Source organism: Mycobacterium sp. NGS61, assembly GCF_059812325.1.
Genome location: NZ_JCALCL010000001.1, coordinates 797028 through 853823, shown reverse-complemented (window position 1 = coordinate 853823; position 56796 = coordinate 797028). Strand labels below are relative to the sequence as shown.

Here is a 56796-nt window from a genome sequence, read left to right as displayed (position 1 = left end):
TCCCGGCCGTCGGCGTGCAGGAGCGCGACGAGTGCGTCGACCACGTAATCGACGGGCACGATGTTGGTGCGGCCGGTGTCGGGCAGCATCAGCGGAGTGAACGACGGCAGCACGGCCAGCTTCGCCAGGACGCCGAAAAAGTAGTACGGCCCGTCGACCTTGTCCATCTCGCCGGTGCGGGAATCGCCGACCACCACCGCCGGTCGGTAGATCCGGTACCGCAGCCCGGGGGTCGCCCGTACCAGCGCCTCAGCCTCGAACTTGGTCTGGTGATATGGGGTCGGCAGCTGCTGGCCGACGTCGAAGTCGTCCTCGGTGTACTCGCCGCGGAAATCACCGGCCACCGCGATCGACGACACGTGGTGCAGGGTGGCGTCGAGTCGCTGAGCCAGCGCGATCACGGCGCGGGTGCCCTCGACGTTGGCGGCGCGCTGCTCGGCCTCGCCCGCGGTGATGTCGTAGACGGCCGCGCAGTGCACCAAGTGCTCGACCCGGCCCAGTTCGGCGACGACCTGATCGGCGAGATTCAGTTCAGGCAGCTCGCCCACCAGCGGTTTCACCCGTTCACCCCACTCCTGGGTGAGCCGCTCGAAGCGGCCGAGCGACTGACGCCGCACCAATACCCACACTTGCGCATCGGGGTGCTGGTCCAACAATCGGGAAACGACGCGGCGCCCGATAAACCCGGTACCGCCGGTAACGACATACCGCATGCAGCCCATCGTGGCGGCACCGGCCGCCCGCGTCAACCGTGCGGGTCAGGTGAAACTGCGCACACCGTCCCAGTCCACCAGCTTCCAGCCGGTGACCGGGTTACCGGTGATGACGACCCGCCCGAGGTTGGGCAGCGGATGGTTGTTGAACAACGTGGTCTTGGGGTTCTTGACGTTCATCAACGTCCAGGCCATGATCGCGGTCCCCTGCGAGAACACGACGGGCTTGCTGTGACCGCTGTCGTAGATCTTGCGCACCGCGCCGGTGAACTCCGAATTGAACTTGGTGCCGCTGATCGAGCCGGGGATGCTGTTCTCCGCGTCGCCTTCGACCCAGCGCACCGGCGCCAAAAGGTAGGTGGACGCGGCCATCGACTCGGGCTTGCCGTTGAACCAACCGGCGCTGATGGACTGCAGGCCGCGCAGGATCTCGGCCTGCTTGTTCAGCTCACTGGCCAGCGGCGCCGCGGTCTGCTGGTCCGCGGCCATCGGGGAGGTGTAGATCCAGTCGAAGTCGGTGCGCCCGACCTGATGGGCGAGCTGCTGGGCCTGCGCCTTGCCCTCGGCGGTGAGACTGGGACCGGGCTCTGTGGTGTCGATGATCCCGTCGGCGTTGGCCTGCGACTGGGCGTTGCGAATGAAAGTCACGGTGATGTTGCGGGCCTGCGGGCCGCCGCCACCGCATGCTCCGAGGAGTACCGCCGCCACGAGCACGGCTACGACTTTGGGGGCCTGCCCGATCAGGGTGCGCTTCGCCATGGCGATAGCCTGCCCTGCCGACACCGTCGGTGGGAAGGGTTTGCAAGGCTTAGGTCACAGAAATGACGTGATTTAGTGATTTCGGGATGGACAGGAGTCTGCATGGCGATCGACCCCAGCGCGGTCGGAGCGACGACCGAGCCCCAATTGTTCGAGTGGACCGACCGGGACACGCTGCTCTACGCACTCGGTGTCGGCGCCGGAATCGACGAACTGCCCTTCACGACCGAGAACAGCCACGACATTCCGCAGCAGGTGCTGCCGACCTATGCGGTGATCTGCTGCCCGGCCTTCGGGGCGGCCGGCAAAGTCGGCAGCTTCAACTGGGCGATGTTGCTGCACGGTTCCCAGTCGGTGCGGTTGCATGCGCCGCTGCCGCCGGCCGGGAAGCTGTCGGTGACCAGCGAGGTCGTCGACATTCAGGACAAAGGTGAAGGCAAGAACGCTGTTCTGATGTTGCGCGGCGTGGGCAAGGATCCCGACAGCGGGACGCTGGTCGCCGAGACGCTGACCAACCTGGTCATCCGCGGCGAAGGCGGCTTCGGCGGCGAGAAAGGGGAACGACCGGCCGCCCCGCAGTTCCCCGACCGCGAGCCCGACGCTCGGGTCGACCTGCCCACCCGCGAGGACCAGGCGCTGATCTACCGGCTCTCCGGGGACCGTAACCCGCTGCACAGCGACCCGTGGTTCGCCACCAACCTGGCCGGCTTCCCCCGGCCGATCCTGCACGGGCTGTGCACCTACGGAGTGTCGGGCCGCGCGCTGGTCGCCGAACTGGGCGGCGGCGTCGCCGCCAACATCACCTCGATCGCCGCGCGGTTCACCAAGCCGGTGTTTCCCGGCGAGACGCTGTCCACCCTGATCTGGAAGACCGAACCGGGCAAGGCGTTGTTCCGCACCGAGGCTCTCGGGGCGGATTGGACCGATGGACCCGCCGCTCGGCTGGTGCTCGATGACGGTGAGGTCGAATACGCGTCTAACGCCTGACGCCGCGGTAGTAGTGGACATAGGCGGCGGCCGGCACCACCACGAACGTGAGCACGATCAACGCGATCGAGAAATAGTTGGCGCCGCCCTGCGCGGTGAGGAACAGGGTGCGGTAGTCGAAGGACACCGCCAACGCGACCGAGATCACCACCGCCGCCACCGGTAACACCCTGTCGGTGAACCGGTTTCGTTTCACCTTCGAGTGTCGTACGGTGTCTCGCGCCAGCGCGATCAGCGCGATCGGAACGACGATGAACTGGACGAAGCGGGCGATCACCGCCAGGCCGGTCAGGTTCTCGATGTCAAAGCGCAGCGCGAGGGGAAACGCCAGCGCCAGGGCCGCGGTGATCCCGAACGCAAGCATCGGGACGCCGAAGCGGTTCTTTCTCGACAGGCGCGCCGGCAGCGTCCGGGTGGCCGACAGCGCGGTCCACAGCCGCGGCGCGCCGAACGAGGCGGCGACATTGATGCCGAACATCGACACCAGGGCGCCGAGGGTGACCACCGTCCGGAAGGCGTCGTTGCCGATGGCCGCGGCCAGTTTCACCGTGTCGGTGGAATGCACGACCCGGTCCGATCCCAACAGCATCGCCACCGTCACCGCCAGCACATAGACGGTGCCGACCGTGAGGATCGAAATCGGGATGGCGCGGGGGAGGTTGCGGTCCGGTTCGTGCATCTCCTCGGCGGCGTTGGCGATCGATTCGAAACCGGTGAATGCATACAGGGCGGCCATCACCGCCAGGATCAATCCTGACACCGTGCTCTGGCCGATCTCGATGAACCCGAACAATGCGTAGGGTGCTGGCGCGAAGACCTCCGGCTGGCCCGCGGTGGCGTAGTTGTTGACGCCACCCGCGACGACGATCCAGAGCCCGCCGAGGATGAAGATCGTCAGCGCAAACACCTTGCCGACCGTGGAGATCCCGTTGGCCCATTCGATGGCCCGGTTGCCGAACAGGTTGATGAGCAGCAACACCAGCATGAAAATGAGGAACGTCAACGTCTTGACGCTGAACAGTTGACTGTCGTTAGCCCAATTTTCATGGGGGAAAACCACTTTCAGCAGTGTCGCGACGAACAACGACGCCAGGACGCCCCAGGCTATGGATGCCACCACGGCATGGGTGACGCCGACGTAGATGCCGATCCGCTGCCCGAAGGCGGCTGTGGTGTAGGCGTAGGACGCGCCGTTGGTTTTGACGTAACGGGCAGCCGTGGCGAAGACGACCGCCATTACCCCGACGAACAGACCGGCCAGCAGGTAGGCCAGCGGCGCCAACGGTCCCGCGAGCCGGATCACCGCGCCCGGAGTCAGGAAGATGCCGGCTCCGATGATCGCGTTGATCCCGAGCATGACAATGCTCCAGAAGCCGAGCTTGCTGATGCCCACCCTCCCTGTTCCTACGACACTGACCCGTCAACAGCCGAGTCGGCGAGCCAGTTCGTCGGTGAACTCGGCAACCTGTGCGGGACTGTCCAGGGCATACCGGGCGGCGGTGGCGCGATCCCCGTCGTCGTTGTGCCGCACCACAATCGGGATGCCGTCATCGCGCACCGCGTCGAAGGCGTCCTCGTCGGTGATGTCGTCGCCGAGGTAGATCGGCACCAACGGTCCGGATCCTGCCTCGTGCAGATGATCGATCACCCACCGCAATGTCCGGCCCTTGTCCCAGTCCAGGTCCGGGCGCAACTCGATGACTTCACGTCCCGTTGTCACGCGCAGCGCGTCGCGTTGACCGGCGGTGCGGACCGCGGCCGCCACGTCGCCGATCCGGTCGCGCGCGGCGTTGCGGTAGTGCACGGCGACCCCGAAGCGCTTGTGCTCCACCGTGACTCCGGGGATGTCGCCGAGTTTGTCCCGCAGCTGGGCGGCGGCTTGCTCGAGCACCGGGATGGCCGCTGCCGCTTCCTCGTTCTGGTGGTGGGTGCCGTCGGGCGCCGTCAGTTCGAATCCGTGGCTGCCCGCGTACCAGATGCCGGGCAGGCCCACGCGCCGGGCGACATCGGCGAGGTCGCGGCCGCTGAGCACCGCGACCGGACAACGGGCGGCCAGATGTTGCAGTGCTTCGGATGCACCGGGGGCCGGCTCGGCCGTATCCGGGTCGTTCACGATCTCTGACAGCGTGCCGTCGAAGTCGAAGAACACCGCGGGTCGGCTGACGGTGATCTCGCCGATGGCCCGCAGTGCGTCCGCCAACTCGGACATGCGCCGGTCCCCCTTGCGCACGGCTATCTCGGCGAGGTCGGCGACAACGGCGTCGGCTCCGGGTATCGCGTCGCGGCCAAATCCGATCACGAGCGCGAACCCCGCGTCCCGCGCGACATTGACCCGGGAGGCGTCGGATGCGACAACAGCACATCTACCCCGCGGCACGGCCAGTCGCTCGGCCGACTCGATCACGGGGTTCGGCGTGTAGGTAGCGGTGCGAACGCCCGCCTCACGCATGTCGTTCAGTACCGATTCAGCGAGCGGCAGGTCCGTGTCGAAGAGGACCGCGTCGATGCGTCGCGGGTCGATGGTGACCGGCATGTACCCACCCTCTCACGAGGGGGTTGCCGGTCGGGTCAGTGGCGGCGCACTCGCGCCGGTGGCGCGGACGGCCGCCACCGGACCGCGGCGCTGGGAACCGAAGGCCTTTTGCGTGGGCGTTCGAACGGCAGCACCGAGCTCCGGCCGAGCGCCAGCAGACGCGTCGTACCCTGTTCGATGCCGGCGGCAAGCTGCTCCAGCTGGGCGGCCGCCTGGTATTCGGCGGTGACACCGAAGATCAGATCGTCGGCGTAGCTCAGCACTGCGACCCCGGTGCTGAGTTGCGGCCCGGTCGGTGGGACCGGCAGCAGGCGCTGCAGTGGTTGACCCAGCAACTGCAACCGGTGCCGTGGTCCGGGCGCCCCAGTGCTCAACGTCACCGCATCGTGTTTGCGGAACCGAGACACCGATTGAATGATGTTGGTGTACAGCGCCCGTGGTGAACGTGCTGGGTGGGGTTGGACCTGCTGCCTCGACCCGGCGTGCACCGCCTGCAGCTGCCGGACGGGATCCTCGAGATCGACGGGGAGGTAGGTCAGCGTCGGGCCGACGGCCCGCAGCGAGTCCGCCCGGGGTTGCTCACCGCGGCTCACCAGCACGGTGCGGAAGCTTTCGGTGATCGCGGCGACGGCGACGTCGTTGGTGCTCACCCCGAACTTGCGGGCCAACCTGTCGACGGCGGCGCGGGGGACGCGCACCGTGCGATAGTGCCGCAGTGTGTTCGCCGGTCCGGCCGGCGCGGGCCAGGTGCTCGCGGCGGCGGCGACGTCGGCGGCAACCCGTGCCGCGATCTTGACCGCGCCGAACGGCAACTGCCACCAGGTGTCGCCGTCGGGTGGTGAAACCGGAGGCCGGGCAACGGCATCGGTGAAGGCAACGGGATCGCCGTCGTCGCAGAGCCGGGTGAGCAGATGCGCCGGCGGGAGGTCGCGCGCAAGGCCGTGGTGGATCTTCAGCAGGATTGCCCACTGGTTGCCCTCGAGGCGCTCGATGATCCAGCACTCCCACGGCGGGCGGCCGGGCTCCAGCGGCCGCTCCAGGGCGTGGGCGATGGCCCGGAACAGCTCGGCGTCGTCACCGGGGGGAGGCAGGGCGACCCGCTGCAGGTGCGGGGTGACGTCCGAACCCGGCTGAATGCGTTCGCTCAGCAAATTCTCGATGACGGTGTGATCGGGCTTGGTCCCGCGGATGACGGCCACCGCTCCCGTCGCCAGATCTGTGTGCCGGTCGTGTTCTGGGATCCGCAGCGGTCCCACGTGCACCATTGTCGTCGTCGTCATGCCAAGCCCCCACCGATGTCTGCAACAGTTGTACCAGTATCCGAGGGGGATGTGCACGCCGGTAGGTCAGCCAGGTTAAGAATGCGTTTATCAGATAAAGAGGTATTTAACTGGGGCGATATCACCGTAGCGCGTCATGTTCGCAAATTGTTTCGGCGGCGTTCCAAAGGTGTTCCGGTGCGGGTTTCGAACTGTTGGCGACGACGTGACACTCGAACAGATGTTCGATATACTGGTTCGGTGGGATGGCACAACGGGCCGCCGAGTTGGTCGGAGATGGAGCGGGTTCTCGACGGCAAACCGCGCCATGCGGGCCGGCCGGCCGCGGCTGTGCCGGCTGGTGATGCTCCGTTGTCGCAGAAGCGCGGATCGTATTCAGCAAAATCGGACGGGCGCCGGCGCCGGTCGTCGGTCGCATATGCCGAATTGCATGCGCATTCGGCGTACAGCTTCCTCGACGGGGCCAGCACGCCGGAGGAGTTGGTGGAGGAGGCAGCCCGGCTGGACCTGTGGGCGCTGGCGCTGACCGACCACAACGGCCTGTACGGCGCGGTGCGATTCGCTGAAGCGGCCGTCGAACTCGACATGCGCACGGTGTTCGGCGCGGAATTGTCGCTGAGCTGCCAGGCGCGCACCGAGCAACCGGATCCGCCCGGGCCGCATCTGCTGGTGCTGGCCCGAGGTCCCGAAGGGTACCGGCGGCTGTCGCGGCAACTGGCCACCGCACACCTGGCCGGCGGGGAGAAGGGCAAGCTGCGTTACGACCTCGACGCATTGACCGAAGCCGCCGGCGGCCACTGGCACATTCTCACCGGATGCCGGAAAGGTTCTGTGCGACAAGCACTCTCCGACTCCGGACCCGATGCGGCGCGGCTGGCGTTGGCCGACCTGGTGGATCGGTTCGGGGCACATCGGGTGAGCATCGAACTGACCCATCATGGTCAACCCCTCGACGACGAACGCAATGCGCTGCTGGCCGGGCTGGCGCCGCACTTCGGGGTCGGTGTCGTCGCCACCACCGGAGCGCACTTCGCCGATCCGTCCCGGCGCCGGCTGGCCATGGCGATGGGTGCGATCCGGGCCCGGCAGTCCCTGGACGACGCCGAGGGATGGCTGGCACCACTGGGCGGCTCACACCTGCGCTCCGGTGAGGAAATGGCCCGGCTGTTCGCGCACTTGCCCTTTAGGGGCACTGACGCGGTGACCGCGGCCGCCGAACTCGGCGAGCAGTGCGCGTTCGGGCTGGCATTGATCGCGCCGCAGCTGCCACCCTTCGACGTACCCGAAGGGCACACCGAGGACAGTTGGCTGCGCGCCCTGACCATGGCGGGTGCGGCCGATCGCTACGGACCGGCCGATCGGGCGAAAAGAGCATACGACCAGATCGAGCACGAACTGAAAATCATTGCCCGACTGAGTTTTCCGGGTTACTTCCTGGTGGTGGACGACATCACCCGGTTCTGTCGAGAAAACGACATCCTGTGTCAGGGCAGGGGATCGGCGGCCAATTCCGCGGTCTGTTACGCCCTCGGGGTGACCGCTGTCGACCCGATAGCCAACGATTTGCTGTTCGAGCGCTTCCTCTCGCCCGCCCGCGACGGCCCGCCCGACATCGACATCGACATCGAGTCCGACCAGCGCGAAAAAGTCATCCAGTACGTCTACGACAAGTACGGCCGGGATTATGCCGCCCAGGTAGCCAACGTCATCACCTACCGGCCGCGCAGTGCGGTGCGCGACATGGCGCGCGCGCTGGGTTTCTCGCAGGGACAGCAGGACGCGTGGAGCAAGCAGATCAGTCACTGGTCGGGGCAGCCCGCCGATATCGAGGGCATTCCCGAGCAGGTGGTGGACCTGGCCAACCAGATCCGGAACCTGCCGCGGCACATGGGTATCCATTCCGGCGGCATGGTGATCTGCGACCGCCCGATCGCCGACGTGTGCCCGGTGGAATGGGCGCGCATGGCGAACCGCAGTGTGTTGCAGTGGGACAAAGACGACTGTGCGGCAATCGGTTTGGTGAAATTCGATCTGCTGGGTCTGGGCATGCTCTCGGCGCTGCACTACGCGCGGGATCTGGTGGCCGAGCACAAAGGCATCAATGTGGACTTCGCCCGGCTCGATCTCTCCGAACCGGCGGTGTACGAGATGCTGTCGCGGGCCGATTCGGTGGGCGTGTTCCAGGTGGAGTCGCGCGCGCAGATGGCTACGCTGCCGCGGCTGCGGCCGCGGGTCTTCTACGACCTGGTGGTAGAAGTCGCGCTGATCCGGCCCGGGCCCATCCAGGGCGGGTCGGTGCATCCCTACATCAAACGTCGCAACGGTGTCGACCCGGTCGTCTACGATCACCCGTCGATGGAACCGGCATTGCGTAAAACGTTGGGAGTACCGCTTTTCCAGGAACAGCTGATGCAGCTGGCGGTCGACTGCGCCGGCTTCTCGGCCGCCGAAGCCGACCAGTTGCGGCGCGCCATGGGCTCCAAGCGCTCCACCGAACGCATGCGACGGCTGCGCGACCGGTTTTACGACGGCATGCGCACCTTGCACGGGGCGCCGGACGAGGTGATCGAGCGGACCTACGAAAAGCTGGAGGCGTTCGCCAACTTCGGTTTCCCGGAAAGTCACGCGCTGTCCTTCGCGTCGCTGGTGTTCTACTCGTCGTGGTTCAAGCTGCACCACCCGGCGGCGTTCTGTGCGGCGTTGCTGCGCGCCCAGCCGATGGGTTTCTATTCGTCGCAGTCGCTGGTGGCTGACGCGCGCCGGCACGGCGTGCTGGTGCACGGTCCAGACGTGAATGCCAGCCTGGCTTTCGCGACGCTGGAGAACGCCGGGCTGGAGGTCCGGTTGGGGCTGGGGGCGGTCCGCCACATCGGCGAAGACCTGGCTGAGAAACTGGTCGACGAGCGAAAAACCAACGGCCCGTTCATCTCCCTGCTGGACCTGACCACTCGACTGCAATTGAGCGTCCCGCAGACCGAAGCGCTGGCGACGGCCGGCGCGCTGGGCTGTTTCGGGATGTCCCGGCGTGAAGGGTTGTGGGCGGCCGGGGCCGCGGCCACCCAACGGCCGGACCGGTTGCCCGGCGTCGGCTCGTCCTCACACATCCCCGCGCTGCCCGGAATGAGCGAACTGGAGCTGGCGGCTGCCGACGTGTGGGCCACCGGCGTCTCCCCGGACAGCTATCCGACGCAGTTCCTGCGGGCCGACCTCGACGCACTGGGGGTGGTGCCCGCCGCCGCATTGGGGGAGGTGCCCGACGGGGACCGGGTGCTGGTCGCCGGCGCGGTGACCCATCGGCAGCGGCCCGGCACCGCCCGGGGGGTGACGTTCGTCAACCTCGAGGACGAGACGGGCATGATCAACGTGCTGTGCACACCGGGGGTGTGGGAACGCCACCGCAAGCTGGCCCACACCGCGCCGGCGCTGCTGATCCGCGGTCAGGTCCAAAACGCCAGCGGCGCAATCACTGTCGTGGCCGATCGGATCGGCCGCATCACTTTGGCGGTGGGCTCGAAGTCCCGGGATTTCCGGTGAGTTTGTGCTGGTGCGCGAGCACCACCGCGTGGATACGGTCGCGCACACCGAGTTTGGCCAGGATGCGCGACACATGCGTCTTGACCGTCTCCTCGCTGACCACCAACTCCGCGGCGATCTCGGCGTTGCTGTGGGCCTCGGCGACCAGCAACAGCACCTCGTACTCCCGGGCGGTGAGGGAGGCCACTGCGGCGGGAGTGGGCACCGGTGCCAGCGAGTCCGCGACCCGGGCGGCCAGTCGGCGGGTCATCGCGGGATCGATGACGGAGTCGCCGCGCGCCACGATCCGGATGGCGCCCACAAGTTCCTCCGGCGGAAGGGATTTCAGCAGGAAGCCACTGGCCCCGGCCTGCAGTGCCTGCGCCAGCACCGTCTCGCTGTCGTAGGTGGTCAACATCAGCACCCGGGTGTCGCCGGCCGAGACGATCGGGGCGATGGCCGCGATCCCGTCGAGTTTGGGCATCCGCACATCGAGCACGCACACGTCGGGACGAAGTCGCAACGTCTGCTCGATCGCGGTGCGCCCGTCGCCGACATCGGCGACGCACGAGGTGTCGGGATGCGCGTCGATGATGGCGCGTAGTCCGGCACGGAACACCGCATGATCGTCGGCGATCAGCACGCGGATGGTCATGGCGTCGCGATCGGCAGCGACACCATGGCGCGCCATTCGTTCTGGCCACCGCATTCCAGCCTGCCGCCGAACAACTCGGCGCGGCGCCGGATCCCGTCCAGGCCATGATGCAGCGAATCACCGGAATAAGGTTGCACAGCAATGGGATTGGTTTGCACAATCTCGAGCCGTGCACCGGCCCGGCGCACCTCCAGACGGGCGGTGCCATCGCCGTGGCGCAGCGCGTTGGTGAGGAGTTCCTGCACGATCCGATACACCGTCACGTCCAGTGACGGCGGCAAGACCAGCGGGTCGGTGGGCAGCACGAGTTCGACCGTAAGGCCCGCCCTGCCCACCGACTCGACGAGTTCGTCGATACCGCCCAGGCCGGGCTGGCGGTCGCCGGCGTCGTGTCGGCCGTGCAGCAGGTCGAGCTGGCGGCGCAGATCCACCATCGCGGCCCGGCTGGAGGATTCCACCGCCGACAGGGATTCGGTGACCGCGGGCTGGCCGCCCGCCAAGGCGATCCGGGCCGCACCGGCGTGCACGCCGATGGCGCTGACGTGATGGGAGATCACGTCATGCAGGTCGCGCGCGATGGCTTCGCGCTCGTCGGTCAGTGCCCGTTCCAGCGCGAGGCGCTGCTCCTGAGCACGCAACCGGTCGCGCTGTTCGAGTTCGGTGACGTAGATGCCCCCGGTCGCGGTGTACCGGCCCACCAGCCAGGGCACGAACCCGTTGGACCCGGCGATGATCACCAGCAGCCGCCAGTCGTCTCGGCCGGCTGCATTGAGGATCGCCGCCCATCCCACCGCCCCCACCAACAGCGGAACGATCACCAGCGAAACCCGAGTGGACAACCAGGCGCCGGCGCGGAACCCGGCCACCAGGATGCCGATATCGCTGACACCGGTGGCCCGGCCGTGGTGGTAGAGCAACAGGCACGCCAGCAACCTGGTCACGACCTGCGTCACGGCGACCAGGGCCACCGAGGCGGGCGGACCGGCCAGGGCCAGGTCTGCCGCCGCCAGCAGCCCCGCCACTGCCGTCGCGGCAACCGGCGCTTCGCCGTAGATCCCCGAGACCAGAAAATAGGTGACGTCGACCGCGGCGGCGATCACCCCCACCAGCAGCGATTGACGCGTCAACGACCGGCGCACCTGTTCCAGCGGCAGGTCGGCGGTGCGGGCCATGGGAGGCCACACTACCGCTGCGCATCCCCCACGAGAGGGATGCGCAATCGCTCCGGTGCGCGATGTCTGGCCGATCGATTGTTCATAGCGTGGCGGCATGCAAGCCACCACCATGCTGATCCTCGCGACGGTTCCCGCCTTCGTGCTGTTGTCGTTCCTGGAATGGGTCGACGTGCGCCGCGACCCCGCCGAGTCGGCGTTCTCGGCGCGCGACACCGCCGGCAACTGGGCGACCTATCTGCTCAACGCCACCTTCAGAATCCTCGGGCACTACGTGCTGCCGTTCTCCACGATCGTCGCGGCCGGCGCGCTGACCCCGCTGCACCTGTCGCCGCGGCACTGGTGGGTGTGGGTGGCGTGCCTGGTGGTCACCGACTGCTGCTACTACTGGGCCCACCGCGGCGATCACCGCATCCGGCTGCTGTGGGCCGCGCACAGCGTGCATCACTCGAGTACGCATTTCAACATCTCGACCAACCTGCGGCTGCCGTGGTTCCACCCGGTGTCCTACGCCGTGCGCAGCATGGCCTGGCTGCCGGCCGCGCTGCTGGGATTTCCGGCATGGATGATCTTCCTGGTCAACACCGCCGGTTTGGTCTTCCAGATCCCGTGCCACACCGAACGGATCGGAAAGCTCTGGCGGCCATACGAATTCCTGTTCAACACCCCGTCACACCACCGGGTGCACCACGGCTCCAACCCGGCCTACCTCGACAAGAACTACGGCGGTGTGTTCATCATCTGGGACCGGTGCTTCGGTAGCTATGCCGAGGAGGTCGAGCCGGTGCGTTACGGGCTGACGCACCGCATCGACACCGACAATCCGGTGAAATACAACTACCTGGAGACGGTGTCGCTGATGCGCGACGTATCGCACGCCGAGTCGTGGCGGGGCCGGTTCGGCTACATGTTCGGGCCGCCGGGTTGGACCGAATCGCGGGTGCCCGCGCGACTTCTGGAGAATTACGCTCGGAGTCCCGGAACCCGTTGTGGCAGTTCGACGGTCGTGGCCGACGATCAGCGCGGGTAGGGTGCCCCACATGACCCTCGACCTGACCGTGGACGAAGTCCTGCGCACCACCCGCTCGGTCCGTAAGCGCCTCGATTTCGACAAGCCGGTGTCGCGCGACGTGCTGATGGAGTGCCTGGAGCTGGCGCTGCAGGCACCGACCGGTTCCAATTCGCAGGGCTGGCAATGGGTTTTCGTCGAGGACGCGGACAAGAAGAAGGCGATCGGCGACGTCTATCTGGCCAATGCCCGCGGCTACCTCAGCTCGCCGGCCCGCGAATACGCCGAGGGCGACACCCGCGGCGAGCGGATGGGTCGGGTGCGTGAGTCAGCGATGTACCTCGCCGAACACATGCACGAGGCGCCGGTGCTGCTGATCCCGTGCATCGAGGGTCGCGAGAACAAGTCGCCGCTGGGCGGTGTGTCCTTCTGGGCGTCGCTGTTCCCGGCGGTGTGGAGCTTCTGCCTGGCGCTGCGGTCGCGCGGGCTGGGCTCGTGCTGGACCACGCTGCACCTGCTCGGTGACGGCGAGCGCCAGGTCGCCGACGTGGTCGGCATCCCTTACGAGGACTACAGCCAGGGCGGCCTGTTCCCGATCGCCTACACCAAGGGCACCGACTTCCGGCCCGCCAAGCGGCTGCCGGCCGAAAGCTTGACGCACTGGAACAGCTGGTAACCGTCGGGGGACGCGTCTGTCCCCTATTTGGTGGACACCGGATTCGTCTCCCGGTATCTCCCATCGGAGGACACCGCCGGGGACCCGAGTCGGGCAGTCTCAATGACAACGAGTTACACCGAAGTCGGCATCACCGCCGACACCCCTCAAAGCTGTGGCATGTTTCTCTGCCCCCAGAAACATGGCCACTTGGAAGCAGGCCCGTGTTCGCACGGGCCTGCTTCTGCTTGTGGCCGGCAAATTCGAGAGTTACACGGCACCGGAGTAGCCGTGCTGGCGCCACGCCTCGTAGACGGCGACGGCCGCGGCGTTGGACAGGTTCAGGGACCGCCGCCCGGCCAGCATCGGAATCCGCACCTGCTGGGTGATGTGCGGATCGGCCAGGGTTGCCGCGTCCAGCCCGGTGGGTTCGGGCCCGAACATCAGCACATCACCCGGCAGGTAATCGACCGCGGCGAACGGCGTGCCGGCCGCAGCGGTGAAGGCGAACACCCGCGCCGGCGACAACGCCGCCCACGCCGATTCGAGCGATGTGTGCACAGTGACGGACGCCAGGTCGTGATAGTCCAGCCCCGCCCGCCGCAGTTTCGGCTCGGACAGGTCGAAGCCCAGCGGCTCGACCAGATGCAGTTCGCATCCGGTCGCCGCCACCGTCCGAATGGCATTGCCCGTGTTCGGCGCAATCCGGGGAGAAAAGAACAGCAGCCGGAACATGCGTCGATCATGGCAAATTTCGTCGGCTGTCTTTTCGCAGAAGTGGGTAAACAACGCGTTAGCTCGTTGTCAGATCTGCATCGGTATCTAGTCGAAAGGGCGTCAAATGGCTCGTCACGAGGGCGGCAGGTGGGACGTAGGTGTCAAGAAGGGCGACGTTTATGTTGCGCGTATCTCCGAGGACGACGAAGGCCTATTCGAGGATCTGATCTCACCCGACGAAGCGCGGCATTTGATCGATCTGCTGACGAAGTACGCCGACAAGGCCGACGAATACGACCCTGACAAAGACGACGACAAAGACGACGACGACGACGACAAAGACGACGACGATGACGATGACGACGATGACGATGACGATGACGATGACGATGATGACGACGACGACGATGAAGACGAAGACGATGATGACGACAAGAAATCGAAGAAGAAGAAGTCGGATTAGGGTCAGCTGCTGCGCCGGGTGACACCGGCGCAGCTTCTGCTCACCAAGAACTCTTTTAGAACTCTCCAAGGCCCCTGCAGAAATCTCGGTGTCAAGCAAGCCGACACCGAACCAGGGGGCACCGAGAATGACCGTCGAATCAGTGCAGGTGAACAGCGTCTACCCGCACACCGACAGCCGTTACGAGAACGTAGAGGCCACGGTTACCTTCGCCGTGGACCCCGCCCACCTGGCCAACGCGCGCATCGCCGACCTCGAGCTGGCCGCCCGCGACGCCGACGGCCTGGTCCGCTACGACGCGGACCTGCGCCTGATCCGCCCGGTCGACGGCGGCAACGGCAAGCTGCTGTTCGTCGTCCCCAACCGCGGCGTGCCGACCAACGCCCCCTGGCTCAAGGGCGGCTTCCTGCTCGACCGGGGCTGGACGATCGCCTCGTGCGGCTGGCAGTGGGACGTCCAGCGCGGGCCGGCCACCCTGGGCCTGACCGCGCCGCAAGCCGATGTCGAGCCCGGCTTCCTGCGCCTGGAGTGGCGCTCGGACAGCGTCAAGGACGACCACGTGCTCAGCTTCACCGCGCCCGAGATCGAGTCCATCCCCGGCGCCGACGTGCTGTTCAGGTTCACCGATTACCCGACCGTCGACGTCGACGACCCCCACGCCGTGCTGACCGTGCGCACCGCACCTGACGCCGAGCCGACCGTCATCGACCGGGACACCTGGCGCTTCACCGACGAGACCCATGTCGCGCTGGACGGCGGATTCCAGCCTTTCCGCTGGTACGAGCTGACCTACCGCACCGCGCTGGCCCCGGTCGCCGGCACCGGCCTGCTGGCCATCCGCGACATCGTCAGCCACCTGCGGGCCGACGGCATCGAGCACACCTTCGCCTACGGCGTCTCCCAGGCCGGACGGCTGCTGCGCCAGTTCGTCTCCGACGGTCTGAACGTCGACGAGGCCGGACTGCAGGTCTTCGACGGCGTCTTCAGCGACTTCGCCAGCGCCGCCCGCGGCCAATTCAACCAGCGCTACGCCCAACCCTCCGCCCCGGGCGGCAGCGGTCGCGGCAGCAACGACCCGCTGAGCAACGCCGATCTGCTGGCCGTGCAGCGCGCCCTCGGCGGGGTGCCGAAGACCATCTTCACCAACAGCGCCACCGAGTACTGGCAGGGCGACGGCGCGCTGGTCCACGTCGACCCGCACACCGGCCAGGACCTGCCCGAGGACGCCGACGTGCGCACCTACCTGCTGGCCGGCACCGACCACTTCGGCAGCAGCAAGATCAAGGACGCGCTGCCCGCGGCCAACCCGGTGCACCACCTCGACGTCACCCCGGTCACCCGCGCCCTGCTGATCGCCCTGGAGAACTGGGTCGTCGACGGCGTCGAGCCCCCCGCCAGCGCGGTGCCCCGCACCGCCGACGGCACCGCCGTCGCTCGCAAGGACGTGCTGTCACACTTCGGCTACACCAACACCCCGTCGCCGGCCTGGCTCCCGGCGGCGCGCCGCGGCCAGTCGCACGTGGACCTGGTGTCGGCGGTCGACCAGGACGGCAACGAAGTCGCCGGCATCCGGCTGCCCGCCGTCGCTGCCCCGCTCGCGGTGTACACCGGCTGGAACGCCCGCCAGTACACCCAGGACCTGCCCGACGTGCTCTACGAGCGCATCGGCAGCAAGCTGGCCTTCGCGCCGGGCCGGCCGTCGGTCACCGACCGCTACGCGACCGGCGACGACTACGCTGCGGCGGTCCGTGCCGCCGCCGAAGATCTGGTGGCACAACGGTTCCTGCTGGCCGACGAGGTCGAGTCGGTGATCCGCAAGACCGTCGCGCAGTACCCCGCTTAGCGATGTCCTGCCCAGCCCTGACTTTCAGCCTTCATTCTGATTGGCGGGTGCTGCGACGATGTCGCCGCTACGCTCACTGCTCGTGGCGGAAACGTTGTATGCGCCCTGCGGTGACCTCAGTCTCGCCTATCAGGTGGTCGGCGACGGGCCCGTTGACCTGGTCTGGGCCGGGTCGTTCGCCAGTCACGTCGAGTTGTATTGGACAATGCCCGAATTCGGTTCGCTGATGGAGAAGCTGGGCACGTTCGCTCGAGTCTTGTTGTTTGACAAGGCCGGCGTGGGGTTGTCAGATCCAGTGCCCAAAGTACGTACGCTCGACGAGCGTGCGACCGAGATCCAGGCCGTGATGGACGCCGCCGGATTCGAAACGGCCGCCCTCCTCGGGGTGAGCGAAGGCGGTCCGGCGGCCATCCTCTTTGCCGCAACGCGTCCGGAACGAACCCGGGCGTTGATCCTGACCGGTACGACGTCGTACTCCGTTACAGACGGGTGGGGCGACCTGGACTGTGATCCGGCAGAACTGCGGGCACGTATCTTGAGTGAGTTGGGCGAAAACTACACGCCATCGGTGGCATGGATTGCCCACAGCCAGGAATTCGGCCGCGCCGTCCGATATGCATGGGGGAGCGGGGCGGCACTCAAATGCATCATTTCGTCGGTCCGATCGACACGCCAGCTCGGAATGTTGGAGCGCATGTGCGCCAGCCCGGGGATGGCGCGGGCAACAGCGGAAGCGGGATTCCGGATCGACGTGCGGCCGATCCTGCCGACGATCACGGCACCGACACTCGTTTTCCACGCCCGCGACGATCCCGCGCTGCCCGTGCAATCGGGCAGATACCTAGCCGATCACATTCCCGGCGCACGCATGCTCGAGCTCGATGGAGCAGACCACGCGCCATGGTTCACTGAGCCGGACAGGATCGCGACCGAAATCGAAGAGTTGCTCACCGGCAGCCACGGCCAGACGGCACCGTCACGTCGTGCCCTGCGCACCGTGCTGTTCACCGACATCGTCGCCTCGACCGAACGTGTCGCGGCCACCGGCGACGAACGGTGGCGCGCGGTGCTGCAGCGCTTTGGAGCAGTCACTGCCGAACTCACCAGCCGATTCGCCGGCACAGTTGTCAAGAGCACCGGTGACGGCCACCTCATCACATTCGACGGTCCGACGCAGGCCATCCGCTGCGCGGAGATGTTGCGCCGCGATGCCGAGACGCTGGGAATCGAGGTCCGGATAGGTATTCACACCGGTGAGTGTGAACTGCTGGACCGCGATATCGGGGGGATCGCGGTTCACATCGCTGCACGCATTCTCAGCCAGGCTGGTCCCGGCGAAATCCTTGTCTCGCGCACCGTGCGTGACCTGGTCGTGGGTTCGGGAATTGGCTTTGAAGACCGTGGCAACGTCGAGTTGCGCGGAGTGCCCGGCAGCTGGCAGCTGCTGGAGGTCGCTCGCGGCGGCGCGCGCCCGGGATCGGTCGAGGCGGCACTGGTGTCAACACCCACCCCGGGACCCGGGGCGGCGATGCGCCGCTCGGACCGCGTCGCGGCCCTGATGGCCAAGCGCACGCCATGGATATTGCGTGGGATAGCCCGTTTCGGCGCTACCCGATAGAACGGTTTTTCCTGCTGACCGGCCCGTCGTCGAATCCGCTGCGCCGAACTTTATCTACTCAGTAACAATTATGGAGACCTCAGCTGCGGGCTGTCATACTCGTCGGATCGTCAGGCATTCCATTCGCGGCCAGCTGCCGGCGAATACAGCAGCAGGAAGTTCGATGAGCCTCTCGTTTCACTCGATGCCCCGGGAAAGCGCGCCCACGTGACCATGTTCGCCCGCCCGACCAACCAGGTCGCGGCGGTCCCGCCCGAGTTCGCACCCGCCCCGGCCGCCGCGAACGTGTCGGCCAAACGACCGCGGTCCTGGTCGCTGCGCAACTGGCCGGTGCGCTGGAAGGTCTTCGCGATCGCGGTGGTTCCGCTGGTGCTGGCGACCGTCTTCGGGGCGATGCGGGTCGAGGGCGCGCTGGCCAATTCGAACGGCTTGCGGCTGGCCGCGGCCCGGGCCGAGGTGATACCGGCGATCACCAAGTACATGTCGGCGCTCGACGTGGCGCTGCTGGCCAGCTCCACCGGGCGCGACGTGGAGGGTGCGAAGAAGAACTTCGCCGCCCGCAAGAACGAACTGCAGACCCGGTTGGCGGACACCGACGTCATACCCGATGTCCGGACCGGCGGGGACACCTTGCTCAACGGCGGGCAGGCCCTGCTGGACAAGGCGCTGAGCAACAGCCTCGGTCTGCGCGACCGCATCACCACCTACGCCCCCCTGCTGCTGATCGCCGAGGACGCGATCACCGCTTCGGTGCAGGTGGACAGCGAGCGGATCCGGTCCCAGGTGCAGGGCCTGAGCCGAGCCGTCGGCGCGCGCGGACAGATGACGTTGCAGCAGATTCTGGTCATTCGCGGCGCCGACCTGCCCGAGCCGCAACTGCGCAACTCGATGATCACCCTGGCCGGCACCGAACCGTCCACGCTGTTCGGGATGAGCGAAGTGCTCGGGGCCGGTTCACCGGATGCCAAGAACCTGCAGCAGCAGCTGGTCACCCGGATGTCGATCATGTCCGACCCGGCCAGCGACCTGGTCGAGAACCCCGACCTGCTGCGATCGATACAGACCACCCAGGGAATCGCCGAACAGGTCATCGGCAGCGCCACCGCGGAGGTGACCAGATCGGTGCAGGGGCAGGCCACCGAACGCCGCGACGCAGCCGTCCGCGACGCGGTGCTGATGCTGCTCGCCATCGGGATCGCGCTGCTGATCGTGCTGTTGGTGGCGCGTGCGCTGGTCAAGCCGTTGCGGATGCTGCGCGACGGCGCGTTGAAGGTGGCCCACACCGATCTCGAGGGTGAGATCGAACGGGTCCGCGCCGGCGCCGAACCCGTTCCCGAACCGTTGGCGGTGTACACCACCGAGGAGATCGGGCAGGTCGCCCACGCCGTCGACGAACTGCACACCCAGGCCCTGCTGCTGGCCGGTGACGAGGCGCGACTGCGGCTGCTGGTCAACGACATGTTCGAGACGATGTCGCGGCGCAGCCGTTCCCTGGTGGATCAGCAGCTGGCGCTGATCGACCGACTGGAACGCAACGAGGAGGATCCCGAGCGGCTCGACCACCTCTTCCGGTTGGATCACCTGGCCGCCCGGTTGCGCCGCAACAGCGCCAATCTCTTGGTGCTGGCCGACGCGCAGATCACCCGTGACCAGCGCGATCCGGTGCCCCTGTCGACCGTGATCAACGCCGCGGTCTCCGAGGTTGAGGACTACCGCCGGGTCGAAACCGGCGCGGTGCCCGACTGCACGGTGCTGGGCGCCACCGCCGGCGGAATCATCCATCTGCTCGCCGAGTTGATCGACAACGCGCTGCGCTATTCGCCGCCCACCTCCCCGGTGAAGGTGTCCGTCGTCCGCGGCAGTGAGGGCGGCGTCCTGCTGCGCATTGCAGATTCCGGGCTGGGCATGACCGACTCCGACCGGCGGATGGCGAACATGCGGCTGCAACCCGGCGGCACGCCGGAGCCGACCCCGGAAAACGCCCGGCACATGGGCCTTTTCGTGGTCGGCCGGCTGGCCGCCCGGCATGGGGTCCGGGTGGGGTTGCGGGGACCGGCCGGCAGCGAAGCGGGCGGTGGCACCACCGCCGAGGTGTATCTGCCGGTGACGGTGCTGGTCGGCGCCACACCGCCGGAGCCCGCCCCGCCGCCGCAGCGGCAGTTCTTCAAGGTGACGCCGCCGGCCGAGCAGGGCGCGGCCCCCGTGTCGCCGGCCGCCACCGGGGGGCAGCCGGTCACGGCGTTACCCCGCCGCAGTCCGGGGTCCAGCGGCATCACCTCCGACGCCGTGGCGGGGGCCGAGCAGCCGCCACCCAAGCAGAAGCGTCCGTTGCCGACACCGTGGTGGGAGAAGGGGCCGCAGCAACCGGTGACGCCGGCCCAACCGGCCGCGCCGCAACCCGCCACGGCCGCGTCGGACACCTCGGCGTTCTTCGCCCGGCGCCCGTCCCCGCCGGCCCCGCCTACCCCGAAACCGCCGCCGCCGGACCTCACGCCCTCGGGCCCGGATGACGACGACGTGATCTATCAACGGATGCTCTCGGAGATCATGGGCGACCCGCACGACCTGGTTCAGAGCCCCGACCTGGATTGGCAGACGGTGTGGGACCGCGGCTGGACCGCGGCCGCCGAGGCTGAGGACAAGCCGGTCGAGACCCGCACCGATGCCGGTCTGCCGATGCGCACCCCGGGCGCCCAGCTGGTACCCGGCGCGGCCGAGGCCGACGACCGCGAAGTGTCCAACGGCGGCTTGCACCGCAATCCCGAAGCGGTCCGTGCGTCGATCGGCAGCCACTTCAGCGGCGTGCGTTCCGGCCGGTCGCACACCTCCGGCGCCGAGGGGGGCGAGCAGCAGTGACGGTCCAATCGTCCTACAGTCCGCTGGACTGGCTGGTGTCGAAGTTCGTGCGTGAGGTTCCCGGGGTGGCGCACGCGCTGCTGGTGTCGGTGGACGGGTTGCCGGTCGCGGCCAGCGAGCACCTGCCCCGGGAACGGGCCGACCAGCTGGCCGCGGTGGCATCCGGGCTGGCCAGCCTGGCCACCGGCGCCGCGCAGCTGTTCGAAGGCGGGCAGGTGCTGCAGTCGGTGGTCGAGATGCAGAACGGGTTTCTGCTGTTGATGCGCGTCGGCGACGGGTCGCATCTGGCCACCCTGGCCATGCCGTCGTGCGATATCGGGCAGATCGGCTACGAGATGGCCATCCTCGTCGAACAGGTGGGCAATGTGGTGCAGTCCGCCCGCCGCGCCGAACCCGAGCCGCGATGGACGAACGCGACCCACCGCTAGCGCCGCCCAGCCTGGTCCGCCCTTACACTTTGACGGCCGGGCGCACCGGCACCGACGTCGACCTTCCGCTGGAGGCGCCGGTGCAGACGCTGCCGTCCGGGCACGCCCATGGGTGGCCCGCCGACGACGTGCGCGGCCGGATTGTCGGGCTGTGCGTGAGCAGCCCGTCCGTCGCCGAAGTGTCGGCCCGGCTGGATTTGCCGGTCGGTGTTGCGCGCGTCCTGATCGGGGATCTGGTCACCGACGGTTACCTTCGGGTGCACAGGACCTTGACCGACCGCTCGACCCGCGACGAGCGGCAGGAACTCATAGGGAGGACGTTGCGTGGTCTCAGAGCACTCTGAACACGGAACCGCGTCGACGAAGATCGTCATCGCGGGCGGGTTCGGGGCCGGCAAGACCACCTTCGTCGGCTCGGTCTCGGAGATCATGCCGCTGCGGACCGAGGCGATGGTGACCGACGCCTCGGCCGGCGTGGACATGGTCGAAGCCACCCCCGACAAACGCACCACCACCGTCGCCATGGATTTCGGTCGGCTGACCCTGGCCGAAGATCTGGTGCTCTACCTGTTCGGCACCCCGGGACAGCGGCGGTTCTGGTTCATGTGGGACGACCTGGTGCGCGGCGCGATCGGCGCGATCGTGCTGGTCGACCTGCGACGACTGCAGGACAGCTTCGCCGCCGTCGACTTCTTCGAGCACCGCCGGCTGCCGTTCCTGGTCGCGGTCAACGAGTTCGACGGTGCCCCGCGATATCCCGTCGGGGAGGTGCGCAAAGCGCTGACGCTGGCCGAGCACATTCCGGTGATCAGCGTCGACGCCCGCGACCGCCGGTCGGCCACCGACGCGCTGATCGCGGTGAGCGAGTACGCGCTGGCCCGACTGGCCAGCTGAGCGCGTTGCCTCCGCAGTGGACTGACCGCGAATTCACCGGCGCGGACTTCCGCGACGTTGACGACGGAGACCTCAGCCGGCTGCTCACCGAACGCGTGGTGTTCACCGAATGCGACTTCAGCGGCGTCAACCTGGCCGAGTCGCAGCACCGCGGATCAGCGTTTCGTAACTGCACATTCACGCGAACTACGTTGTGGCACAGTACTTTTGCGCAGTGCAGCATGCTCGGATCGGTGTTCGTGCAGTGCCGGCTGCGGCCGGTGACCTTCGACGAGGTGGACTTCACGCTCGCGGTGCTCGGCGGCAACGACCTGCGCGCCGTCGACCTCAGCGGGTGCCGGCTACGCGAGACCAGCCTGGTGGAAACCGACCTGCGCAAGGCCGTGCTGCGCGGCGCGGACCTGCGCGGTGCGCGGACGGTGGGCACCCGGCTCGACGAGGCCGACCTGCGCGGCGCTGCCGTCGACCTGTCGTTATGGACGACAGCGTCGCTGGCCGGCGCACGGGTCGACGTGCCGCAGGCGATGGCCTTCGCGCTGGCGCATGGGCTGCGGCTGGACGGCTGAGTCAGCGCTTGAGCCGGATCCGCCACCACACGATGCCCGAATAGACCACCGACAGCACGGCCAGCATCGCCATGTCGAACAGCCAGGCATCTTTGGTGTGCGCCCAGTGGCTGTCTTCGGGGCTGAGTGAACCGGGCACCAGCTCGCGCAGGTTCACCGTGGCGGCGGAGGCCGCATAACCCCAGCGCGCCGGGATCGCCCAGGACAGCTGGTCGAGGAAGATCCGGTTCGTCACCGGGATCATCCCGCCGGCCAGCACCAGCTGGAGCATCAGCGACACCACCAGCAGCGGCATGATCTGCTCGTTGGAGCGGGCCACCGACGAGAGCACCAGGCCGAGGATCGCCGAGGCCACGCAGGTCGCGGCGATAGTGGTGAACAGCTCGAAGCTGGGGTTACCCAGCACGAGGGCCTTCTGGGTGGGAGCCCCTTTGCCGACGATCACGATGAGCGTGGCGATGGCCGCCTGCAGCACCGCGAACACGGTGAAGACGGTCAGCTTGGCGCCCAGGTACGCCCAGGTGGACAAGCCGACCGCCTGTTCGCGTTTGAAGATCGCCCGTTCACCGATCAGGTCGCGGATGGTCAGCGCGGTGCCCATGAAGACGGCGGCGATGGAAAGCAACGTCAGGATCTGGGCAGCTTCGTCCGGGGTGTCACTGGTCGGTGCGGCCCGGCCGAACCCGGTGTTGCCCGGCACAGTCAGCGACAACCCGCCCAGGATGAACGGCAGCACCGCAAGGAAGATGAAGTACGCCCGGTCGGCGACCACCAGCCGAACCTGCCGGCGGGTGATCGTGGAGAACTGACGACGCGCGCTGGTGTGCGCCGGGGCACCGAGTTCGGCCGGTGCGGTCGCCTCCGCAGCCGGCAGCGGCTGATTCTGGGCCAGGAAGCGCCGATTGGCTTCGTCCGGGTCGGCGCCCACCTTGGCGAAAATGTGGGCCCAGTTCGTCGTCCCCATCACGTCGCCGATCTGGGCGGGCGGGCCCAGGTACGCCGTTTTGCCGCCCGGGGCCATCAGCAGCACCTGATCGCAGACGTCGAGGTAGGTCAACGAGTGCGTCACCACCAGCACCACCCGACCGGCGTCGGCGAGTTGCCGCAGCATCGTCATCACCTGCAGGTCCAGGGCGGGGTCCAGACCCGAGGTCGGCTCGTCCAGGATCAGCAGCGACGGTCCGGTGAGCAGCTCGAGCGCCACCGAGGCGCGCTTGCGCTGTCCACCGGACAGGTTGTCCACGCGGGTGTCGGCGTGCTTGGTGAGCCCGAGCTCGTCGAGCACCTGCGCCACCACCTGGGCGCGGTCCTCTTTGCTGGTATCGGGCGGCAGGCGCAACTCCGCGGCGTAGCTGAGGGCCTGGTTGACCGTCAGCTGCCGGTGCACCACATCGTCCTGCGGGACCATGCCGATCCTGCTGCGCAACGACGCGTACTGAGTGTGAATGTTGTGACCTTCGAAGGTCACGGTGCCCGAGCTGGGCGTGGTGTAACCGGCGATCAACCGCGACAGGGTGCTCTTGCCGGCCCCCGAGCCGCCGATGATCGCGGTCAGCGTCCCCGGCCGCGCGGTCATCGCGACGTTCTCCAGCAGCCGCTTGCCGTCGATCGCGAACACGATGTCCCGGACTTCCAGACCACCGGTGCGGGTCGCGGCTTCGGTGCGGCGCACCAGGACACCGCCGGTCAGCACCAGGTCGACGTTGCCGATGGTGACGACGTCACCTTCGCTGAGGATCGCCGACCCGATCCTGATTCCGTTGACGAATGTCCCGTTGACGCTGCTGTCGCGGATTTCAGTGCCCAGCGGCGTCTGGGACATGACTGCGTGATAGCGCGATGCCAGCACATCGGCGATGACGATGTCGTTGTCGGCCGCGCGGCCGATCCGGGCGGTTCCGCCGCCGGCTGCGGGGCGGCTGACCGGGGGACCCTGCGACACCGTGAGGGCCTCGGTCGGGTGGGCGGCCGGCGACTGCAGGACGGGTTGAGCCTGCTGGGTGGGTGGCTGCAGGGTGGGCTGGGCTTGTTGGGTGGGAGGCTGGGTGGCCGGCCCGCGCCGTTCGGGGGAGATGAGCGGAATGGCCGAGGTGCGTTGTGCGGCATCCCGCGGCGGCGCCTGACCGCCGGGTTGACGCATCGGCGGGGCTCCCGCGCCCACCGCGGCGGGATTGATCACGGCAAACCGCTCCGTCGGCGGCAGAACGCCGACGTTGCCGTGGTGGTGGCCGACCGCGAAGGTGACGCGGGGTCCATCCGGCCTGCCGAGGTTGAGCGCCTGGCCGTCCTGGATGTCGAGCGTCTGCATCCGGCGGCCGTTAGCGAAGAGCCCGTTCTGGGAGTTGTTGTCGATCGCGATCCAGCGGCCCTGGTCGAAACGCAGCACCAGGTGGGCGCGCGAGACGAGAGGGTGCGCCACCCGCAGATCGGCGCGCAGGTCACTGCCGACGATGACGTCCGATCCGGGCGCGAAGTCCCGGTGTGAACGCTCCGTGCGCACGGTCAGGACCGGTGATGAGGATGGCTGCATCAGCCTAGATTAGGGGTGCAATCCGCGTCAGCGGCGCTTTAGGCGAATTCTCCACCAGATGATGCTGCTGTAGATAATGCACAACACCGCGAGCATGCCCATGTCGAACAGCCACGCGCTGGGCGTGTGGTTCCAGTGCTGGTCCTTGGGGTCGGTCGGACCCGGGGTGAGCCGGTGGGTGTCGATGGTCGACGACGCCGCAGCGTACCCCCACCGCGCCGGGGTGGCCCAGGACAACTGGTCCAGGCCGGTGCGGTTGGTCACCCAGATCATCCCGCCGGAGAACACCAGCTGCGACATGATCGCGGTGACCAGCAGCGGCATGATCTGGTCCTGGGACTTCGCGATCGCCGACAGCGCCATACCGAGAATCGCCGAGGCCACACACGTGGCTGCGACGGTGACGAACAGTTCCAGCCGGACGTCGCCCAGCAACACCGCGTCCGATATCGGCTTCCCCCAGCCGATCACCGCGATCGTGGTGGCTATCGCCGCCTGCATGGTGGCGAAGGCGCAGAACACCACGATCTTGGCGGCCATGTAGGCGCCGGTGGACAGCCCGACGGCCTGTTCGCGTTTGAAGATGGGACGTTCCCCGACCAGGTCGCGGATGGTGAGCGCGGTCCCCATGAACACCGCCCCCACGTTGAGCATCACCAGGATCTGCCCGGGCTGATTCGGTGCGCTGCTGTAGGGGTCGGCCATGTCGAATCCGGTCTTGCCGCGGACCGTCAGGGTCAGCACGCCGATCAGGAACGGCAGCAATGCCAGGAACACGGTGTAACCACGGTCGGAGATGACCAGCCGAACCTGGCGACGCGCGATCGTGGAGAACTGACGGAAGCCGCTGTTATGCACCGGCTCGCCCAGGTCGGCGGCCGGGCTGGCCGGCGCCGGACCCGGTGGCTGTTGTCTGGCCTCCAGGAAACGGCGGTTGGCCTCGTCCGGGTCGGCGCCCACCTTGGTGAAGATGTCGGCCCAGTTGGTGGTGCCCATGGCCGCGCCGATCTGATCGGGCGTGCCCAGGAACGCGGTCTTGCCGCCCGGCGCCAGCAACAGGATCTGGTCGCAGACGTCAAGGTAGGACACCGAGTGGGTGACCACCAGCACCACGCGGCCCGCGTCGGCGAGCTGGCGCAGCATCATCATCACCTGCCGGTCGAGCGCCGGGTCCAGGCCCGAGGTCGGTTCGTCGAGAATCAGCAGGGACGGCCCGGTGAGCAACTCCAACGCCACCGAAGCACGCTTGCGCTGGCCGCCCGAGAGCTTGTCCACCCGGGTGTCGCCGTGCTTGGTCAACTCGAGTTCCTCGAGAACCTGGGCGACCACCTGGGCGCGGTCGGCTTTGCTGGTGTCGGGCGGCAACCGCAGCTCGGCGGCGTAGCCGAGCGCCTGGTTCACCGTCAGCTGGCGGTGCACCACGTCGTCCTGGGGGACCATGCCGACGCGGCTGCGCAGCGAGGCGTATTCGGCGTGGATGTCGTGGCCCTCGAAGGTGACATTGCCGGTGGTCGGGCTGGTGTAGCCGGCGATCAGCCGCGACAGCGTGGACTTGCCGGCACCGGAACCACCGATGATGGCGGTCAGCGTGCCCGGCCGCGCGGTCAGCGAGATGTGGTCGAGCAGCTGCTTGCCACCCTCGACGGTGAACGTGACGGAGTTGACCTCCAGGCCGCCGGTACGCGTGGCCGCGGCGGTGCGGCGCACCAGGGTGCCGCCGGCGAACACCAGGTCGACGTTGCCGATGGTGACCACGTCACCGTCGGTCAGGATGGCCGAACCGACCCGCACGCCGTTGACGAAGGTGCCGTTGACGCTGCTGTTGTCGCGGATCTCCGCGCCCAGCGGCGTCAGGGTCAGGAACGCGTGCTGACGGGAGGCCAGGACGTCCTGGATGACGATGTCGTTGTCGGTGGAACGTCCGATCGTGACGGACCCGGCCGGTTTCTCGTGCGAGCCGGTCCGGGTCATCAGGGCCTGGAACATCTTGGTCGCGATGTTGCCGCCCTCCGGCGGCTTGGCGCCGGCCGACGGGCCCGGGCGCAATGGCGGCCGCGACGGTCCCGGCGGTCCCGGCGGTCCCGGCGGGGCGAAGTTGGGCGACGACGACGGCGGGGCACTCACCGGATAGCCGGGCGGGGCCCACGGCTGGCCGCTGCTGGGGTACATCGGTTGCCCCGGCGGCGGCCCACCCGGATGCGGCCGCAGCGGCGGTGGTCCGCCCCGGCTCGGTTGGCGCCCGCTGGGCGGCGCCGCGGGCGGGGGACCCGGTGGGGGCGCGGCCGGCCACGCCCCGGACGGGCCGGCGACGGCCGGGATACGCATCGATTCGGTCTGCGGGGGACGCCCGGCCGGCCCGTGGTGCCGCCCGACCTCGAAGACCAGCAGCGGTCCGTCCGGGTTGCCGATGTTGACGGCCTGACCGTCGTGGATGTCGACCATCGGCACCCGCCGGCCGTTGGCGTAGGTGCCGTTGAGCGAGTTGTTGTCGATCGCCAGCCAGCGGCCCTGGTCGAAGCGCAGCAACAGGTGCGCGCGCGAGATCAGCGGGTGGGTGATTCGCATGTCGGCGCGCAGATCGCGGCCGACCACCACGTCATGGCCTGCGGCGAACGTACGCTCCGAGCCGTCGTGGCGGACGGTCAGCGCTGGCGGGACGGGCGGAGACATTCAGACAACTTTAGCCGGTAGCCCCTCACTCAACGCCTGTCAGGCGCGCCGGTCACCACGCAGTGCGTCCGGGTGTAGATGGTCGGCATGCACTTGTTGCAGTGCGTGCACGCCGAATGCACCGCGGCGCCGTCAGCCGCGATGCGGTTGATCAGGTCCGGCTCGGCCAACAGCGCGCGTCCCATCGCGACGAAATCGAAACCCTCGGCCATCGCCAGATCCATGGTCTCGCGGTTGGTGATACCGCCCAGCAGGATCAGCGGCAACGTCAACTCGGCGCGGAACAGCTGGGCCTCGCGCAGCAGGTACGCCTCCCGGTACGGATATTCGCGCAGGAACTTCTTGCCCGTCAGCCGCATACCCCAGCGCAGCGGCGGCTTGAAGGCGCCGGCGAATTCCCGCAACGGCGCGTCGCCGCGGAACAGGTACATCGGGTTGACCAGCGAACTGCCGGCGGTGAGTTCGATCGCGTCCAGGCCGCCGTCTTCCTCCAGCCACTTGGCGGTGGTCAGCGCCTCTTCGTTGGAAATGCCGCCGCGCACCCCGTCGGACATGTTCAGCTTCGCGGTGACCGCTATCGGCCGCGGCCCCTGGTCGACGGCGCGACGCACGGCCAGCACCAGGCCGCGGGCCACCTTGGCCCGGTTGGCCAGCGAGCCGCCGAATTCGTCGGTGCGACGGTTGATCAGCGGCGACAGGAACGAACTGGCCAAGTAGTTGTGGCCGAGGTGTATCTCGACGGCGTCGAAGCCGGCTTCCACCGCGAACCGGGCGGCCCTGGCGTGGTCGGCCAGCACGTCGTCGATGTCGTCGGCGCTGGCCTTCTTCGCGAAGCGCATGCCGATCGGGTTGAAGAACCGCACCGGGGCCAGCGCGGGGGCCTTGTTCGAGCGGGCGTTGGCGACCGGGCCGGCGTGGCCGATCTGCGCGCTGACCGCCGCGCCTTCGGCGTGGATCGCGTCGGTGAGCCGCCGGAAGCCGGGCACCGCCTCCGGGCGCAGCCAGATCCCGTTGCCTTCGGTGCGTCCGCCCTGGGAGACCGCGCAGTAGGCGACGGTGGTCATGCCGACACCGCCGGCGGCCGGCAGGCGGTGGTACTCGATCAGGTCGTCGGTCACCAACGCGTCCGGGGTGCGCGCTTCGAAAGTCGCGGACTTGATGATGCGGTTGCGCAATGTGATCGGACCGAGCGTGGCCGGGCTGAGCACGTCTGGGGCAGCAGACGACATGAGAGGGACCATGCCAGACTGTCTGGCGTGGGCGCAATCACGCTGGACGGCAAGGCCACCCGGGACGAGATCTTCGTCGATCTGACCAAACGGGTGGCGGCTTTGAACGCTGCGGACCGCACCCCCGGATTGGGCACCATCCTGGTCGGCGACGACCCCGGCTCCCAGGCCTACGTGCGCGGCAAGCACGCCGACTGCGCCAAGGTGGGCATCACCTCGTTGCGCCGCGACCTGCCCGCCGACATCTCTGCCGAGACGCTCAACGACACCATCGACGAACTCAACGCCAACCCCGAGTGCACCGGCTACATCGTGCAGTTGCCGCTGCCCAAACACCTGAACGAAAACGCCGCACTCCAGCGCGTCGACCCGGACAAGGACGCCGACGGGCTGCACCCGACCAACCTGGGCCGGCTGGTGCTGAACGACCCCGCGCCGCTGCCGTGCACGCCGCGCGGCATCGTGCACCTGCTGCGCCGCTTCGACGTCGAGATCGCCGGCGCACACGTGGTGGTGATCGGCCGCGGCGTGACGGTGGGCCGGCCGCTCGGACTGCTACTCACCCGTCGCTCGGAGAACGCCACAGTAACGTTGTGCCACACCGGAACTCGTGACCTGCCCGCGATCACGCGGCAGGCTGACATCATCGTCGCCGGCGTCGGGGTGTCGCACCTGCTGACCGCCGACATGGTGCGCCCCGGGGCCGCAGTCGTCGACGTGGGCGTCAGCCGGGTGGACGGCAAACTCACCGGTGACGTGCATCCCGACGTGTGGGAGGTGGCCGGTCACGTGTCGCCCAACCCGGGCGGGGTCGGTCCGCTGACCCGCGCCTTCCTGCTGACCAACGTCGTCGAGCTGGCCGAAGGGCTGGCCGGATAACGATGACGATCCGGACCATTCTGGGACGCGCGGTCCGCGCCCAGTGGCCGATTCTGCTCGTCGGACTGATCTTCCTGGTGGCGTTCGTACTGGCCGGGGCGAACTTCTGGCGCCGCGGCGCGTTGCTGATCGGCATCGGTGTCGGGGTGGCCGCGGCGCTGCGGCTGGCCCTGCCCGAGGAGCGGGCCGGCCTGCTGGTGGTGCGCAGCCGGGGGACCGATCTGCTGACCACGGCGTCGGTGGCTGCCGCGATGGTCTACGTCGCGTGGACCATCGACCCGCTGGGCACCGGCTAGCTACATCCCGGGCAGGCCCGCGGGCAGCCCCGGGATGCCCGCCATGCCCGGGATCTGCTGCAGTGCGCCCGGCATCCGGCCGCTGGCGATGTCGGCCATCGCCGAGGGGCAGTACATCTGGATCGCGATCGTGGTGAACATGCTGGCCATCTCGGGCGACATACCGTTGCTGCCCCGGACCCGCGTCGCGGCCGCGGCGAAGTTCCCGCCCGGCTGGGCCAGCATCGGGCAGACGGACTGCCCCAGCGCTTCGGTGTCCATCGGATCGCCGATGTTGACGCCGGCGTTGGACAGGGCGGAGATGAACGCGTCGTCGACGGGACTCGCCTCGGCGGGGGCGGCGAATGCCGCGGCCGCGGTGAGCAGCCCGGCGGTTCCGGCCAGTAGCCGGACGGTCAGTGGTTGGTGGCGCCATGGCATCATGTCGGCTCCCGATAGTTGGAGAGCACCCAGGCGGCACTCAGTGACTCTACGAACCTTCGTCTACGGCGGTCTCATTCAGGACACGAAGGTGTAAAGGTTTGGCCCGCCCGGCGTTTCGGGTGCGCTACGACACGATCGCGTCACGCTGTGCCGCGACACGTTGGCAGGCAATGGGTTTGGCCGGGTCGGCGATCGACAATGCGACTCATGATCTCGCGGCAGGCCTTTCTACGCGGCGCAGTCGGAGCATTGGCCAGCTCGGCGTTGTTCCCGGCGGTGCGGGCCTGGGCTGAGCCGACCGGTGCGTGGAGCAGCCTGGCGTCCGCCATCAGCGGCAAAGTGTTGCTGCCCTCCGACGCCGGTTTCGCCGGTGGCAAGCAAATATTCAACTCGCTGTACAACGGTTCCAGTCCGGCGGCGGTGGTGCTGGTCACCTCGCCGGCGGACGTCCAGAAAGCGGTCGCGTTCGCGGCGGCCAACAGACTCAAGATCGCTCCCCGCGGCGGTGGCCATTCCTATACCGGCGCATCCAGCGCGACCGGGGCCATGGTCCTCGACCTGCGCGGCCTGACCGGCGGGGTCAACGTCGACAACGGTGCTGGCACCGTGACCGTGCCGGCCGCAACCCAGCTCTACGCGATCAACCAGGCCCTGGCCGGTGGTGGCCGTGCGATACCGACCGGCAGTTGCCCCACCGTCGGGGTGGCTGGTCTGACGCTCGGCGGCGGCATGGGGGCGGACTCCCGGCATGCGGGCCTGGCCTGCGATGCCTTGCGGTCGGCGACGGTGGTGTTGCCCAGCGGTCAAACGGTCACCGCGTCCGAGCAGGAGAACCCGGAGCTGTTCTGGGCGCTGCGCGGCGGTGGCGGCGGCAACTTCGGGGTGACCACCTCGCTGACCTTCACCACATTCCCCACCGCCGACTCCGACGTGGTGCGGGTCGATTTCGCGCCGTCGGCCGGCGCGCAGGTGCTCACCGGATGGCAGACCTGGCTCGGGTCGGCGGACCGGAACACCTGGGGTCTGGTCGACCTCTCGGTCAACGGCACCCAGGGCGCCTGCCACGTGCTGGCCACCTGCCCGGCCGGTACCGGACCGGCAGTGGCCGAGGCGATCAAAGCCGCGGTCGGAGTGGCGCCCACCGCCACCGAACACAAGACGCTCGGGCGCATGGAACTGGTGACCTACCTGGCCGGTGGCAGCGCGACGAGTTCGCCACGCGGATTCGTGGCCGGCTCCGACGTGATCGGCACCCTCGATTCGGCGGCGGCGCAGGCGATTGTGGGTGCACTCGGGAAGTGGCCGCCCGAGGGTGGCCGGGCCTCGGTGATCGTCGACACGCTGTCTGGCGCGGTCGGTGACGTGGACACGGCGGCAACGGCGTTCCCGTGGCGACGCGCCGCTGCCGTCGCGCAGTGGTATGTCGAAACCGGCAGTGGGTCGACGTCGACAGCCAGTACCTGGGTGGCGACCGCGCATCAGACGGTGAAGCAGTATTCGGTCGGCGGCTACGTCAACTATCTGGAAGCCAACACCCAGGCGGCGCGATATTTCGGCTCAAACCTGGCGCGGCTGAGTGCCGTTCGGCAACAGTACGACCCCGGCCAGCTGATGTACTCCGGGCTCAGCTTCTGAATTCGCCTGCTACGCTTCTGAACTCACCAGCTGCCGAGTGTGCCGTCTGCGACGCGACACGCCGCGGGTGAGTCGTGGAATGCACAGTCGACGGGGGCGGGGCTAGGGCGGTCAGCCCAGCGTCGCCCGTACGCAGACGGTGACGTAGGGCAGCGCTAAGCCCGCCGACCCGGCCAGTGCCGGGTGGGTGGCCAGCAGCTGGCGGACCCGGTCCAGCGTCTTGGACCGCACCTCGGTCGGCGAGGTGATGCAGTAGGTGCGGGATGCCACCAGATCGATAAGTGCCTGGGGCGTAAGGTAACTGGTCCACTCCACCTGGTGACGTTGCACGTCGGTGAACGGCTCGGGCAGGGTCACCAGGTCGTTCACCGGGTCGGCGTCGCGCCCGATGATATCGCCCAGTTCACGCACCCAGCCCATCCGGTCGTCGCGGGTGTTCCACACCAAGCCCAGCCGGCCGCCCGGCTTCAACACCCGCGCCACCTCCGGGACGGCCCGGGCCGGGTCGACCCAGTGCCACGCCTGCGCTACCAGCACGGCGTCAACGCTGTTGTCCTCCAACGGGATCTCTTCGGCGGTACCCAACAGCGCCACCGTCTCCGGCAGCGATGCGGTGAGCACTTCCAGCATCTCGGGAACCGGGTCGACCGCCACCACATCCAAGCCGCGTTCGACCAGCCGGGTGGTCAGCTTCCCCGTCCCCGCTCCGAGGTCGAGAACCTTGCGTGCCCCGGCCGGCAGCAGCCAGTCGATCGCCTCCGGCGGATAGGTGGGGCGGCCCCGCTCGTAGGCGGCCGCTGCTGAGCCGAACGACAGGGAGCGGTTGCGTCTGGATCGGGTCACCGCGAACACGCGCCTTGCGCCAAAGCCAATGTCTCCCGGATCAATTCGCCGACAGCTTCGGTCTCGACCAGGAACCCGTCGTGTCCGCAGACGGAGCTGACCACCCGGACGTCGGTGCAACCCGGCAACAGCTCGGCGAGCTCGTCCTGTAACCGCAACGGGTAGAGCCGGTCGGTGGTGATGCCGCCCACCACCACCGGGACCGGGCAACTGGTCAACGCCGCATGCACCCCGCCGCGACCGCGTCCGACGTCGTGGCTGTTCAGCGACTCGGTCAGGATCACATAGCTGCCGGCGTCGAACCGGGCCAGCAGCTTTTCGCCCTGGTACTCCAGGTAACTCTGGACGGCGAACCGGCCGCCGGCCGCCGGATCCTCCCCGGGCTGGGGGTCGTTGCGGAACCTGGTGTCGAGTTCGATCTCGCCCCGGTAGGTCAGGTGGGCGATCCGGCGCGCGATGTTCAGACCGTCCTCGGGTGCGCGCCCGGTCTCGTAGTAGTCGCCACCCTGCCAGTTGGGGTCGGCCTTGATGGCTGCGATCTGGGTGGACTGGGTGCCGATCTGGTCGCCCGTCGCCCGGGCCCCCACCGCGAGCAGCAGTCCCGCCCGCACCCGGTCGGGGTGGCCGACGATCCATTCCAGCGCACGGGCACCGCCCATGGACCCGCCAACGACGGCGGCCACCTGAGTTATTCCCAGCGCGGCCAGCGCGGCGATGTCTGCTTCCACCTGGTCGCGCACCGTGATGAGCGGAAACCTGGAGCCGTAGGGCTTGCCGTCGCGGGCCAGCGAACTCGGGCCGGTCGAGCCCCGGCAGCCGCCCAGCACGTTGGTCGAGACCGCGCACCAGCGATCGGTGTCGATCGGTGCACCCGGCCCGGCGACGCCGTCCCACCAGCCGGGGGTCGGGTGGCCGGGGCCGGCGGGGCCGGTGATGTGCGAATCGCCGGTGAGCGCGTGCAGCACCATCACCACGTTGTCCCGCTCCGGCGACAGCTCGCCCCAGCGCTGTATCGCGATGTGCACGTCGTCCAGCACGCCGCCACGTTCCAGCGGCAGCGAACCGATGCCGACGACGCCGATTTCACCTTCGGTGGGCAGCGTCTGGGTGGGCACGTCGGAGATCGTCATGTACAAGTCCCTCAGAATGCCGCCACGGTCTGCGGGTCGCTACCGTTGGCCGCGGGTACCCCGGCCGCCGCGAAACCAAGCTCCAGATCGGCCAGGATGTCGTCGATGCCCTCGATGCCGACAGCCAGTCGCACCAGGCCCGGGGTGACGCCGGTGGCCAGCTGCTCGGTGGGACTGAGCTGGGCGTGCGTGGTGGAGGCGGGATGGATCACCAGCGAGCGCACGTCGCCGATATTGGCGACGTGGCTGTGCAGCTGCAGCGCATCGACGAACGCCTTGCCGGCCGCCACGCCGCCGGCCAGCTCGAAGGCCAGTACCGCCCCGGTTCCTCTGGGCGCCAACTTCTTTCCCAGCTCGAACCACGGCGAACTGGGCAGCCCCGCGTAGTTGACCGAGATCACGTCGTCGCGGGCTTCGAGGAACTCCGCGACCCGCTGGGCGTTGGCGACGTGTCGCTCCATCCGCAGGCTCAGCGTCTCGATGCCCTGCGCCACCAGGAACGCGTTGAACGGCGACGCCGCCGAGCCGAGGTCGCGCAGCAGTTGCACGCGGGCCTTGAGCGCGTAGGCCGGCGGACCCAGTTCGGCGAACACCACACCGTGGTAGCTGGGGTCCGGGGTGGTGAAGCCGGGGAAGCGGCCCTGCGTCCAGTCGAAGGTGCCGCCGTCCACAATCACCCCGGCGATCGCGGAGCCGTGGCCACCCAGGTACTTGGTGGCCGAATGCAGCACGATGTCGGCGCCGTGGGCGAGCGGCTGAACCAGATACGGCGTGGCCACGGTGTTGTCCACGATCAGCGGCACCCCGTTGCGGTGCGCCACCTCGGCGACCCCGGGGATGTTCAGCACGTCGATCTGTGGGTTGGAGATGGTCTCGCCGAAGAACGCCTTGGTGTTGTCCCGGACGGCGGCCTGCCAGGAGTCCAGGTCGTCGGGATCCTGGACAAAACTGACCTCGATGCCCAGCTTGGCCAGCGAGTAGTGGAAAAGGTTGTAGGTTCCGCCGTACAGCCTGGGGCTGGAAACGATGTGGTCGCCGGCGCCGGCCAGGTTCAGGATCGCGAACGTTTCGGCGGCCTGCCCGGAGGACAGGAACAGCGCGGCCACCCCGCCCTCGAGTGCGGCGATGCGCTGCTCGACGACGTCGGTGGTGGGGTTGCCGATGCGGGTGTAGATGTTGCCGGGCTCGGCCAGGCCGAACAAGGCGGCCGCATGCGCGACGTTGTTGAAGGTGTACGAGGTGGTCTGGTAAATCGGCAGCGCCCGGGCGTTGGTGGCGGGATCGGGGTGCTGGCCGGCGTGCACCTGTTTGGTTTCGAACGACCAGTGCGCGGTCGGGTCTGCGGTGCTGTCGGTGGTCACGAGAATGCTTCCCCTGTCTGGCTCAGGGGCCCGTTCGTGGCGGACCCGCGCTTGCCGGATAGCCAGTTGTGGCTACTCAACCTGGTCATCACCCGGGGCACCCCACCGCGGTTGGAGGGTTGCCGGCCAGCAAGCCGGGGCTTGACGCTGGCGCTCATGACCGACTCGCAGCTTAACGCATGGCGGCGATGCGCTGCCAATTCCGCAGCACGGCGGGGCGGGACCGGCTAGCTGGCCGGCGGCTCGGCGACGCGGGAGGACTGCACGCACTCGTCGAGGAAGTCCAGGATGACCTCGGTGACCCGACCGGGCGCCTCGAACATGGGCACGTGACCGACGCCTTCCAGCTTGGTGAAGCGGTGGTCGTCGGGCAGGTTGTTGCGGAAATGCCGGCTGAACCGGGGCGACGGGACGATCCGGTCCTTCGTGCAGATCACCAGGTGCGCCGGCACGGCGTTCTCAGCGAGTTCCTGCAGGCCGGGCATCAGGAGCGCCTTCACCAGCAGCTGGAAGTAGGCCGGGCAGTGCGCGACGTCGTCGATGACGACGCTCAACTCGCGCTCGCTGACGCCGTCCGGGGACGCGCTGAGCGCGTACGTGGACAGGTGGCGGCTGAACGGGATGTGCAAGGCCTTCGGCCCGAGCAGCCACGCGACCACCAACAGCGGGATGCCGAGGATGAATTTGCCGATCACCTCGAACTTGGCCGGACTCCACCGCGTCCAGCCCCCGGCCGGTGCGATGCCCATGACGCTGCGCGCCCGCCCGCGGCGTTCCAGCTCGAAGGCCACCCAGCCGCCCAGCGAATTGCCGACGATGTGGGCGGTGTCCCAGCCGAGTTCGTCCATCTGCTTCTCGACGTGATCGGCCAGGACCTCAGAGGACAAGAAGTAGGTGCCGGCCCGCGGGCCGCCGTTGTGGCCGGCCATGGTCGGCGCGAACACCTCGTAGCGGCCGGTCTCGGCGATCTGCTGCGCGACGACCTCCCACACCGTCTGGGACATCAAAAACGGGTGCAACAGCAGCACCGGCTCGCCCGAACCCAGGTGGATCGGGTCGCGGGTGGCATCCGCCTCGGACGCGCCTTTGAGGAAGCGTGGCATGAATCCGACAGTAAATGCGATACCGCTGGTATCGCAAGCGGATCCGGTCGGCTCGAGGTTCACCGGGGGTGGTGTCGTCGCCGGTGGTGACTGACGCCGCTCAGACTGCGCAATGTCCGTGAAAAGATCGAAGGCATCATGAGCACCCCCAGCGGATCCCGCCGCATTTTCTCCGGCGTCCAGCCCACGTCCGACTCGCTGCACCTCGGCAACGCACTGGGCGCGGTCGCCCAGTGGGTCGGTCTGCAGGACGACCACGACGCGTTCTTCTGCGTGGTGGACCTGCACGCCATCACCATCCCGCAGGACCCCGCGGCCTTGCGGCGCCGCACCCTGATCACCGCCGCGCAGTATCTGGCGCTGGGCATCGACCCCCAACGCGCCACCATCTTCGTGCAGAGTCACGTCCCCGCACACAGCCAATTGGCGTGGGTGCTGGGCTGCTTCACCGGCTTCGGCCAGGCCTCACGGATGACCCAGTTCAAGGACAAGTCGACCAAGCAGGGCGCCGAGTCCACCACCGTCGGCCTGTTCACCTACCCGGTGCTGCAGGCCGCCGACGTGCTGGCCTACGACACCGATCTGGTGCCCGTCGGGGAGGACCAGCGCCAGCACCTGGAACTCGCCCGCGATATCGCGCAGCGGTTCAACAGCCGCTTCCCGGACACCTTCGTGGTTCCCGACGTCTTCGTCCCCAAAATCACCGCCAAGATCTACGACCTGCAAGACCCCACCTCCAAGATGAGCAAGTCGGCGTCCACCGATGCCGGCCTGATCAGCCTGCTCGACGACCCGGGCAGATCCGCCAAGAAGATTCGTTCCGCGGTGACCGACAGCGAGCGGGAAATCCGCTACGACCCGGTAACCAAACCGGGGGTGTCGAACCTGCTCAGCATCCAATCGGCAGTCACCGGACGCGGTATCGAGGCGCTCGTCGAGGGATACGCCGGCCGCGGGTACGGCGACCTGAAGAAGGACACCGCCGAAGCCGTCGTCGAATACGTCCGTCCGATCAAGGCGCGGGTCGAGGAACTGACCGCCGATCTCGCCGAGTTGGAAGCGACGCTGGCGACCGGTGCGCAGCGCGCCAACGAAGTCGCCAGCAAAACCGTGCAGCGGGTCTACGATCGGTTAGGTTTCCTACCGCTAAAGGAATAGGTAGTCGATGGACGAGCAGCCTGAGCCAGGATTTCTGGATCGGCTGCGGGCCAGGCTGCCCTGGCTGCCCCACATGATCAAGGCGTACCAGCGCTTCGCCAAGCAGAAGGGCACCTTCTTCGCCGCGGGCCTCACCTACTACACGATCTTTGCGCTATTCCCGCTGTTGATGGTCGCTTTCGCGGTGGCCGGCTATACGTTGAAGCGCCAGCCGCAGCTGCTGAACAGCCTGGACGACAAGATCAGGCAGGCAGTGTCGGGGGAACTGGGACAGCAGATGGTCGAACTGATGAACTCGGCCATCGACGCGCGCGCATCGGTCGGAGTGATCGGGTTGCTGACCGCGCTGTGGGCGGGTCTGGGCTGGATGTGGCACCTGCGGGAAGCGTTGAGCGAGATGTGGGAGCAGCAGGTCGATCCGGACGGTTTTGTGCGCACCAAACTCTCGGATCTGCTCGCGATGCTGGGCACCTTCCTGGTGCTCACGGTCACCGTGGCGCTGAGCGCGCTGGGCCAGACGGGACCGATGAACGCGGTGCTCAAATGGCTTCACATCCCGGACTTTTCGATCTTCGACGAGATCTTCCGCGGCGTCTCGCTGTTGGTGGCGTTGCTGGTGTCGTGGCTGCTGTTCACCTGGATGATCGCCCGGCTGCCGCGGTTGCCGGGCAGCTTCGTCACCTCGATGCGGGCCGGGTTGATGGCTGCCGTCGGATTCGAACTGTTCAAGCAACTCGGATCGATCTACCTGCAGACCGTGGTGCGCAGCCCGGCCGGGGCGACGTTCGGGCCGGTACTGGGACTGATGGTGTTCGCGTTCGTCACCTGGTCGTTGCTGTTGTTCGCCACCGCCTGGGCCGCGACCGCCTCCGACGACGAGCGCGAAACACATGTGGATCCGCCCGCGCCCGCGATCATCCGGCCGCGGATACAGGTTGAAGAAGGTCTGAGCGCGCGCCAGACGCTGGCCGCACTGGGAGCGGGAGCCATTGGGGCACTGACCTTTTCGCGGCTGTTCCGCCGACGTCGCTAGCCGACCAGCTTGAGTCCGACGATGCAGGCGACGACGCCGGCAATCAGGCCCAACTTGATCAGCGAGGCGGACTCGTCACCGCTGAGCATCGCGTACCCCACGGTGAGCACCGCACCGATGCCGACCCAAACGGCGTAGCTGGTGCCGGTGGGCAGGCTGCGCATGGCAACGGCCAGCCCGGTCATCGAGAACAGCAGGGCCGCAGCGAAAATAAGCGACGGACCCAGGCGGGTGAATCCCTCAGACTTGTTCAACGCGGTCGCCCACACCGCTTCGAGCACTCCCGACACCACCAAGACGAGCCAAGCCATCGCGCACCTCCGCAGCGCCGTCTTTGCTGGCCGGGTACGGTGCCCCTCGTCCGGATGATTGACCTGTTCGATGTTAGCAAACGGGGGCGGGGCGCTGCCGCCATACGCCGGCAAGCATGATCCCGGTGACTTGCGAATCATGATCCAGCACAACAAGATCAGCGTTGAGTTGCGGCCGGATCGACCCCACCTGACTCAGTCCCAGGGCCCGGGCCGGGGTCGTCGAGGTGGTGTGCACCGCGGCGGCCAGCCCTGAGGTGGTTGCCACCGCCCGGAAGAGCCGGTCCATGGTGGCGGTACTGCCGGCGATGGTGGCGGTGCCGCGCACCCGCGCCACTCCGGCGGCGACCACGACCGGCACCGATCCCAGCGCGAACTCGCCGTCAGCGCAGCCGGCCGCGGCTGTCGCATCGGTCACCAGAGCCACCCGGTTGGCGCCCGCGGCTGCGATCACCGCCGCCACCAGATCGGGATGCACGTGCACGCCGTCGGCGATCAGCTCCACCGTCACCCGGGGATCCTGCAGCAACGCCAGGACGGGTCCGGGATCTCGGTGACCCAGCGGTGGCATCGCGTTGAACAGGTGGGTGCCCACGGTGGCACCGAGCCCGATTGCCCGTCGGGTCTGCTCGTAGCTGGCATCCGTATGGCCAACGGCAACAACGATATTAGCGTCGAGGAAGCGCCGGATCGCGGCGTCGCCGCCCGGGAGTTCGGGGGCCAGCGTGACCATTCGGATGGTGCCGTCGGCGGCCTCGAGCACGGCGTCGACCTCGGCGGGATCTGGCGGGCGGATCTGGGTGGGGTCATGCGCGCCGCACCGCGCCACGCTCAGCCACGGCCCCTCCAGATGGATACCGGCGATGGCGCCCGAGCGCGTCAGCCCGGCCAGGGTGCGGACCGACGTCAGCAGCTCCGCGGGTGCGGCGGTGACCAGACTGGCCAGCGTGGTCGTGGTGCCGTGGCTGCGGTGAAAATCCACCGCCGCGCTGTCGGCCGCGGTGAACGCGGCGCCGCCACCGCCGTGCACATGCATGTCGATAAAACCCGGCACCACAACCGAATCCGGCAGGTCGATGTCGGCAGCCGCCGGCGGTGTACCGGTCCCGCACGCCGCGATGCGCGCTCCGCCGATCTGCACCCAACCGGGCCGGCACACTCCTTCGTCGGCGACCACGGTCCCGGCGCTGATCAGTGTCACGGCCAGTCCTCAGCCGGCCAGCGACCACCGTTCTCCCAGAAGTACCGGATCTCCTCGAGATCACGGCCTTTGGTTTCCGGTGCGTATCGGTGCACGACGACCAGAGCGAGCACCGCGAAGGTACCGAACGTCGCGAAAACCGTTGCGCCGCCGAGCAGATTCAGCATCGTCAGGAAGAAGGCGGCGATCAGGGCGTTGGCCATCAGGTTGGCGGTCAGCATCACGCTCGACCCCATCGACCGCAGCGGCGCCGGAAAGCTCTCGCCGGCGAATACCCAGACCAGCGAACCGAATCCGAAGTTGAACCCGACGGTGAACAACAGCACCCCGCCGAAACCGAGCAGCAGCGCAAGACTGTTCTCGTGGCCGATGTCCTTGGGATAGAACGCGACCAGCACCGTGTCGGCGACGATCATCAGCGCGATGCCGGACAGCAGGATCGGCCGCCGGCCCACCCGGTCGACGAGGGCGAGCGATACGCACACCGCTGCCAGCGCTGCGACCTGCACCATCGCCGGCAGCGCCAGCTTGCCGAAATTGCCCTGAAAGCCCATGTCTTCGAACAACTTCGGGCTGTAATAGACGATCGCGTTGATGCCGGTGATCTGTACCAGGAAGCCGAGGGCGACCACGAACAGGGTGGCCCGCAGGTACGGTCGCCGCAGCATCTCGCCGATGGTGCCGCGCCCGGCCTGCACGGCTGTTTCGATCTCGGTCAACTCCGTCTCGACGGTCTCGGCGGGCTCGATGCGCAGCAACGCGCGGCGCGCCTCGTCGGCGCGGCCCTGCAGCAGGTACCACCGCGCGGTGTCGGGCATCCGCAGCAGTAACGGCAGCAGCAGCACGGCGGGCACGCTGGCCAGGCCCAGCATCCAGCGCCACGCCTGGGTGCCGGCCAGCAGGTAGCCGGTCAGGTAACCGAGGATGATGCCGCTGAGCGTGGCGAATTGGTAGGCGGTCAGCAGCCGTCCGCGCACTTCGGCCGGCGCCGACTCGGCCACGTAGACCGGCACCACCACCACCGACACCCCGATGGTGACCCCCAGCAGGAACCGCGCCACCAGCAACGTCGGCAGCGACACCGCCGCCGCACCCAGCAGTGCGAACGCCGCGTACCCGATCAGGATCGCCACCATGGACTTCTGGCGGCCGATCCGGTCGGCCAGCACGCCGCCACCCAGGGCCCCGGCGATCTGGCCGATCACGACCATGGTCGTCACCAGTCCCTGTTGCGGGATGGTGAGGCCGAACTCGTCGGGCAGGAACAGCAACGCGCCCGCGATGCTGGACAGGTCGTAGCCGTAGATCACCCCGACGCTGGCGGCGGTCAGGCCGACCAGCAATCCCCGCCGTCGAGCGCTCAGACCTTTACCTTTGCTCGCAGGATCTTGATCACTTCGGCGGGGTTCTCGGGGGTGATGCAGGCGCGAACCCAGCGGCCCGTTCGCAGCATCAACACGGTGGACTTGCGGCCCCGGTGGATGTCGAGGGGAAACCAGTAACGGGGGTCGACGGTGCCCCAGATGCGCCCCTTGCTCGACGCCCAGCCCATCTTCTTGGACTTGATGCTGGTGATGTCGGCGTACTCGATCCGCTTGTCATTGGCGAACGGGAAGTAGTAGCGGCGGACGGTGATCCCGTCCTCGTCCAGCGCGAGGCCGGAGTCCTCGTAGAGGGCGGTCATTGCGGTGAGTCTAGTGCTGCGTTCGGCGGTTCATCGAGCGCGCGACCAGGATCAATCCGAACACGACGACGGCACCGATCACCGCCACCCCGACCCGGATCGGCAAAGCGTCGGCGGGGGACATCAGGCCGGCGGCCTGGGTGTTGTCCGGGGCCCGGCTGGCGGGGTTGTTGTTCGGGGTCGCCAGCGACGGGTCGGGTTCCACCAGCGAACCCACCTGCGTGCCCTGCGCGGTGCTGAAGCCGTAGTCCAGCAGGTGGGCGGCCTGCTCCCACGGCGCAATGGGCTGCCGGGTGCCGTGCAGCAGGATCGCCATCAGCCGTCGGCCGTTGTGGTTGGCCGCGCCGACGAAGGTCTGGCCGGCGTCGTCGGTGTAGCCGGTCTTGCCGCCCATCGCGCCGGGGTAGTGGTAGAGCAGTTGATTGTCGTTTTCCAGCTCGTAGCCGGGGTGGTCGCCGTGTCCAGGGAAGTTGAAGGTCCGGGTGGCGACGATGTCGGCGAAGATCGGGTTGCGGTAGGCGTACCGGTAGAACAGGCCGATGTCGTAGGCCGAGGTGCTCATGCCCGGGCCGTCCAGTCCGGACGGGGTGGCGACGCGGGTGTCGTGACCGCCCAGCTTCGCCGCCAGCACATTGAGCTTGTCGAGGGCGGCCTGCATGCCGCCGAGTTGCATGGCCAGCGCGTGCGCGGCGTCGTTACCCGAATGCATCAACAGCCCGTGCAGCAGTTGGTTGATGGTGTAGGTGCCGCCGGCGTCGACGCCTACCTTGGTGCCCTCAGCGGCCGCGTCGTCGTCGGTGCCGGGGACGGCCTTGTTCTGGTTGAACGCGTTGATGGACGCCATCGCGACCAGCACCTTGATGATGCTGGCCGGGCGGTGTCGCCCATGCGGATCCCGGGCGGCGATCACCGCACCGCTGTCGATGTCGGCGACCAGCCAGGCCTCGGCGGAAATGTCGCCGGGTACCGGCGGGGTGTCGGGGGCCGCGACGATGCCGCAGCCGGCCAGCGCGTTGCCGCCGATGGGAGTGGGGGGCAGCGACAGCGGCAGCGGCGGGTCACCGGCGCGCGGCACCTCGGAGGAGTCGACCGCGGGTGGGGTGTTGATCTTGTACGGGCAGGTAGCCGCGCCCGGGTTCACCTCGGCGCTGGGTTCGGCCTGCGCGACCGGCAACGCCAGCGCGCCTGAGGCCGCGAAAAGCGCTGCGGCCAGACACGACGCTGCACGTACAGAGGTCCGGTAGAAGGGCATCGGTGAGCAGACTAAGTGATCGGCAGCGGGAAGGCAGGTTGCCGCGCTGTGACGGCTGGGGCGGAAGTTATCAGGCGGGCTGTTGAGGGCGCGGTTGCTGCCGGTAGTCGTCGCGCTGGTGGGAGTTTGGGTGTCGAGTGCCACTCCTGCGTGACGCTCGGCGGGGTGGGGAGCTGCGCGGCGGGGTGGGGAGCTGCGCGGCGGGGTGGGAGCTGCGCGGCGGGGTGGGGAGCTGCTCGGCGGGGTGGGGTGGTCTTGGGCGCGGGGAGGAGAGCCGCTCGGCGAGGGCGAGGGAGTCGAGGAGCGAGCACGTTTGACACTGTCGAAAATCTATATGACACTGTCATTACCATGACCTTGCTCACCTTGCCCGAATTCGCCGCCGCGGCCGCCGCGGCCGTGCAGGCCTCCGGCGCTGTGCCGGAGAACCGGCAGGCCAAGGCGGTTCCGGCGCAGCGGATGGTGCGCTACTACACCGCCCGGGGTCTGCTACCGCGCCCCGGCAACCGGGGCCGCGCCCTGACCTACGGCCGGACCCACCTGATTCGCCTGGTGGCCATCAAGCGGCTGCAGGGCCAGGGCCTGTCGCTGGACGAGATCGCCGCCCGACTGGAGACCATGCCGGCCGCGGACGTGGAGGCCCTGGCCGCGATACCACCCGCCGCGATACCGGCCGGTCTCGGCGACCCCGAGCCCACCCCGGAACCCGCCCGGGCGGCCGGGCCGTTCTGGCGGACCGTGCCTGAGCCGGTGGCCGATGCACCGGCCGTCACCAGGCTGCAGGCCGTCCGCCTGTCCGACACTGTCACCTTGCTGGTCGACGGCCCGGTGCCCCCACTCGATGCGCTGCGCCGCGCCGCGGCGCCGTTGCTGGATCTGCTCGCCACCCCAGGAAAGGACTCTCAATGAGTGCTCAGTTGTTGCCCCTGCTGCCCGTCCAGCCCGCCCGGCCGGCCGAGACCGGGCGGCCGACCTGCGGTCAATTGAGCGCCGCGGACGGACGAGTCCTGCCGCTGAAGGCGATCAGCGTGAACACCGCCATCGTGGGCATGACCGCGACGTCGACCGTGCGGCAGCGGTTCGTCAACGCCGGCGACACCACCATCGAGGCGACCTATGTGTTCCCGCTGCCGGCCCGCGCGGGCGTGACGGACTTCGCCGCCGACCTCGCCGGGCGGCGGGTGATCGGGGTGCTCAAGGAGCGGGGTGCGGCGCGGGTCGACTACGAGCAGGCCCTGGCTGCGGGGCAGCGTGCCGCGATCGTCGAGGAGGACCGCTCCGACGTGTTCTCGGTGCGGGTCGGCAATATCGGGCCCGGCGAGGAAGCGGCCATCGAGATGCGGCTGACCGGCCCGCTGTCGTTCGAGGACGGCGAGGCCACCTTCCGCTTCCCCCTGGTGGTCACGCCGCGATACACCAAAGGCGACGCGCTCCCCGGCGATCAGACCGGCCCGGGGGAGGCCGCCGACACCGACCTGGTTCCCGACGCGTCCCGGGTCACCCCGCCCCGCCTGCTCGACTCCGACGAGCGCCCGGAGCTGAAGATCTCGCTGAGCGTGGACGGTGCCGGGCTGGCGGTGTCCGATCTGCGGTGCAGCCTGCCGATGGCACGCGGCGACGACGGGCGGTGGCGCGTCGAAGCGGGTGCGCGCGCCGACCGCGACTTCGTGCTGCGGTTCCGGGTCGACCGCAGCGAGCTGTCGTCGTCGGCGCTGCTGGTGCCCGATCCGGCGGGCGACGAAGGCACCTGGTCGGTGACACTCGTGCCTCCTGTTGAGACATCCAGTGCGCCAAGGGATGTGGTGGTGTTGCTGGACCGCTCGGGCTCGATGCACGGCTGGAAGATGATCGCCGCCCGCCGCGCCGCGGGCCGGATCGTGGACATGCTCGACGCCGGAGACCGGTTCTGTGTGCTGGCGTTCGACGACCGGATCGACGCTCCTCCGCAGCTGCCGGGCGACCTGGTCGAAGCCGACGACCGCAACCGGTTCGCCGCGGCGTCGTGGCTGGGTTCGCTGGACAGCGGCGGCGGGACGGTGATGGACGAACCGCTGGTCAAAGCGGCCGACATGCTGGCCGCGTCCGGCGCGGGCCGGCAGGCCAGCGTCGTACTCGTCACCGACGGCCAGATCAGCGGCGAAGATCACCTGTTGCGCCGGTTGGCACCGGCGGTGGGGGAGACGCGTATCTACTGCGTGGGCATCGACCGCGCCGTCAACGCCGGCTTCCTGGACCGGTTGGCAAAGTTGGGCAACGGACGATCGGAGTTGGTCGAATCCGAGGAACGCCTCGACGAAGCGATGGCCCGATTGGCCCGCACCATCGGCCGCCCCGCGCTGACCGGGCTGCGGGTGAGCGCCGCGGGCGTGCAGCTCCTCGACGGGACGGTCACGCCCGGTCGTGCTCCCGACGCGTTCGCCGGGGTGCCCTGCGTGATCTCCGGGCGGTACCGGGGTCTGACCGAGGCCGAGTTCCGGGTGGACGCCGACGGCTTCACGACCGCCCTGCCCGGCCGTGTCGCGCCGGAAGCTGTTGCAGTACAGACGATTTGGGCACGTTCGTTGGTACGTGACCTGGAGGACGAGTACGCCGCATACCGCGCTGACGACGACCTGGCCGCGCAAATCGTCGCGCATTCCATCCGGTTCGGGGTGCTGTCGCGGTTCACCGCCTTCGTGGCGATCGACCCCCAGCAGACCGATGCCGGGCCGCTGACCGAGGTGATCCAGCCCGTCGAGGAGCCCTCGGGGTGGGCGACGAACGTCGGGTTCGCCCCGGTCGCTCGCGTCTATGCCGGCGTGCCAGCGGGTGCCCCGATGCCCGTGCTGGCCGCCGCGCCGATGGCTGCTCCCGCACCGAAACGCCGCGCACCGCGGCGGTCGCTGGACAACTTGCTCAAACAGGTGGAGAAGGGCACCCAGGTTCGGCGTTCGGGACTCGAGGCGGTGCTGGCCGAACTCGAGCAGCACCGCGACGCCACGACGGAACCCGACCTGCGCGCGGCGCTGGTGCAGTTGTGCAATGCCCTGGCGCGCTTTCTGAAGAGCCGGAAACAAGCGCAGTCGGGGGAGGTGGTGGTGGCACTGGAGGCGGTCAAACGGCTGCTCGGCGACACAGACCGCGGGCGGCGCCGCACCATGCGCAGATTCTGGGAATGAACCGCGCCGGCTACAGCTGAGTGGCCGCCAGGTCCACGTACGCGAGGGCGGGGAAGCTGATCGTGCCCATCCATAGCCGCCCGGCCGCTTCGACCAGACCGGTCACGCTGCCGAAGTCGGGATGTGTGGTGCGCAGACCGGCGACGGCCGCACCGCTGTCCGGGTCGAACGCGACCGCCCAGATTTCCGGTTTGATTCGTGGTTGGAACCGCTCGGGCAGGCGCCACAACACTTTGCGGATGATCGGCGCGCGCGGGAACAACCGTTCCAGCGCGGGGTTGGCCTCGGTGACCAGCGCCGCCCAGATGCGGCCGTCGGCACCGGTGGACAGGTTGTCGGGCATCCCGGGCAGGTGCTCGGCCAGCGGCGTCACCGATCCGGCCTGCGGACCGGTCAACCAGTATTTGGACAGCCGGCGGGCCTGGGTCTCGGCGAACACCAACGCGGTGCCGTCGGCCGTCGGCGTCACCCCGTTGGCGAAGAACAGTCCGTCGAGCAGCGTGGTGACGGTGCCGTCCGGGTCGAGCCGCAACAGCCCGCCGGTACCCCGTGCCTCCACGATCGGGGCGGTGTAGTCATCGAAATGGTAGTCGCTCGTCGATTCGGTGAAATAGATTGTGCCGTCGGATGTCTCGGTGACATTCGAGCAGAACTTGAACCGTCTGCCACCCACCGAATCGACGATCACGTCCAGCGTGCCGCCGGATGGGTCCAGAGCCAGCAATCCGTGATGGCTGTCGCAGACCAAAATTCGGCCATCGTGCGCGACGTGCATACCGAGCGGCCTTCCCTCGGTGTCGGCGACGACGTCGGGGCGGCCCTCGGATAGCCGCACAATGCGCCCGTCCTCCAGCCCCGTCCACAATCGGCCGGCGGCGTCGACGACGACATCTTCGGGTCCGTTGCCGGGCAGGGGGACCACCGTGACACTCGGTGCCGGCATGGCCGGTAACGGGTCGATCGGCGGTGGTTGCCACCGGACCGGGTGAATGCGTGCCTTTGCCACGGCTAGAACCGTTCCGAGATCGGAGTCAGCACGCTGCGCAGGATCGTTTCGATCGCGTCGAACTCGGCCGGGCCGCTGATCAGCGCCGGGGCCAGCTGGATCACGGCGTCGCCGCGTTCATCGGTGCGGCAGTACAGTCCCGCTTCGAACAGCGCCGACCCGACCTCGGCCAGCAGCTTGGCGCGCTCCTCGTTGCTGAACCGCTGTTTCGTCGCCTGGTCCCGGACCAGTTCGATGCCGAAGAAGAAGCCCTCGCCGCGGACATCGCCGACGATGGGCAGGTCGTAGAGCTTCTCCAGGGTCGCCCGCAGTGCGGGGGACTGCTGCTTGACGTGGTCGGTGAGACCCTCGCGCTCGAAGATCTCCAGATTCGCCAGCCCGACGGCCGCGGAAACCGGGTGACCGCCGAATGTGTAGCCGTGCCGGAACGTCGTCTTGCCGTCATTGAACGGCTCGAAAACGCGGTCACTGGCGATGGTCGCACCCAGCGGCGAGTAGCCCGACGTCATGCCTTTGGCGCAGGTGATCATGTCCGGTACGTAGCCGAAGTCATCGCAGGCGAAGATCGACCCGATCCGCCCGAACGCGCAGATCACCTCGTCGGAGACCAACAGCACGTCGTATTCGTCGCAGATCTCGCGGACCCGCTCGAAGTAGCCGGGCGGCGGCGGGTACGAACCGCCGGCGTTCTGCACCGGTTCCAGGAAGACCGCCGCGACGGTGTCGGGCCCCTCGAATTCGATGGCCTCGGCGATCCGGTCCGCAGCCCACCGGCCGAAGGCCTTGATGTCGGTGTCCAACGGTTCGGGCGCGCGATAGAAGTTGGTGTTCGGCACCCGGAACCCGCCCGGCGCCAACGGCTCGAAGGCTTCCTTGTACTTCGGCAGGCCGGTGATCGCCAGCGCGCCCTGGGTGGTGCCGTGGTAGGCGATGGCCCGCGAAATCACCTTGTACTTATTGGGTTTACCGGTCAGCTTGAAGTACTGCTTGGCCATCTTCCACGCGGTCTCGACCGCTTCGGTGCCACCGTTGGTGAAGAACACCCGGTTCAAGTCGCCCGGCGCGTAGTGGGCCAGGCGTTCGGACAGTTCGATCGCCGGCGGGGTGGTGTTGCCCCACAGCGGGAAGAACGCCAGCTGCTCGGCCTGCCGGGCCGCGGCCTCGGCGAGTTCGGTGCGGCCGTAGCCGACCTGCACCACGAACAGACCCGACAGCGCGTCGAGGTAGCTCTTGCCGCGGTCGTCGTAGATGGTGACGCCGTCACCGCGGGTGATGACGGGCGGCGTTATGCCATTGCCGTGCTGGGCGAAGTGCAGCCAAAGATTTCTGGACATCGTGTTCGCGAGCCTAGCGGTCCGGGGGAATACTGCACTGAGAGTGGGCAAGCGCAGGACCGGGGGCGATCCGATGAACGATCACACACGCCGCTATCGGCGGCTGCTCGGTCCGGGCGGCATGGGCCGGGTGTGGCGTGCCTTCGGCACCGCCACCGAGCGCGCCGTCGCGGTCACGATGCTGGCCGGGCACATGTCCGACGGCGAGAGCTCTCTCCACCGGATACGTCGTCAGCGACGCCACCGCAGCGGCTCATGACATCCACCCAGGTCGACGAATTCGAATCGCTACGGCCCCACCTGATGTCGGTGGCCTACCGGTTGACCGGCACCGTTGCCGACGCCGAGGACATCGTTCAGGAAGCCTGGCTGCGGTGGCACACCCAGGACAGCGTGATTGGGGACCTGCGGGCCTGGTTGACGACGGTGGTGAGCCGGCTGGGGCTGGACAAGTTGCGCTCGGCCTCGCACCGGCGCGAAACCTATACGGGCAACTGGCTGCCCGAGCCGGTGGTCACCGGTTTCGACCCGGCAGATCCGCTGTCGGCGGTGGTCTCGGCCGAGGATGCCCGCTTCGCCGCGATGGTGGTGCTGGAAAAGCTCAACCCCGATCAGCGAGTGGCCTTCGTGCTGCACGACGGTTTCGCGGTGCCGTTCGCCGATGTGGCCGACGTGCTGGGCACCACCGAAGCCGCGGCCCGCCAACTGGCGTCGCGGGCCCGCAGAGCGGTCGCGGCCGCGCCGCCGCCGAAGCCGGATCCCGGGCACGCCGAGGTGGTCGGCAAGCTGATGGCGGCGATGGCGGCCGGCGATCTGGAGGCCGTGGTCGCGCTGCTGCACCCCGACGTCACCTTCACCGGCGACTCGAATGGCAAGGCGCCCACCGCAGTTCAGATCATCCGGGGTGCGGACAAGGTGGTCCGGTTCATGCTCGGGCTGGCCGGCCGGTACGGTGACGCGTTCTACACCGCCAATCACCTGGCTCTGGTCAACGGCGAATTAGGTTCGTACACAACGGGTTTCCCTGCTGCTGAGGGACGCCGCGAGATGGCGCCGCGGATCACCGCGATGACGGTGCGCGACGGCAAGGTGGTCGCCCTGTGGGACATCGCCAACCCCGACAAGTTCACCGGATCCCCGTTGCGCCGGTGATGACTAAAGGACGATCCCGGTGGCCGGGCCGAGGATGATCTGCTGGCCGCCGGGCGCCACGTAGGGGCCGGTGGGCCCGTAGATGCCGTACTCTGCGGGATCGGTGCTCGGGCCGAAACCGTTGTAGATGTCGTTGATCCAGCCGCCGGCCAGGGTGTGGACCGCCGCGGTCGCACCGGGTGGGGAGAACCCGGTGAGCAGTTGGGCGGCGAAGTCGACCAGCGGGTTGCCGCCCAGCATGGAGTCGACGTGTGAGCCGCCGACGATCTCGACGCCGCTGAACTGCCCCGGATACAGGCTCACCAGGGTATCGGTGGTGGCGCCGTAGGCATTCCACGGCTGCGGCGGCGCAACCACCGCATACAGCGGAATGCCGGCGGTCTGCAACGTGGTCGCCGCGTCGGCGAACGCCGCGTTGTTACTCGCGACGCCGTCGAACATCACCACGCCCTGCAGGTTGTTGGTGCCGCTGCCGAGGGCCGAGAGGTAGTTGCTGGCCGCCATGGTGGCCAGGCCACCGCCGGCGGAGTGTCCGGTGAGGATGAACTGCTGCGGCAGCGTGCCCAGGTAACCGGCCTGGTGCGCGGCGGTGTTCAGCGCCGGCTGGCCGCCCAGGAACAGCGAGCCCACCCCCTGCTGCATCTGCGGGCTGTTCAGGTACACACCCAGGGGCAGTGGGATCGACGGGATGGTGGGTGTGACCACGACGCTGTTGGTCTGCTGTGCGAGGTTCATGGCCAACGGCTGGTAGAACCAGCCGATCGCGGCGAAACCGTGCTGCAGGTAGACGGTGCCGGTGGGGGTCACCGCGCCGCTCGCCTGGGTCGGGAAGTACCAGAACGCCGGCGCCGGGTAGTTGAACTGGGGAACCGTGAGCCCCAGGAAGGAACTCGGGCCGACCGGGATCTGCAGGAACGAGAACCCGATCCTGACCCCGCTCACCCCGTTGGTCCCGGAAACGGCGACCGTGGCGGGGAAGTTCAGCACCCCGCCCAGGCCGACCGCGTTGGTTCCCCAGTTGAGCAACGCGCCCAGCGTCGCGGTGTTCACGCCGATGCTGGCGCCGAACAACGGGCGCCCGATCAGCAACTCGATGGGTGCGAAGAACCCGGCCTGCTGCAGCGCGGCCAGCAGCGGCAACACATTGGCGGCCTCGGCGGCAGCGTAGGCGGCCGACGCTTCGCTCAACGCCCGTGCGAATTGCGTCTGCCACAGGGTGGTCTGGGCGCTGAGCACCTGGAACTCCTGGGCGTGGCTGCCGAAGAGACTCGCGATGGCCGCTGACACCTCGTCACCGGCCGCCGCGAGCACGTCCGTCGTCAATGGCGCCGCGGCAGCGGCTGCCTCCCGGAGGGCGTTTCCGATCCCGGTCAGCTCACCGGCAGCTGCGGCCAGCGCCTCCGGCGCTGCGATCAACGACATTGTCGAATCGTAGGCAGGTCAGGCCCGATTCGACCGAATTTCCGCCGAGTCGGCCCACGGCACCCGGCAGGAGTCCCCCGAACTGAAACCCTGCTCGGTGATGCCCAGCGCCGAGTACATCCGGGCGCGCATGTTCTCGATGCCGATCTGGTAGGTCAGCTCGATCACGCCGGCGTCGCCGAAGCGGGCCCGCAGATCCTCGACCTGCTCGTCGGTCACCGCATGCGGGTCGGTGGTCATCGCGTCGGCGTAGGCGATGGCCGCGCGTTCGTCGTCGCTGAAGGCCGGCGAGGTGGCGTAACGGTCGATGTCTTTGAGCCGCTCGATGTCCAGGCCGTCCAGCCGCTGCAGCATCGACCCGAAGTCGACGCACCACGAGCAGCCGACGGTGCGGGCGGTCCAGAAGACCGCCAGTTCGCGCACGCTGGCCGGCAGCGTCCGCGACGCGCTCTGCAGCAGGGTCTCGTGCACGGCATTGGCGACCAGCAGGCGCGGATGGTGCGCGGCGACCGTGAACGGCTCGGGAACCTCGCCGAACCGCCGTTTGGCGACCCGGTACATGGCGCGGACGAGCAGGCCGGCGCGCTTGGGGGGCAGGGGCTGGATGCGGGTTTTCTGTGTCATACCGATCAGACGAGGCAGGTCGGAAGGATGTGACACCTTCGGCGCAAGAAAATTCCAAGGATCCGACAAGAATGCTCCAAGGGCTCCGGCCGAGTCTTGCCCGATGGAACTCACAACCTCGTCGTACTGGGACATCGTCGAAGCGTCCCTGCTGACCGACCTGGAGGAGCTGGCGCACACCGAGGTGCTGGTCGCCGACTCGCGGCTGGACCAGTCGGGCGTGCGTGCCGCCGTGGACGCGGTCTTCGACGCCAACCCCACCCTGGGCGCGGTGTTCGAGCCGAGCATGGAGCGCTGGCTGGCCCGGCCGGGCGGTGGCTGGAGTTGGGCGGTCGAGCCGCCGGGGGTCTTGGTGGACGAGGTGATTGCGCGGCAACGTGCCGGTTACGACAAGCGCACCGGCCGACTGTTCGCGGTGTCGCTGCTGCCCGGTTCGCCGGAGCGGTTGGTGCTCACCGCCAGCAGGCTGTGCGTGGACGAGGCGTTGTGGCAGAGCGTGGTCGATGCGCTGGTGACCGGGTACGTGGGCGCTACCCTCACGCCCGACATCACCTTTCGGGCTAAAAGTCGCGCCGCACGCTCATGGGCGTGGTGGCGGGCAGATCGCCGCCCGCGATCACCGCTCGCGCTAGCGGGGTGAGTGCTTCGAACAAGGCCCGCAGTTCGTCGTCGTCGAGACCGTCGAACACATGCAAAGCCATTGTGTCCGTGACGGTTTCGATCTGATTTCGGAACTGGCGACCGGCCTGGGTCAACGCTCCGTCGGCGTCGATGAGACCGCGGGCGGCGAGGCTGCGCCGGCAGGCGTCCCACTCCTGATCGTCGTAGTGACGAGCGCGCTTCATGTAGTCGGCGGGCACCTGCCCGGCGGCGGTGTGCAGCACGTTGGACTCCCGTCCGGAGATGCCCGCCGCGGCCAGCACCGCCACGTGCCCGTCGCCGCGGTGTTCACGCAGCAGCGTCACCGCATGCCAGAGTGCGGCCACCGGATCGGACGGCACCGGCAGCGCGACGTTGGCCGCGAACAGCGGGCGGGCGTCCACCGGGGCGCGCTGCGCCGCGCGGATCGCCAATTCCGCTGCAGTGCGGACATTTTCGTCGTCGAGAAGGCCCACCCGGTGCAGGGCGGCGACCGTCGACTGCTGACGTGCGCGCAACGCGGCGTCCGGCCCGGCGATATCCCACGCCGCCGGAAGGGCTTTGGCCACCCGCGCAGGCGCGAAGTTGTAGAACACCGCCGTCACGACCTGTGGCGCCACCACACCCAGCGGTGCCGACCGGGCGGCGAAGTACCCCATCCAGAACCCGCGGTAACCGAGGTCGTCCAACCCTGCGCGCACCTCGGGCGCGAAGTACGTCACGGCGTGGATGGGTTCGAAGCGGTCGTAGAACTGTCGGGCCAACTCGGTGGTGCGTTGCATGCTTGCAGCTTCCTTGATGCCGTTAGGCTGCGCTAGTGGCGGATGGGGAGGCCTTCGGGCGGTATCGGCTGCTCGAGGAGCTCCGTTGGGCCGGGGCCGGGACCGTATACCGGGCTCGGGACACCATGATGACGCGCGACGTGGCCCTCAAAGTGCTTCCCGCGGAGTCCGCCGGCGATCCCGAATATCGGGAGCGGTTCCGCTCCGAGGTTTCCATCGCGGCCCAGCTGAACAATCCGAACGTCATCCCGGTCTATGAAGCCGGCGAGATCGACGGTCGCCTCTACCTGGTGATGCCCATCCTGGACGGCATCGATGCGCGCAGTCTGCTGGACCGCGACGGCGCGATGAGCCCGGCACTGGCGGTGCGGGTGATCGAGCAGGCTGCGGTGGCGCTGGAATCCGCGCACCGATCCGGGCTGGTGCACGGTGACGTGAAGCCGTCGAATCTGTTCGTCGTGGGCGGCGAATTCGTGTATCTGATCGACTTCGGGGCCCACGCGGCCGGCGCCGCCGTGGATAGCGGAAGCTGGCCGTATCTGGCCCCGGAGCGACTGCGGTCCCAGACCAGTGCCCCCGGCGCCGCCGGCGACATCTACGCCCTCGCCTGTGTGTTGCACGAATGCCTGACCGGACAGCAGGCCGTGCGCGGCGACAGCTTGGAGGAGATCGCCGCCGCGCATCTGCACGGCGCGCCGCCGAAGCCGTGTGACATCGACCCGTCGATCCCGGTCGGTTTCGATGACGTGGTCGCTCGCGGCATGGCGAAGAACCCCGATGACCGTTACCAGTCCGCACGCGAATTCGCCCGTGCCGCAAGAGCTGCGCTCACGCCTGCCGGGGGTGCGTCGGCGGTCTCGGCCGACCAACGCGAGTTCGGCCGCTATCACCTGCTGCAAGTCCTCGGCGCGGGCGGGATGGGTGCGGTGTACCGGGCTCGCGACACCGAACTGCACCGGGACGTCGCCGTCAAACTGCTGCAGCCGGGTCTGGCCGTCGAGCCGGGCTATGAGGAGCGATTTCGCCGGGAGGCGTACGCCGCCGGCCGGCTGGCCAGTCCGAACATCATCCCGATCTACGAGGCCGGCGAAGTCGACGGCCGGTTGTATCTGGTGATGCCGATCATCAACGGCGTCGACGTGCACACCGTGTTGCAGCGGGACGGGGCCATGGACCCGGACCGGGCGGTGCGGGTGATCGAGCAGGTCGCGGGCGCGTTGGAAGTGGCGCACAAGTCCGGGTTGGTGCACCGCGACGTCAAGCCGTCGAACCTGTTGATGGTCGACGAAGACTTTGTGTACCTGATCGACTTCGGGCTCGTCCACGACTCCTCGGCCGCCCGTCTGACGGTGACCAACATCGCGCCGGGGACCCCGGCCTACATGGCGCCGGAGCGCTTCACCAGCGGGTCGATCACCGACGCCCGGGCCGACGTGTATTCGCTGGCCTGTGTGCTCTACGAGTGTCTGACCGGTCAACTGCCGTTCGCCGGCGACAGTATCGGGCAGCTGGTGGGCGCGCATCTGTCCACCGATCCGCCCCGGCCGAGCAGCTGCAACCCTGCCCTCGCCGGGTTCGACAACGTGATCGCGCGCGGCATGGCCAAGGATCCCGATGCCCGCTACCAGTCGGCCAGCGAGCTCGCTGTCGCCGCCCGCAAAGCCCTCACCGACCCCGGCGAACCAACGCCGGCACCGATCGACGACCCGGTACTGGACGCCACGATGCTGGCGGCACCGCAACCGCGACGCAACCGTCGCCGTGTTGTCGCCGCCGCGGCCGCCCTGCTGGTCGTCGCGTGCGGCGCGGCATTCTTGGTGACCCACAACAGATCTCGTCCCACCCAGTCGGCGGCGCAGACGGTACTGCCGTTCAGTGACCTGGACGGGCCGCTGGGGATCACCGTCGACGCGAAGGGCACCGTCTACGTCACCGACACCGGCCACAACCGCGTCGTGCAGCTGGCGACCGGCTCGACCGAACAGACCGTCGCGCCGTTCTCCGGGTTGGACCACCCCACCGACATCGCGGTCGACAACCAAGGCACCGTCGTGGTGGGCGAGAACCGCCGAGTGCTGCAGCTGACCGCGGGATCGACCGATCAGACCGTCCTGCCGTTCGCCGGCCTGGCCGAACCCAGTGGCGTCGCGATCTCCACCCGCGGCCCAGACCTTGCCGTCTACGTCGTCGACTCCCGGCTCAACAAGGTGCTGACGCTGCGCGGGCCGGCCGTGGACCAGACCGAGTTGCCCTTCACCGGCTTGAACCATCCCTCGGCGGTGGCGCTGGACGGCAACGGGACACTCTTCATCGTCGACCGGAACAACGAGCGGGTGATCAAATTACCCGCCACCGCGACGGTCGCCACCGTGCTGTCCTACGCGGTCGGTCGGCCGGAATACATCGCCGTCGATGCCGATGACGACCTGTACGTCACCGACACCCGCCACAACAGTGTGTTGAAGCTGGTCAAGGCCTCCAACACGATGATCACGCTGCCGTTCCAGGGACTGAGCAATCCGCAGGGCGTCGCAGTCGATGCCGCCGGGAATGTCTACGTCGTCGATTCCGGCAACAACCGGGTGCTGAAACTGCCGCCGAGCTGACTCAGCGCGTGAACATCACGGCGCGTTTGACTTCCTGGATCGCCTTGGTCACCTCGATGCCCCGCGGGCAGCACTCGGTGCAGTTGAACGTGGTGCGACAACGCCACACCCCGTCGACCTCGTTGAGGATGTCCAGGCGTTCGGCGGCCGCCTCGTCGCGACTGTCGAAGATGAACCGGTGCGCGTTGACGATGGCCGCCGGCCCGAAGTAGCTGCCTTCGTTCCAGAACACCGGGCAGCTGGTGGTGCAGCAGGCGCACAGGATGCACTTGGTGGTGTCGTCGTAGCGGGCGCGGTCGGTCGGGCTCTGAATACGTTCGCGCGTAGGGGGATTGCCGCTGGTGATCAGGTACGGCTTGATTGCGCGGTAGGCCTCGAAGAACGGTTCCATGTCGACCACGAGGTCTTTTTCCACCGGCAGCCCGCGGATCGGTTCGACGGTGATGGTGAGTTTCTTGCCGGGCTTCTTGGGCAGCAGATCGCGCATCAGCACCTTGCAGGCCAACCGGTTGACGCCGTTGATCCGCATCGCGTCCGAGCCGCACACCCCGTGCGCGCACGACCTGCGGAACGTCAACGTCCCGTCCAGGTAGCCCTTGATGTACAGCAGCAGGTTCAGCAGCCGGTCGCTGGGCAGACACGGCACCCGGAAGCTCTGCCAGCCACCGGTGGCC

49 protein-coding genes, 1 pseudogene and 2 riboswitches (2 of these 52 running past the window's edge) are annotated in these 56796 nt (G+C 68.3%); of the genes and pseudogenes, 23 read left to right on the top strand and 27 right to left on the bottom strand.

The genetic code is table 11. The features are described from left to right. On the bottom strand, nt 1-713 hold the 5' end (the start) of the coding sequence (locus AC5Y3Z_RS04085; protein ID WP_473139764.1) for an SDR family oxidoreductase. 1297 nt of this gene lie to the left of the window's left edge; 713 of the gene's 2010 nt are visible here — the first part of the coding sequence; it begins with the start codon at nt 711-713; its stop codon lies beyond the left edge, outside the window. A 45-nt stretch (nt 714-758) separates the two neighbouring features. Beyond that, nucleotides 759-1472 (bottom strand): histidine phosphatase family protein, encoded by a 714-nt coding sequence (locus AC5Y3Z_RS04080; protein ID WP_463825926.1) that lies wholly within the window; start codon nt 1470-1472, stop codon nt 759-761. 102 nt (nt 1473-1574) lie between these two features. Here AC5Y3Z_RS04080 and AC5Y3Z_RS04075 point away from each other — a divergent pair, with 102 nt between their 5' ends. Beyond that, the gene (locus AC5Y3Z_RS04075; RefSeq protein WP_473139763.1) at nt 1575-2459 is read left to right on the top strand and encodes a MaoC family dehydratase; all 885 of its coding nucleotides are present in this window, start codon (nt 1575-1577) and stop codon (nt 2457-2459) included. Here the strand turns inward: AC5Y3Z_RS04075 and AC5Y3Z_RS04070 are convergent. The 3 genes from AC5Y3Z_RS04070 to AC5Y3Z_RS04060 are packed head-to-tail and all read right to left on the bottom strand — an operon-like array spanning nt 2449 to nt 6272. Beyond that, a complete protein-coding gene (locus tag AC5Y3Z_RS04070) occupies nt 2449-3852 on the bottom strand; it encodes an APC family permease (protein WP_463825928.1) in 1404 nt (467 codons plus the stop codon). The genes AC5Y3Z_RS04075 and AC5Y3Z_RS04070 overlap by 11 nt on opposite strands. 27 nt (nt 3853-3879) lie before the next feature. Beyond that, nucleotides 3880-4992: a trehalose-phosphatase gene (gene otsB / locus AC5Y3Z_RS04065; protein ID WP_473139762.1), complete on the bottom strand. Its 1113-nt coding sequence runs from the start codon at nt 4990-4992 to the stop codon at nt 3880-3882. Nucleotides 4993-5027: 35 nt separating this feature from the next. Continuing rightward, a complete protein-coding gene (locus AC5Y3Z_RS04060) occupies nt 5028-6272 on the bottom strand; it encodes a wax ester/triacylglycerol synthase domain-containing protein (RefSeq protein ID WP_473139761.1) in 1245 nt (414 codons plus the stop codon). A gap of 240 nt (nt 6273-6512) precedes the next feature. On the opposite strand from AC5Y3Z_RS04060, the gene AC5Y3Z_RS04055 reads away from it, so the two are divergent. Further along, a complete protein-coding gene (locus tag AC5Y3Z_RS04055) occupies nt 6513-9806 on the top strand; it encodes an error-prone DNA polymerase (RefSeq protein ID WP_473139760.1) in 3294 nt (1097 codons plus the stop codon). On the opposite strand, the gene AC5Y3Z_RS04050 is transcribed toward AC5Y3Z_RS04055, so the two are convergent. Both AC5Y3Z_RS04050 and AC5Y3Z_RS04045 read right to left on the bottom strand, forming a co-directional pair. Next, a complete protein-coding gene (locus AC5Y3Z_RS04050) occupies nt 9766-10440 on the bottom strand; it encodes a response regulator (RefSeq protein ID WP_463825932.1) in 675 nt (224 codons plus the stop codon). The genes AC5Y3Z_RS04055 and AC5Y3Z_RS04050 overlap by 41 nt on opposite strands. Next, nucleotides 10437-11612, bottom strand: a complete 1176-nt coding sequence (locus AC5Y3Z_RS04045) for a sensor histidine kinase (protein WP_473139759.1) — start codon at nt 11610-11612, stop codon at nt 10437-10439. The genes AC5Y3Z_RS04050 and AC5Y3Z_RS04045 overlap by 4 nt, the downstream gene beginning before the upstream one ends. A gap of 97 nt (nt 11613-11709) precedes the next feature. On the opposite strand from AC5Y3Z_RS04045, the gene AC5Y3Z_RS04040 reads away from it, so the two are divergent. Further along, entirely contained in the window at nt 11710-12642 is a 933-nt protein-coding gene (locus tag AC5Y3Z_RS04040; protein ID WP_473139758.1) for a sterol desaturase family protein, read from the top strand. Between the two features lie 10 nt (nt 12643-12652). Next, entirely contained in the window at nt 12653-13297 is a 645-nt protein-coding gene (locus AC5Y3Z_RS04035) for a nitroreductase family protein (protein ID WP_473139757.1), read from the top strand. Between the two features lie 249 nt (nt 13298-13546). On the opposite strand, the gene AC5Y3Z_RS04030 is transcribed toward AC5Y3Z_RS04035, so the two are convergent. Continuing rightward, nucleotides 13547-14011, bottom strand: a complete 465-nt coding sequence (locus AC5Y3Z_RS04030) for a tRNA (cytidine(34)-2'-O)-methyltransferase (RefSeq protein ID WP_473139756.1) — start codon at nt 14009-14011, stop codon at nt 13547-13549. Nucleotides 14012-14117: 106 nt separating this feature from the next. Between AC5Y3Z_RS04030 and AC5Y3Z_RS04025 the strand changes: the two genes are divergently transcribed. The 8 genes from AC5Y3Z_RS04025 to AC5Y3Z_RS03990 all read left to right on the top strand — a co-directional run bounded on the left by AC5Y3Z_RS04025 (nt 14118) and on the right by AC5Y3Z_RS03990 (nt 22661). Further along, nucleotides 14118-14456: a hypothetical protein gene (locus AC5Y3Z_RS04025; RefSeq protein ID WP_500001798.1), complete on the top strand. Its 339-nt coding sequence runs from the start codon at nt 14118-14120 to the stop codon at nt 14454-14456. A 127-nt stretch (nt 14457-14583) separates the two neighbouring features. Then, nucleotides 14584-16299, top strand: coding sequence for an alpha/beta hydrolase domain-containing protein (locus AC5Y3Z_RS04020; RefSeq protein ID WP_473139754.1), 1716 nt, complete (start codon nt 14584-14586; stop codon nt 16297-16299). 82 nt (nt 16300-16381) lie between these two features. After that, nucleotides 16382-17917 carry an adenylate/guanylate cyclase domain-containing protein gene (locus AC5Y3Z_RS04015; RefSeq protein WP_473139753.1) on the top strand — a complete coding sequence of 512 codons (1536 nt, stop codon included), beginning with the start codon at nt 16382-16384 and terminating at the stop codon, nt 17915-17917. Between the two features lie 207 nt (nt 17918-18124). Beyond that, nucleotides 18125-20773, top strand: a complete 2649-nt coding sequence (locus AC5Y3Z_RS04010) for a sensor histidine kinase (RefSeq protein WP_500001797.1) — start codon at nt 18125-18127, stop codon at nt 20771-20773. Next, nucleotides 20770-21201 carry a roadblock/LC7 domain-containing protein gene (locus AC5Y3Z_RS04005; protein WP_463825941.1) on the top strand — a complete coding sequence of 144 codons (432 nt, stop codon included), beginning with the start codon at nt 20770-20772 and terminating at the stop codon, nt 21199-21201. The genes AC5Y3Z_RS04010 and AC5Y3Z_RS04005 overlap by 4 nt, the downstream gene beginning before the upstream one ends. After that, on the top strand, nt 21177-21545 hold the full coding sequence (locus AC5Y3Z_RS04000) for a DUF742 domain-containing protein (protein ID WP_463825942.1): 369 nt from the start codon (nt 21177-21179) through the stop codon (nt 21543-21545). Before AC5Y3Z_RS04005 ends, AC5Y3Z_RS04000 begins: the two co-directional genes overlap by 25 nt. Next, complete coding sequence (locus AC5Y3Z_RS03995; protein WP_463825943.1) at nt 21526-22095, top strand: GTP-binding protein; 570 nt, start codon at nt 21526-21528, stop codon at nt 22093-22095. The genes AC5Y3Z_RS04000 and AC5Y3Z_RS03995 overlap by 20 nt, the downstream gene beginning before the upstream one ends. Nucleotides 22096-22100: 5 nt before the next feature. Next, a complete protein-coding gene (locus AC5Y3Z_RS03990) occupies nt 22101-22661 on the top strand; it encodes a pentapeptide repeat-containing protein (RefSeq protein ID WP_473139751.1) in 561 nt (186 codons plus the stop codon). Nucleotide 22662: 1 nt separating this feature from the next. On the opposite strand, the gene AC5Y3Z_RS03985 is transcribed toward AC5Y3Z_RS03990, so the two are convergent. The 3 genes from AC5Y3Z_RS03985 to AC5Y3Z_RS03975 are packed head-to-tail and all read right to left on the bottom strand — an operon-like array spanning nt 22663 to nt 29090. Next, nucleotides 22663-25191, bottom strand: coding sequence for an ATP-binding cassette domain-containing protein (locus AC5Y3Z_RS03985; protein WP_463825945.1), 2529 nt, complete (start codon nt 25189-25191; stop codon nt 22663-22665). Between the two features lie 27 nt (nt 25192-25218). Further along, nucleotides 25219-27861, bottom strand: a complete 2643-nt coding sequence (locus tag AC5Y3Z_RS03980) for an FHA domain-containing protein (RefSeq protein ID WP_473139750.1) — start codon at nt 27859-27861, stop codon at nt 25219-25221. 29 nt (nt 27862-27890) lie between these two features. Beyond that, nucleotides 27891-29090 carry an NADH:flavin oxidoreductase gene (locus tag AC5Y3Z_RS03975; protein WP_463825947.1) on the bottom strand — a complete coding sequence of 400 codons (1200 nt, stop codon included), beginning with the start codon at nt 29088-29090 and terminating at the stop codon, nt 27891-27893. A 27-nt stretch (nt 29091-29117) separates the two neighbouring features. Here AC5Y3Z_RS03975 and AC5Y3Z_RS03970 point away from each other — a divergent pair, with 27 nt between their 5' ends. Together AC5Y3Z_RS03970 and AC5Y3Z_RS03965 are read left to right on the top strand one after the other, a co-directional pair. Next, nucleotides 29118-29969, top strand: coding sequence for a bifunctional methylenetetrahydrofolate dehydrogenase/methenyltetrahydrofolate cyclohydrolase (locus tag AC5Y3Z_RS03970; RefSeq protein WP_473139749.1), 852 nt, complete (start codon nt 29118-29120; stop codon nt 29967-29969). A 2-nt stretch (nt 29970-29971) separates the two neighbouring features. Continuing rightward, complete coding sequence (locus AC5Y3Z_RS03965) at nt 29972-30265, top strand: DUF3017 domain-containing protein (RefSeq protein WP_463825949.1); 294 nt, start codon at nt 29972-29974, stop codon at nt 30263-30265. On the opposite strand, the gene AC5Y3Z_RS03960 is transcribed toward AC5Y3Z_RS03965, so the two are convergent. Further along, nucleotides 30266-30688: a DUF732 domain-containing protein gene (locus AC5Y3Z_RS03960; RefSeq protein ID WP_463825950.1), complete on the bottom strand. Its 423-nt coding sequence runs from the start codon at nt 30686-30688 to the stop codon at nt 30266-30268. It lies immediately after the preceding gene. 198 nt (nt 30689-30886) lie between these two features. Between AC5Y3Z_RS03960 and AC5Y3Z_RS03955 the strand changes: the two genes are divergently transcribed. Then, a complete protein-coding gene (locus AC5Y3Z_RS03955) occupies nt 30887-32323 on the top strand; it encodes an FAD-dependent oxidoreductase (RefSeq protein ID WP_473139748.1) in 1437 nt (478 codons plus the stop codon). A gap of 111 nt (nt 32324-32434) precedes the next feature. Here the strand turns inward: AC5Y3Z_RS03955 and AC5Y3Z_RS03950 are convergent, their stop codons facing one another. The 4 genes from AC5Y3Z_RS03950 to ephH form a co-directional block, all read right to left on the bottom strand. Further along, nucleotides 32435-33166, bottom strand: a complete 732-nt coding sequence (locus tag AC5Y3Z_RS03950) for a class I SAM-dependent methyltransferase (RefSeq protein ID WP_463825952.1) — start codon at nt 33164-33166, stop codon at nt 32435-32437. Further along, a complete protein-coding gene (gene metX, locus AC5Y3Z_RS03945; RefSeq protein ID WP_473139747.1) occupies nt 33163-34296 on the bottom strand; it encodes a homoserine O-acetyltransferase MetX in 1134 nt (377 codons plus the stop codon). The genes AC5Y3Z_RS03950 and metX overlap by 4 nt, the downstream gene beginning before the upstream one ends. A gap of 11 nt (nt 34297-34307) precedes the next feature. Next, on the bottom strand, nt 34308-35657 hold the full coding sequence (locus AC5Y3Z_RS03940; RefSeq protein WP_473139746.1) for a bifunctional o-acetylhomoserine/o-acetylserine sulfhydrylase: 1350 nt from the start codon (nt 35655-35657) through the stop codon (nt 34308-34310). 42 nt (nt 35658-35699) lie between these two features. Next, nucleotides 35700-35819, bottom strand: a riboswitch (SAM riboswitch). 65 nt (nt 35820-35884) lie between these two features. Next, nucleotides 35885-36682: an epoxide hydrolase EphH gene (ephH, locus tag AC5Y3Z_RS03935; protein WP_463825998.1), complete on the bottom strand. Its 798-nt coding sequence runs from the start codon at nt 36680-36682 to the stop codon at nt 35885-35887. A 216-nt stretch (nt 36683-36898) separates the two neighbouring features. Between ephH and trpS the strand changes: the two genes are divergently transcribed. Beyond that, nucleotides 36899-37918, top strand: coding sequence for a tryptophan--tRNA ligase (trpS, locus tag AC5Y3Z_RS03930; RefSeq protein WP_463825955.1), 1020 nt, complete (start codon nt 36899-36901; stop codon nt 37916-37918). A 7-nt stretch (nt 37919-37925) separates the two neighbouring features. Beyond that, nucleotides 37926-38951, top strand: coding sequence for an inner membrane protein YhjD (yhjD, locus tag AC5Y3Z_RS03925; RefSeq protein ID WP_463825956.1), 1026 nt, complete (start codon nt 37926-37928; stop codon nt 38949-38951). Here yhjD and AC5Y3Z_RS03920 read toward each other — a convergent pair. The 5 genes from AC5Y3Z_RS03920 to dacB1 all read right to left on the bottom strand — a co-directional run bounded on the left by AC5Y3Z_RS03920 (nt 38948) and on the right by dacB1 (nt 43399). Next, complete coding sequence (locus AC5Y3Z_RS03920) at nt 38948-39262, bottom strand: DMT family transporter (protein WP_463825957.1); 315 nt, start codon at nt 39260-39262, stop codon at nt 38948-38950. The genes yhjD and AC5Y3Z_RS03920 overlap by 4 nt on opposite strands. 11 nt (nt 39263-39273) lie before the next feature. Beyond that, nucleotides 39274-39339: riboswitch (guanidine-III (ykkC-III) riboswitch) on the bottom strand. Next, entirely contained in the window at nt 39336-40463 is a 1128-nt protein-coding gene (gene nagA / locus AC5Y3Z_RS03915; protein ID WP_473139745.1) for an N-acetylglucosamine-6-phosphate deacetylase, read from the bottom strand. It overlaps the preceding riboswitch by 4 nt. Beyond that, complete coding sequence (locus tag AC5Y3Z_RS03910) at nt 40460-41827, bottom strand: sugar porter family MFS transporter (RefSeq protein ID WP_473139799.1); 1368 nt, start codon at nt 41825-41827, stop codon at nt 40460-40462. The genes nagA and AC5Y3Z_RS03910 overlap by 4 nt, the downstream gene beginning before the upstream one ends. After that, on the bottom strand, nt 41824-42147 hold the full coding sequence (locus AC5Y3Z_RS03905) for a hypothetical protein (protein ID WP_473139744.1): 324 nt from the start codon (nt 42145-42147) through the stop codon (nt 41824-41826). Before AC5Y3Z_RS03905 ends, AC5Y3Z_RS03910 begins: the two co-directional genes overlap by 4 nt. 10 nt (nt 42148-42157) lie before the next feature. Then, complete coding sequence (dacB1, locus tag AC5Y3Z_RS03900; protein ID WP_473139743.1) at nt 42158-43399, bottom strand: D-alanyl-D-alanine carboxypeptidase DacB1; 1242 nt, start codon at nt 43397-43399, stop codon at nt 42158-42160. Between the two features lie 351 nt (nt 43400-43750). Here dacB1 and AC5Y3Z_RS03895 point away from each other — a divergent pair, with 351 nt between their 5' ends. Further along, complete coding sequence (locus AC5Y3Z_RS03895; RefSeq protein WP_473139742.1) at nt 43751-44308, top strand: MerR family transcriptional regulator; 558 nt, start codon at nt 43751-43753, stop codon at nt 44306-44308. Beyond that, entirely contained in the window at nt 44305-46557 is a 2253-nt protein-coding gene (locus tag AC5Y3Z_RS03890; RefSeq protein WP_473139741.1) for a VIT domain-containing protein, read from the top strand. The genes AC5Y3Z_RS03895 and AC5Y3Z_RS03890 overlap by 4 nt, the downstream gene beginning before the upstream one ends. Nucleotides 46558-46567: 10 nt before the next feature. Here AC5Y3Z_RS03890 and AC5Y3Z_RS03885 read toward each other — a convergent pair whose 3' ends face one another. After that, nucleotides 46568-47500: an SMP-30/gluconolactonase/LRE family protein gene (locus AC5Y3Z_RS03885; protein ID WP_473139798.1), complete on the bottom strand. Its 933-nt coding sequence runs from the start codon at nt 47498-47500 to the stop codon at nt 46568-46570. 65 nt (nt 47501-47565) lie between these two features. Beyond that, nucleotides 47566-48948 carry an aspartate aminotransferase family protein gene (locus AC5Y3Z_RS03880; protein WP_463828342.1) on the bottom strand — a complete coding sequence of 461 codons (1383 nt, stop codon included), beginning with the start codon at nt 48946-48948 and terminating at the stop codon, nt 47566-47568. A 22-nt stretch (nt 48949-48970) separates the two neighbouring features. Here AC5Y3Z_RS03880 and AC5Y3Z_RS03875 point away from each other — a divergent pair, with 22 nt between their 5' ends. Then, nucleotides 48971-49156 carry a hypothetical protein gene (locus AC5Y3Z_RS03875; protein ID WP_473139740.1) on the top strand — a complete coding sequence of 62 codons (186 nt, stop codon included), beginning with the start codon at nt 48971-48973 and terminating at the stop codon, nt 49154-49156. Then, a complete protein-coding gene (locus AC5Y3Z_RS03870; RefSeq protein ID WP_463828340.1) occupies nt 49153-50049 on the top strand; it encodes a sigma-70 family RNA polymerase sigma factor in 897 nt (298 codons plus the stop codon). Before AC5Y3Z_RS03875 ends, AC5Y3Z_RS03870 begins: the two co-directional genes overlap by 4 nt. A 3-nt stretch (nt 50050-50052) precedes the next feature. On the opposite strand, the gene AC5Y3Z_RS03865 is transcribed toward AC5Y3Z_RS03870, so the two are convergent. After that, nucleotides 50053-51471, bottom strand: a complete 1419-nt coding sequence (locus AC5Y3Z_RS03865; RefSeq protein WP_463828339.1) for a PE domain-containing protein — start codon at nt 51469-51471, stop codon at nt 50053-50055. 18 nt (nt 51472-51489) lie between these two features. After that, nucleotides 51490-52128: pseudogene (locus AC5Y3Z_RS03860) on the bottom strand (carboxymuconolactone decarboxylase family protein); the annotation flags it as partial. A 70-nt stretch (nt 52129-52198) separates the two neighbouring features. Between AC5Y3Z_RS03860 and AC5Y3Z_RS03855 the strand changes: the two are divergent. After that, entirely contained in the window at nt 52199-52735 is a 537-nt protein-coding gene (locus AC5Y3Z_RS03855) for a condensation domain-containing protein (RefSeq protein ID WP_463828338.1), read from the top strand. Here AC5Y3Z_RS03855 and AC5Y3Z_RS03850 read toward each other — a convergent pair. Then, on the bottom strand, nt 52656-53516 hold the full coding sequence (locus AC5Y3Z_RS03850) for an SCO6745 family protein (protein ID WP_463828337.1): 861 nt from the start codon (nt 53514-53516) through the stop codon (nt 52656-52658). The genes AC5Y3Z_RS03855 and AC5Y3Z_RS03850 overlap by 80 nt on opposite strands. Nucleotides 53517-53551: 35 nt before the next feature. Between AC5Y3Z_RS03850 and AC5Y3Z_RS03845 the strand changes: the two genes are divergently transcribed. Further along, nucleotides 53552-56122 carry a serine/threonine-protein kinase PknD gene (locus AC5Y3Z_RS03845; protein ID WP_473139739.1) on the top strand — a complete coding sequence of 857 codons (2571 nt, stop codon included), beginning with the start codon at nt 53552-53554 and terminating at the stop codon, nt 56120-56122. Nucleotide 56123: 1 nt separating this feature from the next. On the opposite strand, the gene AC5Y3Z_RS03840 is transcribed toward AC5Y3Z_RS03845, so the two are convergent. Beyond that, on the bottom strand, nt 56124-56796 hold the 3' portion of the coding sequence (locus tag AC5Y3Z_RS03840) for a succinate dehydrogenase iron-sulfur subunit (protein WP_473139738.1). It continues 119 nt past the right edge of the window; only the last 673 of its 792 coding nucleotides appear in the window; its start codon lies beyond the right edge, outside the window; its stop codon occupies nt 56124-56126.

What these genes read in the sequence shown, in the direction of transcription:
- AC5Y3Z_RS04080 (WP_463825926.1), bottom strand. Translation starts at nt 1,472, where the DNA reads ATGGCGAAGCGCACCCTGATCGGGCAGGCCCCCAAAGTCGTAGCCGTG.
- AC5Y3Z_RS04075 (WP_473139763.1), top strand. Translation starts at nt 1,575, where the DNA reads ATGGCGATCGACCCCAGCGCGGTCGGAGCGACGACCGAGCCCCAATTG.
- otsB (WP_473139762.1), bottom strand. Translation starts at nt 4,992, where the DNA reads ATGCCGGTCACCATCGACCCGCGACGCATCGACGCGGTCCTCTTCGAC.
- AC5Y3Z_RS04060 (WP_473139761.1), bottom strand. Translation starts at nt 6,272, where the DNA reads ATGACGACGACGACAATGGTGCACGTGGGACCGCTGCGGATCCCAGAA.
- AC5Y3Z_RS04050 (WP_463825932.1), bottom strand. Translation starts at nt 10,440, where the DNA reads ATGACCATCCGCGTGCTGATCGCCGACGATCATGCGGTGTTCCGTGCC.
- AC5Y3Z_RS04045 (WP_473139759.1), bottom strand. Translation starts at nt 11,612, where the DNA reads ATGGCCCGCACCGCCGACCTGCCGCTGGAACAGGTGCGCCGGTCGTTG.
- AC5Y3Z_RS04040 (WP_473139758.1), top strand. Translation starts at nt 11,710, where the DNA reads ATGCAAGCCACCACCATGCTGATCCTCGCGACGGTTCCCGCCTTCGTG.
- AC5Y3Z_RS04035 (WP_473139757.1), top strand. Translation starts at nt 12,653, where the DNA reads ATGACCCTCGACCTGACCGTGGACGAAGTCCTGCGCACCACCCGCTCG.
- AC5Y3Z_RS04030 (WP_473139756.1), bottom strand. Translation starts at nt 14,011, where the DNA reads ATGTTCCGGCTGCTGTTCTTTTCTCCCCGGATTGCGCCGAACACGGGC.
- AC5Y3Z_RS04025 (WP_500001798.1), top strand. Translation starts at nt 14,118, where the DNA reads ATGGCTCGTCACGAGGGCGGCAGGTGGGACGTAGGTGTCAAGAAGGGC.
- AC5Y3Z_RS04020 (WP_473139754.1), top strand. Translation starts at nt 14,584, where the DNA reads ATGACCGTCGAATCAGTGCAGGTGAACAGCGTCTACCCGCACACCGAC.
- AC5Y3Z_RS04000 (WP_463825942.1), top strand. Translation starts at nt 21,177, where the DNA reads ATGGACGAACGCGACCCACCGCTAGCGCCGCCCAGCCTGGTCCGCCCT.
- AC5Y3Z_RS03985 (WP_463825945.1), bottom strand. Translation starts at nt 25,191, where the DNA reads ATGCAGCCATCCTCATCACCGGTCCTGACCGTGCGCACGGAGCGTTCA.
- AC5Y3Z_RS03980 (WP_473139750.1), bottom strand. Translation starts at nt 27,861, where the DNA reads ATGTCTCCGCCCGTCCCGCCAGCGCTGACCGTCCGCCACGACGGCTCG.
- AC5Y3Z_RS03975 (WP_463825947.1), bottom strand. Translation starts at nt 29,090, where the DNA reads ATGTCGTCTGCTGCCCCAGACGTGCTCAGCCCGGCCACGCTCGGTCCG.
- AC5Y3Z_RS03965 (WP_463825949.1), top strand. Translation starts at nt 29,972, where the DNA reads ATGACGATCCGGACCATTCTGGGACGCGCGGTCCGCGCCCAGTGGCCG.
- AC5Y3Z_RS03960 (WP_463825950.1), bottom strand. Translation starts at nt 30,688, where the DNA reads ATGATGCCATGGCGCCACCAACCACTGACCGTCCGGCTACTGGCCGGA.
- AC5Y3Z_RS03955 (WP_473139748.1), top strand. Translation starts at nt 30,887, where the DNA reads ATGCGACTCATGATCTCGCGGCAGGCCTTTCTACGCGGCGCAGTCGGA.
- metX (WP_473139747.1), bottom strand. Translation starts at nt 34,296, where the DNA reads ATGACGATCTCCGACGTGCCCACCCAGACGCTGCCCACCGAAGGTGAA.
- trpS (WP_463825955.1), top strand. Translation starts at nt 36,899, where the DNA reads ATGAGCACCCCCAGCGGATCCCGCCGCATTTTCTCCGGCGTCCAGCCC.
- yhjD (WP_463825956.1), top strand. Translation starts at nt 37,926, where the DNA reads ATGGACGAGCAGCCTGAGCCAGGATTTCTGGATCGGCTGCGGGCCAGG.
- AC5Y3Z_RS03920 (WP_463825957.1), bottom strand. Translation starts at nt 39,262, where the DNA reads ATGGCTTGGCTCGTCTTGGTGGTGTCGGGAGTGCTCGAAGCGGTGTGG.
- AC5Y3Z_RS03905 (WP_473139744.1), bottom strand. Translation starts at nt 42,147, where the DNA reads ATGACCGCCCTCTACGAGGACTCCGGCCTCGCGCTGGACGAGGACGGG.
- dacB1 (WP_473139743.1), bottom strand. Translation starts at nt 43,399, where the DNA reads ATGCCCTTCTACCGGACCTCTGTACGTGCAGCGTCGTGTCTGGCCGCA.
- AC5Y3Z_RS03895 (WP_473139742.1), top strand. Translation starts at nt 43,751, where the DNA reads ATGACCTTGCTCACCTTGCCCGAATTCGCCGCCGCGGCCGCCGCGGCC.
- AC5Y3Z_RS03890 (WP_473139741.1), top strand. Translation starts at nt 44,305, where the DNA reads ATGAGTGCTCAGTTGTTGCCCCTGCTGCCCGTCCAGCCCGCCCGGCCG.
- AC5Y3Z_RS03885 (WP_473139798.1), bottom strand. Translation starts at nt 47,500, where the DNA reads ATGCCGGCACCGAGTGTCACGGTGGTCCCCCTGCCCGGCAACGGACCC.
- AC5Y3Z_RS03875 (WP_473139740.1), top strand. Translation starts at nt 48,971, where the DNA reads ATGAACGATCACACACGCCGCTATCGGCGGCTGCTCGGTCCGGGCGGC.
- AC5Y3Z_RS03870 (WP_463828340.1), top strand. Translation starts at nt 49,153, where the DNA reads ATGACATCCACCCAGGTCGACGAATTCGAATCGCTACGGCCCCACCTG.
- AC5Y3Z_RS03865 (WP_463828339.1), bottom strand. Translation starts at nt 51,471, where the DNA reads ATGTCGTTGATCGCAGCGCCGGAGGCGCTGGCCGCAGCTGCCGGTGAG.
- AC5Y3Z_RS03855 (WP_463828338.1), top strand. Translation starts at nt 52,199, where the DNA reads ATGGAACTCACAACCTCGTCGTACTGGGACATCGTCGAAGCGTCCCTG.
- AC5Y3Z_RS03850 (WP_463828337.1), bottom strand. Translation starts at nt 53,516, where the DNA reads ATGCAACGCACCACCGAGTTGGCCCGACAGTTCTACGACCGCTTCGAA.